Source organism: Antarcticirhabdus aurantiaca (genome assembly GCF_009765365.1).
Taxonomy (GTDB): Bacteria; Pseudomonadota; Alphaproteobacteria; order Rhizobiales; family Rhizobiaceae; genus Antarcticirhabdus; species Antarcticirhabdus aurantiaca.
On sequence record NZ_VTOM01000019.1, the window covers coordinates 1 to 56,940 of the forward strand.

Annotated in this window: 47 protein-coding genes and 1 tRNA gene (1 of these 48 only partly in view); 20 read left to right on the forward strand and 28 right to left on the reverse strand. The window is 70.6% G+C overall.

Features of this window, described 5'->3' with window-relative positions; translation table 11 throughout:
* From FZN60_RS20320 to bcsN, 5 genes are all read right to left on the reverse strand, one after another.
* Positions 1-1,633, reverse strand: a 1,633-nt coding sequence (locus tag FZN60_RS20320) for a cellulose synthase (protein ID WP_158875347.1), incomplete at its 3' end; no start/stop codon positions are given.
* 11 nt (positions 1,634-1,644) lie between these two features.
* Positions 1,645-2,712, reverse strand: coding sequence for a family 8 glycosyl hydrolase (locus FZN60_RS20325; RefSeq protein WP_158875348.1), 1,068 nt, complete (start codon positions 2,710-2,712; stop codon positions 1,645-1,647).
* Complete coding sequence (locus FZN60_RS20330) at positions 2,709-5,189, reverse strand: cellulose biosynthesis cyclic di-GMP-binding regulatory protein BcsB (protein WP_158875349.1); 2,481 nt, start codon at positions 5,187-5,189, stop codon at positions 2,709-2,711. Before FZN60_RS20330 ends, FZN60_RS20325 begins: the two co-directional genes overlap by 4 nt.
* On the reverse strand, positions 5,189-7,390 hold the full coding sequence (bcsA, locus tag FZN60_RS20335; protein ID WP_158875350.1) for a UDP-forming cellulose synthase catalytic subunit: 2,202 nt from the start codon (positions 7,388-7,390) through the stop codon (positions 5,189-5,191). Before bcsA ends, FZN60_RS20330 begins: the two co-directional genes overlap by 1 nt.
* A 145-nt stretch (positions 7,391-7,535) precedes the next feature.
* Complete coding sequence (gene bcsN, locus FZN60_RS20340; protein ID WP_158875351.1) at positions 7,536-8,684, reverse strand: cellulose biosynthesis protein BcsN; 1,149 nt, start codon at positions 8,682-8,684, stop codon at positions 7,536-7,538.
* A 367-nt stretch (positions 8,685-9,051) separates the two neighbouring features.
* Here bcsN and FZN60_RS20345 point away from each other — a divergent pair, with 367 nt between their 5' ends.
* Both FZN60_RS20345 and FZN60_RS20350 read left to right on the forward strand, forming a co-directional pair.
* Positions 9,052-10,788 carry a methyl-accepting chemotaxis protein gene (locus FZN60_RS20345; protein WP_246727019.1) on the forward strand — a complete coding sequence of 579 codons (1,737 nt, stop codon included), beginning with the start codon at positions 9,052-9,054 and terminating at the stop codon, positions 10,786-10,788.
* Positions 10,789-11,049: 261 nt separating this feature from the next.
* Positions 11,050-11,409, forward strand: a complete 360-nt coding sequence (locus tag FZN60_RS20350; protein WP_158875352.1) for a helix-turn-helix domain-containing protein — start codon at positions 11,050-11,052, stop codon at positions 11,407-11,409.
* 489 nt (positions 11,410-11,898) lie between these two features.
* On the opposite strand, the gene FZN60_RS20355 is transcribed toward FZN60_RS20350, so the two are convergent.
* From FZN60_RS20355 to FZN60_RS20380, 6 genes are all read right to left on the reverse strand, one after another.
* Positions 11,899-12,831: a helix-turn-helix transcriptional regulator gene (locus FZN60_RS20355; RefSeq protein ID WP_158875353.1), complete on the reverse strand. Its 933-nt coding sequence runs from the start codon at positions 12,829-12,831 to the stop codon at positions 11,899-11,901.
* Positions 12,832-13,440: 609 nt separating this feature from the next.
* Positions 13,441-14,532, reverse strand: coding sequence for an ABC transporter ATP-binding protein (locus tag FZN60_RS20360; protein WP_158875354.1), 1,092 nt, complete (start codon positions 14,530-14,532; stop codon positions 13,441-13,443).
* Positions 14,533-16,479, reverse strand: a complete 1,947-nt coding sequence (locus tag FZN60_RS20365) for a glycoside hydrolase family 127 protein (RefSeq protein ID WP_158875355.1) — start codon at positions 16,477-16,479, stop codon at positions 14,533-14,535. It abuts the gene before it with no gap.
* Between the two features lie 29 nt (positions 16,480-16,508).
* The gene (locus FZN60_RS20370; RefSeq protein ID WP_158875356.1) at positions 16,509-17,390 is read right to left on the reverse strand and encodes a carbohydrate ABC transporter permease; all 882 of its coding nucleotides are present in this window, start codon (positions 17,388-17,390) and stop codon (positions 16,509-16,511) included.
* On the reverse strand, positions 17,387-18,322 hold the full coding sequence (locus tag FZN60_RS20375) for a carbohydrate ABC transporter permease (protein WP_158875357.1): 936 nt from the start codon (positions 18,320-18,322) through the stop codon (positions 17,387-17,389). The genes FZN60_RS20370 and FZN60_RS20375 overlap by 4 nt, the downstream gene beginning before the upstream one ends.
* Positions 18,323-18,381: 59 nt before the next feature.
* Entirely contained in the window at positions 18,382-19,626 is a 1,245-nt protein-coding gene (locus tag FZN60_RS20380) for an ABC transporter substrate-binding protein (RefSeq protein ID WP_158875358.1), read from the reverse strand.
* Between the two features lie 155 nt (positions 19,627-19,781).
* On the opposite strand from FZN60_RS20380, the gene FZN60_RS20385 reads away from it, so the two are divergent.
* Together FZN60_RS20385 and FZN60_RS20390 are read left to right on the forward strand one after the other, a co-directional pair.
* Positions 19,782-20,801, forward strand: coding sequence for a LacI family DNA-binding transcriptional regulator (locus tag FZN60_RS20385; RefSeq protein ID WP_158875359.1), 1,020 nt, complete (start codon positions 19,782-19,784; stop codon positions 20,799-20,801).
* Between the two features lie 209 nt (positions 20,802-21,010).
* Positions 21,011-21,235 (forward strand): hypothetical protein, encoded by a 225-nt coding sequence (locus FZN60_RS20390; RefSeq protein WP_199266608.1) that lies wholly within the window; start codon positions 21,011-21,013, stop codon positions 21,233-21,235.
* A 478-nt stretch (positions 21,236-21,713) separates the two neighbouring features.
* On the opposite strand, the gene FZN60_RS20395 is transcribed toward FZN60_RS20390, so the two are convergent.
* From FZN60_RS20395 to FZN60_RS20410, 4 genes are all read right to left on the reverse strand, one after another.
* A tRNA-Gly gene (locus tag FZN60_RS20395) sits at positions 21,714-21,788 on the reverse strand.
* A gap of 167 nt (positions 21,789-21,955) precedes the next feature.
* Positions 21,956-23,581: a sensor histidine kinase gene (locus FZN60_RS20400; RefSeq protein WP_246727020.1), complete on the reverse strand. Its 1,626-nt coding sequence runs from the start codon at positions 23,579-23,581 to the stop codon at positions 21,956-21,958.
* A 53-nt stretch (positions 23,582-23,634) separates the two neighbouring features.
* Positions 23,635-25,080 (reverse strand): dihydrolipoyl dehydrogenase family protein, encoded by a 1,446-nt coding sequence (locus FZN60_RS20405; RefSeq protein ID WP_158875360.1) that lies wholly within the window; start codon positions 25,078-25,080, stop codon positions 23,635-23,637.
* Positions 25,077-25,823: a TVP38/TMEM64 family protein gene (locus tag FZN60_RS20410; RefSeq protein ID WP_158875361.1), complete on the reverse strand. Its 747-nt coding sequence runs from the start codon at positions 25,821-25,823 to the stop codon at positions 25,077-25,079. The genes FZN60_RS20405 and FZN60_RS20410 overlap by 4 nt, the downstream gene beginning before the upstream one ends.
* A gap of 351 nt (positions 25,824-26,174) precedes the next feature.
* Between FZN60_RS20410 and rpmH the strand changes: the two genes are divergently transcribed.
* The 4 genes from rpmH to yihA are packed head-to-tail and all read left to right on the forward strand — an operon-like array spanning position 26,175 to position 29,313.
* A complete protein-coding gene (gene rpmH / locus FZN60_RS20415) occupies positions 26,175-26,309 on the forward strand; it encodes a 50S ribosomal protein L34 (protein WP_099554074.1) in 135 nt (44 codons plus the stop codon).
* Between the two features lie 34 nt (positions 26,310-26,343).
* Positions 26,344-26,730, forward strand: coding sequence for a ribonuclease P protein component (gene rnpA, locus FZN60_RS20420; RefSeq protein WP_422570119.1), 387 nt, complete (start codon positions 26,344-26,346; stop codon positions 26,728-26,730).
* Positions 26,731-26,767: 37 nt separating this feature from the next.
* Complete coding sequence (gene yidC, locus FZN60_RS20425; protein ID WP_158875450.1) at positions 26,768-28,597, forward strand: membrane protein insertase YidC; 1,830 nt, start codon at positions 26,768-26,770, stop codon at positions 28,595-28,597.
* Positions 28,598-28,602: 5 nt separating this feature from the next.
* Entirely contained in the window at positions 28,603-29,313 is a 711-nt protein-coding gene (gene yihA / locus FZN60_RS20430; RefSeq protein ID WP_158875362.1) for a ribosome biogenesis GTP-binding protein YihA/YsxC, read from the forward strand.
* Here yihA and FZN60_RS20435 read toward each other — a convergent pair.
* Positions 29,310-29,750, reverse strand: a complete 441-nt coding sequence (locus tag FZN60_RS20435) for an NUDIX hydrolase (RefSeq protein ID WP_158875363.1) — start codon at positions 29,748-29,750, stop codon at positions 29,310-29,312. The genes yihA and FZN60_RS20435 overlap by 4 nt on opposite strands.
* Entirely contained in the window at positions 29,747-30,460 is a 714-nt protein-coding gene (locus FZN60_RS20440; RefSeq protein WP_246727021.1) for a TetR/AcrR family transcriptional regulator, read from the reverse strand. The genes FZN60_RS20435 and FZN60_RS20440 overlap by 4 nt, the downstream gene beginning before the upstream one ends.
* 93 nt (positions 30,461-30,553) lie before the next feature.
* Here FZN60_RS20440 and FZN60_RS20445 point away from each other — a divergent pair, with 93 nt between their 5' ends.
* Positions 30,554-31,744: an HlyD family secretion protein gene (locus tag FZN60_RS20445; protein ID WP_158875364.1), complete on the forward strand. Its 1,191-nt coding sequence runs from the start codon at positions 30,554-30,556 to the stop codon at positions 31,742-31,744.
* Between the two features lie 41 nt (positions 31,745-31,785).
* Positions 31,786-33,435, forward strand: coding sequence for a DHA2 family efflux MFS transporter permease subunit (locus tag FZN60_RS20450; protein ID WP_158875365.1), 1,650 nt, complete (start codon positions 31,786-31,788; stop codon positions 33,433-33,435).
* 55 nt (positions 33,436-33,490) lie between these two features.
* On the opposite strand, the gene FZN60_RS20455 is transcribed toward FZN60_RS20450, so the two are convergent.
* The 6 genes from FZN60_RS20455 to FZN60_RS20480 form a co-directional block, all read right to left on the reverse strand.
* Positions 33,491-33,946 carry an arsenate-mycothiol transferase ArsC gene (locus FZN60_RS20455; RefSeq protein WP_158875366.1) on the reverse strand — a complete coding sequence of 152 codons (456 nt, stop codon included), beginning with the start codon at positions 33,944-33,946 and terminating at the stop codon, positions 33,491-33,493.
* A 40-nt stretch (positions 33,947-33,986) separates the two neighbouring features.
* Positions 33,987-34,472: a UPF0262 family protein gene (locus FZN60_RS20460; RefSeq protein ID WP_158875367.1), complete on the reverse strand. Its 486-nt coding sequence runs from the start codon at positions 34,470-34,472 to the stop codon at positions 33,987-33,989.
* 13 nt (positions 34,473-34,485) lie between these two features.
* Complete coding sequence (gene hisD, locus FZN60_RS20465) at positions 34,486-35,805, reverse strand: histidinol dehydrogenase (RefSeq protein ID WP_422570120.1); 1,320 nt, start codon at positions 35,803-35,805, stop codon at positions 34,486-34,488.
* A gap of 34 nt (positions 35,806-35,839) precedes the next feature.
* The gene (locus tag FZN60_RS20470; protein ID WP_158875452.1) at positions 35,840-36,307 is read right to left on the reverse strand and encodes a DUF2948 family protein; all 468 of its coding nucleotides are present in this window, start codon (positions 36,305-36,307) and stop codon (positions 35,840-35,842) included.
* A 74-nt stretch (positions 36,308-36,381) separates the two neighbouring features.
* Positions 36,382-37,734 carry an O-antigen ligase family protein gene (locus tag FZN60_RS20475; RefSeq protein ID WP_158875369.1) on the reverse strand — a complete coding sequence of 451 codons (1,353 nt, stop codon included), beginning with the start codon at positions 37,732-37,734 and terminating at the stop codon, positions 36,382-36,384.
* Complete coding sequence (locus tag FZN60_RS20480) at positions 37,703-38,713, reverse strand: glycosyltransferase family 2 protein (RefSeq protein ID WP_246727022.1); 1,011 nt, start codon at positions 38,711-38,713, stop codon at positions 37,703-37,705. The genes FZN60_RS20475 and FZN60_RS20480 overlap by 32 nt, the downstream gene beginning before the upstream one ends.
* A 149-nt stretch (positions 38,714-38,862) precedes the next feature.
* Between FZN60_RS20480 and FZN60_RS20485 the strand changes: the two genes are divergently transcribed.
* The 3 genes from FZN60_RS20485 to FZN60_RS20495 are packed head-to-tail and all read left to right on the forward strand — an operon-like array spanning position 38,863 to position 41,857.
* Positions 38,863-40,098: a glycosyltransferase gene (locus tag FZN60_RS20485; protein WP_158875370.1), complete on the forward strand. Its 1,236-nt coding sequence runs from the start codon at positions 38,863-38,865 to the stop codon at positions 40,096-40,098.
* Entirely contained in the window at positions 40,095-40,952 is an 858-nt protein-coding gene (locus FZN60_RS20490) for a WecB/TagA/CpsF family glycosyltransferase (protein WP_158875371.1), read from the forward strand. Before FZN60_RS20485 ends, FZN60_RS20490 begins: the two co-directional genes overlap by 4 nt.
* Positions 40,949-41,857 (forward strand): DUF6492 family protein, encoded by a 909-nt coding sequence (locus FZN60_RS20495; protein ID WP_158875372.1) that lies wholly within the window; start codon positions 40,949-40,951, stop codon positions 41,855-41,857. Before FZN60_RS20490 ends, FZN60_RS20495 begins: the two co-directional genes overlap by 4 nt.
* On the opposite strand, the gene FZN60_RS20500 is transcribed toward FZN60_RS20495, so the two are convergent.
* Positions 41,829-43,223, reverse strand: a complete 1,395-nt coding sequence (locus FZN60_RS20500; protein ID WP_246727024.1) for a lipopolysaccharide biosynthesis protein — start codon at positions 43,221-43,223, stop codon at positions 41,829-41,831. The genes FZN60_RS20495 and FZN60_RS20500 overlap by 29 nt on opposite strands.
* A 33-nt stretch (positions 43,224-43,256) precedes the next feature.
* Between FZN60_RS20500 and FZN60_RS20505 the strand changes: the two genes are divergently transcribed.
* The 7 genes from FZN60_RS20505 (at position 43,257) to FZN60_RS20535 (ending at position 52,345) form a co-directional block, all read left to right on the forward strand.
* Positions 43,257-44,387: an endo-1,4-beta-xylanase gene (locus tag FZN60_RS20505; protein ID WP_246727026.1), complete on the forward strand. Its 1,131-nt coding sequence runs from the start codon at positions 43,257-43,259 to the stop codon at positions 44,385-44,387.
* Between the two features lie 115 nt (positions 44,388-44,502).
* Complete coding sequence (locus tag FZN60_RS20510; protein WP_158875373.1) at positions 44,503-46,452, forward strand: GumC family protein; 1,950 nt, start codon at positions 44,503-44,505, stop codon at positions 46,450-46,452.
* 210 nt (positions 46,453-46,662) lie between these two features.
* On the forward strand, positions 46,663-47,925 hold the full coding sequence (locus FZN60_RS20515; protein WP_246727027.1) for an ABC transporter substrate-binding protein: 1,263 nt from the start codon (positions 46,663-46,665) through the stop codon (positions 47,923-47,925).
* 149 nt (positions 47,926-48,074) lie between these two features.
* On the forward strand, positions 48,075-49,073 hold the full coding sequence (locus tag FZN60_RS20520) for a carbohydrate ABC transporter permease (RefSeq protein ID WP_158875374.1): 999 nt from the start codon (positions 48,075-48,077) through the stop codon (positions 49,071-49,073).
* The gene (locus FZN60_RS20525; protein ID WP_199266609.1) at positions 49,073-49,900 is read left to right on the forward strand and encodes a carbohydrate ABC transporter permease; all 828 of its coding nucleotides are present in this window, start codon (positions 49,073-49,075) and stop codon (positions 49,898-49,900) included. The genes FZN60_RS20520 and FZN60_RS20525 overlap by 1 nt, the downstream gene beginning before the upstream one ends.
* Positions 49,901-50,170: 270 nt before the next feature.
* Positions 50,171-51,286, forward strand: coding sequence for an ABC transporter ATP-binding protein (locus FZN60_RS20530; RefSeq protein ID WP_158875376.1), 1,116 nt, complete (start codon positions 50,171-50,173; stop codon positions 51,284-51,286).
* Between the two features lie 63 nt (positions 51,287-51,349).
* Positions 51,350-52,345 (forward strand): SDR family oxidoreductase, encoded by a 996-nt coding sequence (locus tag FZN60_RS20535; protein WP_158875377.1) that lies wholly within the window; start codon positions 51,350-51,352, stop codon positions 52,343-52,345.
* 120 nt (positions 52,346-52,465) lie between these two features.
* On the opposite strand, the gene edd is transcribed toward FZN60_RS20535, so the two are convergent.
* From edd to FZN60_RS20555, 4 genes are all read right to left on the reverse strand, one after another.
* Entirely contained in the window at positions 52,466-54,289 is a 1,824-nt protein-coding gene (edd, locus tag FZN60_RS20540) for a phosphogluconate dehydratase (RefSeq protein ID WP_158875378.1), read from the reverse strand.
* 35 nt (positions 54,290-54,324) lie between these two features.
* Positions 54,325-55,029, reverse strand: coding sequence for a 6-phosphogluconolactonase (gene pgl, locus FZN60_RS20545; RefSeq protein ID WP_158875379.1), 705 nt, complete (start codon positions 55,027-55,029; stop codon positions 54,325-54,327).
* A 17-nt stretch (positions 55,030-55,046) separates the two neighbouring features.
* Entirely contained in the window at positions 55,047-56,525 is a 1,479-nt protein-coding gene (zwf, locus tag FZN60_RS20550; RefSeq protein WP_158875380.1) for a glucose-6-phosphate dehydrogenase, read from the reverse strand.
* A 141-nt stretch (positions 56,526-56,666) separates the two neighbouring features.
* A protein-coding gene (locus FZN60_RS20555) for a response regulator (protein WP_158875381.1) crosses the window boundary here: on the reverse strand, positions 56,667-56,940 show its 3' portion. It continues 107 nt past the right edge of the window; 274 of the gene's 381 nt are visible here — the last part of the coding sequence; its start codon lies off the right edge, out of view — the gene reads right to left on this strand; its stop codon occupies positions 56,667-56,669.

The window sequence follows — 56,940 nt, forward strand, 5'->3', positions numbered from 1 at the left end:
GTGCGGCGGCCGGGCGCTCGCGCAGGGCGGCGCGCGGGCGGGCCGGCGTCTCGGTCGCGGCGACCTGCCGGGCGCGCGGCGCCTCGGCCTGCGCGATGCCGGCGCCGGACGCGTCGGCGGCGATGCCCTCGCCGTCCTCGCGGCCGATGGCGGCGATGCGCGGCGAGCGGGCCGACCATTCGCGCTGAAGGGCGGCGAGCCCGCCCGCGTCGCCGAGCCGCTGGCGCGCGAGCGCGAGGCCGAAGGCCGCGGGCTCGTCGTCGGCCTTCCAGGCGAGCGCCGTCGCGAACCATTGCGCGGCGGTGGGAAACTGGTTGAGGCTGAAGGCGTACCAGCCGATCTGCTGGGCCGTCGCCGCGTCGCGCGCTTGGGCGGCCGCGTCCACCGCGCGGGCGAGCACCGCCTGGTCGATCGCCGCGCCGCCCGGCGCGGCCAGAAGGTTGGCGACGGCGGCGAGATAAACGGCGCGCGCGCCGTCCGAGGCCTCGCGCCAGGGCACCATGGCGCTCTCGGCCTCGGCGAAGCGGGCGAGCTGGATCAGGGCCAGGGCATAGCCCTGCGAAACGGTCGAGGAGTCCTGCGCCGCGCGGGCGCGCTCGAAGCGGGCGAGCGCCTGCGGGTAATCGGCGCGCCGCAGGGCGTACCAGCCGAGGAGCTCGTTGTCCGAGGCGCGCCCCTCGGCGTCGGCGAGACGCGTCACGGTGTCGAGGTCGGCGGCGGCGACGACCACGGCCGCGTCGTCGGCGGCTTCGGCCAGGCTCGCGCGGGCGAGGTCGGCGCGGATCGAGGCGAACTCGCCGACGCCGTCGGGGCCTTTGCGCTCGGTGGCTAGAAGCGGATCGAGCTCGGGGCGCGGCAGGCGCTGCGTCGCCATCTGCATGGTGGCGAGCCGCTCGGCGTCGTTGTCGCACTGGGTGAGGACGTAGAGATAGGCGTCGCGCCCGCGGTCCGGGCGGCCCGTCTCGATGAAGGCGCGGGCGACGCGCCAAAGGACATCGACCTCCGAGCAGGTGAGGAGGCTGGGCGTCGCGGAAGCGACGCGGATCACCGCCTGCCACTGCTGGAGGTTCGAGGCGTTGACGAGCTGCACCCGCGCTTCGGCGACGGCGAGACGGTCGAGGAGGTCGGCCGGCGGCTGCCAGCCGGGCTCGCTCGCCTGTCGGGCCGCGATCGCCGCGCGCACCTCGGCGTAGCGGCCTTGCGAGTAGAGCTCCCAGATCCGGTCGAGCTCGGGATCGCCGGCGTCTTCGATCTCCAGCGGGTTCTCCGGCGGCTGCCAGTCGGGATAAAGCGCCTTGAGGCGGGCGATCTCGGCTTCGAGGCGACGTGTGTCGCCCTGGCGCGCGAAGTAGCGCAGCGCCGTCTCGTCGACGGCGGGCGGGCGCGCGACGGGCTGGCTTTCCGGCGCCTCCGCCTGCGGCGCGGCAGGCGTGGCAGGGACGGCCGCGCCGGACCGGGGCGTCGTCGGCGCCGGTGCCGGCGCCTGGGCAAGGGTGGCGGAGAAGGGTTCGACGTTCGCGGCCACCACCAGCGCCGCCGGCTCGCTCGTGGCGTCCCAATGCGTGGGTGCGGCGGGCGCTGCGGACGCGGATCCCTGAAGGGCGACCGCAAGTCCGGCCGCCAGTCCGATCATCGTTGTCCTCGTCAGCGCAGACATCTCGGATGCTCTTCCTTGAGATGGGCGAGCGTCAACAGATGCAGGGTGGATGGATAATAAAGTGTTGAGGCGTAGCGCTTGAGATCGTCCGGAAGCGGTGTGCCGCTTTCAGCGCAGGCGACCGCCGCGGGAAGGATGCGGTAGCCGGGATCGGTCAGCCGCTCCTTTGTCGCCCCGGATGCCAGGTCGACGAGCCGCACCGCGCCGGTGTCCGGATCGGTCATCGCCGCCGCGAGCGCGGCGAGCCGCGCCCGCTCCGCCTCGTCGCCGGGGGCCGCGCGCAGGAGATAGAGCGGCACGCGCAGGGCGTTGTAGCCGAACTCGGCCGGGAAGCCCTCCGCGGGCCGCGGACGGCGCGCGACGGAGAGCCATTCCGGCGGAAGGCTCCCCTCGGCGAGCACGCTTGCCAGGAGCGCCCGCCCGCCCGCCTCGGCGCCCGCCCAGTCGTGGCCGGGCGCGAGTTCGGCCAGGACCGGAAAGGCCTCGAAGACCCAGTAGGACAGGTTCACCACCGGCCCGTCCGGCCGATCGCCGCGGTCGTAGCCCGCCGCCGCCGGGCGCAAGAGCGTGCGCCCTTCCTGGGTGAAGAGGAGGTGCGAGCCGATCGCCTCGGCCATCGCCGCGCCGGCCTGCGTCAGGTCCGGCCGGTCCCAGGCCTTGCCGGCCCGGCCCAGCGCGTAGGCGATCAGGATGTCGCCGTCGGCGGCGTCGTTCATGTCCGTGACGCGCGGCTCCTCGCTCGGCGACCAGCGCCAGGCGGCGAGCCCGTCGTCGCGCAGGAGAAGCTCGGTCCGGGTGAAGCTCCAGATCCGCTCGAAGGTTTCCCGGTCCTCGGCCAGAACCGCGAGAAGCAGGCCGTAGCTCTGGCCCTCGCTGTGGCTGATCCCGTTGTTGCCGGTATCGACGACGCGGCCGGACGCGTCGAGGAAGCTCGCGCGCCAGGCGTCCCACGCCTCCGGCTCGACGAAGGGGGCCGCCGCGGCCGGGGCCGCCGCCAGGAACGCGGCGAGGCCGAGGGTCGTCAGGAGCCGCTTCGCCGCCGCTGCCGCCCTCATCGACGCCGCCCCAGGAACTGGACGAAGGCCGTCGTGGCGAGCCCGAGCAGCAGCGCGACGACAACCAGCAGCGTGGCGTAGGACAGGACGTTCTCCGACAGCCAGTTGGCGAGGATCAGGCGCATGTTGGCGAGGGACAAGGGCTGCGTCGGCAGGAACTCCGCCGCGCCGACGGGCACGGAGGCGACCGCGCCCGTGGCATCGAGCGTCGTCACGCGGCCCGACAGGCGCGTCCACGCCTCCTCGCGCACGAGCGCGGCGGTGCCCGCGTCCAGTGCCTCCTCGGTCGGGGCCGAGACCACCGTCCAAACGCTGCCCGGCGCCGGTCCCGGGCCCTGGCCGACGAGAAGCGTCGCCTCGGCGCCGGGCACGAAGGGCGGGTCGCGGCCCGGCACGAGGCGCAGGCCCTCCTCTTCGACGCCGAAGGTCACGCGCATCCAGTCGCCGAGGCGCTCCAGCGCCGAGCGCCAGCCCTCCTCGGCGCCGAACTGCTCGCGCCAGCGCTCCAGGGTGAGGCTGGTGGTCTGCTCGGCCGCCGGCGCGCCGCCGCCCCAGAGCGCGGTGCCGGCCGGGTCCACGTTGATCTGGGCGAAGACGCCGGCGGGAATCTGGCGCGGCGTGCCGACGAAGAGGGCGTTGCCCGCGGCGGCGGTGGCGAGCGAGCCGCTGGTGTCGACGGGAACGGCGCGGCCGGCGGCGAAGGACAGGCGCGCCAGGATCTCGGCCGCGTTGGCGAGGGCCGCGGCGTCGTCCCCGGCGATCACCGAGACCGGGCCGCCGAAGGCGTAGGGAAAGCCGGTGCCCTGCATGGCGGCGAGGTTCGGCACGCGGGCGATGCGCGCGAAGGTCGGGATTTCGAGGCGCGAGCTGTCGAACAGGGCGAAGCGGCCGGTGGTCCCGCTCGTCGCGCCGGGCAGGCAGACTTCGTCGGCGCGGGTGAGGAGGCCCGCCTCGATGCCGATCGCGTTCGCGCCGGGGCGCAGGTGGCGCATCGTCACCTTGAGCGGGAAGGCCTCGAGGACGCCGCCGCCCCCGACGCCGCCGATCGGCAGGGTCGTGGCGATGTTGCCGTTGACCGTGACGGTGATCTGGCTGCCCGGCAGGATCTCGCCGCTATAGGCCACGTCGAGCCGCAGAACGGCTTCGCCGTAGGCTTCGGCGAAGAAGTCGGCGGGCACGGCCAGCGAGAACTGGGTCTGGAAGCGCCGGCCGGCGAACTCCTGCGACGGAACGCCGAGTTCGGCGAGGGTGACAACGCCGCCCTCGCGGATCATCGGGGCGTCGGGCGCGCGCAGCGCCGGGCTGGACACGCTCTGGCGCGGCTGCAGGTCGGGCCGGTCGCTGAAGGCGACGATCCGCTCGGCTCCGGCCAGAACCTCGTCCCAGTTCGAACCGGAAACGACGAGCAGAGCGCCGCCGCCGGGCCGGGACACGAAGCTCGGCGATGCGCCCGGAGGAGCCGGGCCGGCCAGGGCGCCGAGCACCGGGGCCAGGGCCTCGGTCGGGCCGGCGACGACGTCGAGGTGGCCGGGCGCGGGCTCGGGAAGGGCGCCCTGCAGGATCTCCACCGACAGGTTCGGCATGCCGAGGATCAGCGCCAGCCCTTCCGCGAGGCGCAGCACCGGGCCCGAGGCATCCGACAGGTCGCCCTCCGGCACGAGGATGCGCAGGCTCGTGCGCCCGTTCGCGTCGACGCCCGTCGCCCGGATGTCCTCCAGCCGGCGCGCGGCGAAGCGCTCCGGCGCGCCGTCGAATTCCAGGAACGTGCGGGCCCCGTCGATCTCGGTCCAGAGGTCGAAGGTCGAGGCGATGGTGCAGTCCGTGCGGTGGCGCAGGCTGCTCTCCACCGTCACCGTGTTGAAGCCCGGCCGCAGCAGCCCGGCGGGAACCGGGACCGACAGGTCGCGGACCGCATCGGAGGAGGCGACGGCCTCCTCGATCAGCGGCGTGTCGTTGACGAAGATGCTGAGGCGCGAGGATTCGGGCGCGGCGAGGATCGTGTTCTGGTAGCCGAGCCTCAGCGTCGCGGCGGCTTCTGCCTCCTCGCGCGTCAGGTAGACCGACCAGCGGCGGCGGTCGATCTCGCCCGACAGGGACAGGGTGGAGGTCGCCAGGAGATGCCGCCGCCACGGGCCGGTGGCCTCGGCTTCGGCCACGGTCACCGCATCGGCCGGCGCGGCGTCGGGAGTGGGGGCAGGGGGCTGCTCCGCGGGCGGCGCGGCCGGCACGGCCGGCATGGGGGCGGGCTCGGTGCTTGGCCGCGACGGTGCGGGCGGCGTTACCGGTGCCGGCGCGACCGGGGGAGGAGCCGCCGGCGGGGTCGTGGTGGCCGGCGCCTGCCGCTCGGGCGCGGTGGCGGCGGGGCGCTCGGGGCTCATGTCGAAGGGGGCGCTCTGCGCCGGCTGGGCGGCGGCGGGCGCGGCCCAGCCGAGCGCGAGAAGCAGCGGCAGGAGGGAGAACCGAAGGCGCGCGCGCATCAGCGGCCTCCCGCCGGTGCCTGTGCCGGCGCCGAAGCGGGTGCCGGACGCCCGCTTCGGCCCTTGGTCAGATAGGCCAGCCCGCGGAAGGTCTGGTAGATGCAGATCGCGAAGAACCAGGCCGAGCCGCGCAGCAGGCCGGGATTGCGGCGCCGGCTCTTCTGGATCGCGTCCCATTGGCCGGAATTGGCGAAGATGAGGTCGGCGATCACCCGGTGGTGGCGGGCCGTCTCGGTGACGTAGGCGCAGCCGAGGACGACGTCGGCCGTGCCGCGCTCGATGCGCCGGATGCGCAGCGGGATCGTGTCCTCCTCCTGGTTGCGGAAGGTCCGCAGGCGCAGGAGCGCCGGCCCGTCGCGCTCGGTTTCGAAGGGCAGCGCGCCGGCGACGCGGATGCGCGCGCCCGACACCGACACGTCCTCGATCGTGCCGGTGAGCACCGTGTCGCCGATCACCACGTCGCAGCGGCGGCGCACGGACACGCGCCGGCTGGCGCTCGGCGTTCCCCGCTCCGAGACGACGCCCAGCGCGCAGCCGGCGATCAGGAGGTTGAGGACGTTCCAGGCGCCGACCACGAGGGTCAGGTCGGCCCGGTAGGGCTCGTAGATCACCCGCCAGACGGTCGCCCCGACGCCGGCGAGCAGCACGGCGAAGATCAGGTAGAAGGGCAGGCCGATCTCGGAGATGCGGCTGATCACGATCGACTCGTCCTTGGCCGTCACGTTGAAGGTCGGCTTCTTCGGATGAAGGATCGTCGACACCACCGCCGGCAGGAGGTGGACGCTCTGGACGTATTCGTAAAGCTCGGAGATCCAGGGCCAGCGATAGGCGCCGTACATGTAGTTCTGCATCATGAGGTTCACGGCCATGTAGGTGAGCGTGTAGGCCACGAACTCGCCGCTCGACGCCGTGAAGATCTGCAGGCCGAAGAACAGGTAGAAGAGCGGCGCGATCAGGAACATCAGCCGCGGGAAGGGAAACAGCCAGAACAGCGTGGAGGACATGTAGCAGAGGCGCTGGGGCAGGGAGAGGCCGCGCTTGAGGAGCGGCACGCGCAGGAACAGGATCTGCATCATGCCCTGCGCCCAGCGCGAGCGCTGGCCGATGAAGCTCGCGAAGGTCGCGGGCTGGAGGCCGGCGATCAGCGGCTTGTCGACGTAGAGGCTGTTCCAGCCGCGCGAATGCAGCTCGATGGCGGTCTCGCAGTCCTCGGTGATCGAGATGCCGGAAAAGCCGCTCGTCTCGTTCAGCGCTTCGCGGCGCAGGAGCGCGGCCGAGCCGCAGAAGAAGGACGCGTTCCACTTGTCGAGGCCGCGCTGGATGATGCCGTAGAACATCTCGTTCTCGGACGGCATCGTCTCGAAGGTGCGCAGGTTGCGCTCCAGCGGGTCGGGATTGAGGAAGAAGTGCGGCGTCTGCACCAGGAACAGGCGCGGATCGTCCTCGAAATAGCCGACCGTTTCGGCCAGGAAGTCGTGGGCGGGGGCGTGGTCGGCGTCGAAGACGGCGATGAGCTCGCCCGTCGAGTGCAGCATGCCGTTGTTGAGGTTGCCGGCCTTGGCGTGCTCGTTGCGCGCGCGCGTCAGGTAGCGCGCCCCCATGTCCTCGCAGAGCCGCTTCAGCTCGGCGTGCCGCGCTTCCGCGACCATCGCGGCGGCCGCGTCCTCCGAGGTCCGCTTCTGGTCGGTGCTGCCGTCGTCGAGCAGCCAGACGGTGAAGCGGTCGGCCGGATAGTTCATCGCCAGCGCCGAGGCGATGGTGTTGGCGAGGAGCTTCGGGGGCTCGTTATAGGACGGGATGAAGACGTCGACGGTGGGCGGGCGAAGGTCGGCCGGCAGGCCGCGGCTCGGGCGCGGGGGAACGGGCGCCGCCACCACGAAGAGGCTGAGCGCCAGCATGAAGACGCTGTACATCTCGGCGAGGTAGAGGAGGAAGCCGGGGATGAAGTTCTCGAGCTGGTTGACCGGCGGCAGCGTCGAGGTGGTGCGCCAGTAGACGTAGCGCAGGACGATCGAGGTGCCGAGCGCCAGCGCCACGAGTCGCCACACGCCGCCGAGGTCGAACACCTTCAAGACGACCATGACGCCGAGCACGAACAGGACGGCGAAGAGCTGCGCCTGCAGGCTGACCGGTAGGGTGATCACCGCGATCGCCACGATCGACGCGACGATCCAGAGAACCGTCAGACCAAGTCTCAGCATGTCGTCCGTTCCCGCTTTCCCACTCCGCTCCTTCGACGCGATCCTCCCTTCCCGCGGCAAGTTAGTGGCATTCAGGCGGGATCATAGCCGGACGGGTCGGCGAGGTGACGTTAAGCTTGCCGGATGGTTTACGCCTGCTTGCGGATCAGCAGCCGGCCGCGGTTCTCAAGGCGCCGTTCGCGCAGATGGCGGGTGGCACCACCACGGGCTGCGCCAGGGGGGCGGTCGCTTGCGGCGCGGGTGCCGAGACGGCCGGCACTGGTGCGGCCGGGCCCGGCACGGAAGGCGGCGGTGGAACCGGAACGGAGGACGCGGGCGAAGCGGCTGCGGCCGGCGCGGCGAGCGGCGCGGACGTGGTCGGGGCGGACGCGGCGGTGCCCGGCGGTGGTGGAACCGGCAGCCCGATCGGCGCCGGCAGGGGCGGCTGCGCGGGCGCGGCGACCGGAGCGGGTCTCGGTGCCGCGCGGCGCGCCAGACGGCGCGGCGCGGGAGCGGCGGCGGCAGGGGCCGCGGCGGGTGCCGGCTCCGCGAGAACGGTCGCGGCCGCGCCGGCGACGGGATAGATCGGCGCCGCGCTCGCGCCCAGGGTGGGCGGCGGCGGGGGCGGCGCGTCGTAGGGAACCCAGGAGAAGTGGTCGATGAAGGAATTCACGCCGAGCCCGTACATGGTCGCGAGGAGCTGAGCCTCGCTCACACCCGCATCGCAGCGGCGAAGACGCATGTTGATGATGGCCCGCGGGCGCAGGAGAAGCGTGGTGTCGACCGAGCCGGTCATCCGCTGCCAGGCGTAGAGGCAGGTCGTTCCGCCCGTGCGGCCGACGGCGTAGCCGAAGGGGCCGTAGCGGTTCTGGACGTAGTAGGGCGAGCGCTGCATGGCGATGCCGGGGAACTCGGCGCGCAGCTCGCGGGCGATGTCGGTCGTGGCGAGCGGGCGCTCGGAAAGGGCGCTCCGCCCCGACGTCGCCGTATCCACGGGGCCGATGAACTGGACCTTCAGGACGTTCTGCGCGGCGACCGCGCCCCCGCCCGCCAGGACGATGTCCTGCTCGACGCCGTTGCTGTAGGTGCGCTCCAGGACGCCGACAATGGCCGGGCCGCCGGCCGAGGGCATCACGAAGGCCTGGCGCGGGGACACTTCGCGCACGGCCGAGAACCGGTCGATCGCGCCGCGGCCCGCGCAGCCGGCCAGAAGAGCGAGAAGAACGAGCGAACCGACCTGCGCGGCGCGACGGCGCGAGCGCGTCGCGCGCGAGCGGGTGCCCGAGGCCTCGTCCTGTCGTGACCGCGTCGCCATCGCCGGGCACCTCTCGATCGCGAGACCCGCGGCCAGCACCGCCGAAGAGGTGGGGCGAGGGTTCGCCTGCATGGAACTCGTGTCTTGCCCCGATCTTCCTTGCGCGAACCTTCCCCGGCCGTACCGCACCCGACCCTTCCGATCCCGGGTCTCCCTTCAAGGTTGATCCGCAGATCAAATAGCTGAAGTATAGATTGCGATCGATGGTGCCTGTCAATTGATCTCCAGGCCTACTGTGAAGAGAATGCCTTTTGCGCGTTCTTATGTACCTCTTAATGTCGGAGTCATTTTCTTCTGTTAGGCCCCGAATCGAAATTTTCTAGTCGCTCGGCATGCGTGGGGCCGGGTGAAATACAGGGACGACGGCGTGAAGTTCTCAATCAAAGCCAGGATCGGTGCGTCGTTCGCGATCGTTTTGGCCATGTCGGCGGCCGGCGGCGCTCTCGGGCTCCATGCGGCCTCGACGGTCAACGGGCAACTGGTGCAGTTCGTCGCTCAGCCCTTCGAGCAGGTGCGGGCCGTGTCCGACATCAGCACCCGCATCGAGGAGGTCCGCCGCATCCTTTGGATGACCTACGCGGCCGATCCGTCCCTGCGTCCGGTCCTTCACCAGCAGTACGACGCGGCCTGGACCGCCGTCGACGACAACCTGACGGCGCTTCGGGCGTCGGTCAGCGCGGACGTCGAGGCGCAGGTCGCGGAGATGGCGCGGGCGGCGGCCGCCTTCCGGACGGTCGCCGACGAGGCCCTGGTGCGCGGAGGAAAGGCCGATCCCGCATCGACGGACGCGTCCGTAACGGGCGAGACGCGGCGGGCCCTCGACTACCTCAACAAGGAGCTGAAGCCCGCAGCCTTCGCCGTGGCCGAAACTCTCGGCCGGATCCGAGAGGGCGTCGCGGCGGCGGCCGAGGTTTCGGTCCGCCGCTCGGACGACGTTTACACCGCCGCGCGCGGCACGCTCGTCGCCCTCGTCCTCGCGGGGCTTGGCCTCGGCGCCCTTCTCGCCTTCGCTCTGTCGCGCTCGATCAACAAGGGGCTGCGTCAGCTCGGCGAGAACGTCGCGCGGATTTCCCAGGGCGACCTGGCCCGGACGATCGTCCATGGCCGTCACGACGAAATCGGCACCCTCCTCACCGATCTCTCCCAGATGCGGGTGACGCTGAACGCCACCATGACGAACGTCATCGCCTCGGCCGCCCAGGTCGCGTCCAACTCGCGCCAATCGGCGACGACGGCCGAGCAGCTCTCCTCGGGCTCGACGGAGCAGGCGGCGGCCTCGGAGGAAACCTCGGCGGCGGTGGAGGAGATGACCGCGAACGTGCGGCAGAACGCCGACAACGCGACGCAGGCCGAGACCACCGCCCGCACGGCGCGCGATCTCGCCGAGGACGTGGCGGGCGCCACCGCCAAGGCCGTCCAGGCCATGGGCGAGGTCGCCGACAAGGTGCGGCTCGTTCAGGAGATCGCCCGCCAGACCGACCTCCTGGCCCTCAACGCCGCCATCGAGGCGGCGCGAGCGGGCTCGCACGGCAAGGGCTTCGCCGTCGTCGCCTCGGAGGTGCGCAGGCTGGCGGAGCGGGCGCAGGCGGCCGCCACCGAGATCGGCGAGCTGTCGACCGGCACCCTGGACGTCGCCTCGGGCGCCGGCCAGAAGATGACCGCACTGCTTCCCGCGATCCAGCGCACGGCGGAGCTGATCTCGGAGATCTCGGCGGCCTGCCGCGAGCAGTCGATCGGCATCGAGCAGATCAACCAGGCCGTGGTCCAGCTCGACCAGGTGACGCAGGCGAACGCCGGGGCTGCCAACGAGATGACGGCCACTGCCGAGGCGCTGTCGGGCGAGGCCGTCTCCCTCAACGAGCGCGCCGCCTTCTTCAAGCTTGAGGCGACCGAGAGCTTCAGTGCGGTCTCCGGCGCCGGCCCCCGCTCCCAGGCGGATGCCGGGCCGTCCGGCGAGGTGCGCAGGCTCCAGGCACGTGCGGCCGACTTCGCGGCGAGCCGCCCCGCAGCCGAACGGCGCGGCCCGGCGGCGAGGGAGCGCGGGGTTCGGGGTGCGGCCATCGATCTCGACCGCGCCGACGCCTTCGAGCGCATGAGCGGTTGAGCAGGCGCGCGGCCTTTCTCGCGCCCTTTTCCCATTCCACGGCTTCGGGCGCGGGCCTTCACGCCTCCACCTTGCGCGGCCCGCATCGTTTCAACCGGCGACCGCGCCGAGCGGCACGCCCCAAACCCACGCCCGACGGGTCAAACGGCGGTGAAGTTGCGGAAACTTCTCATCCAAGCAATTCCAAGTAGAGTTCGATCGAATTTGCCTCTAGTTTACGCGATGCGGGGCGGCTCTCCAAAGCAAGATGGGCATCACAGCATGGCCAAAGATCCACTGGACGTCCAACTGGGCGCCCGCCTGCAAGAGCTCCGTGAGAAGCGCGGCCTCTCCATGTCGGCGGTCGGACGCGAGATCAAGACGACCTATCAGCAGGTCCGCAAGTACGAGACGGGCGAGAACCGGATCAGCGCCGCCACGCTTTATCGGCTCGCCCAGCTCCTGGACGTCGATGTCGGCGATTTTTTCAGCGGCCTGTCGCGGCGTTCGGTGACGCAGGCGGACGGGAACGCCTTCTCCGAGGCCGATGAGATCCTCGGCTCGGCGCTCGGCCGGATCGAGGACCGGGAGGTGCGCGAGCACATGTCCGGCCTCCTGAAGGCGCTGGGCGGTCGCAACTGATCGGGCGGCACCCGGGCGCCGTCGCGCGCTGCCTCCAGCCAGGGGCAAGCGTTCTCCCATAGCGCTCGTCCCGCGAGCCGTAGGCAGGCAAATCCCACGTTCGCGCCGGAATGGGAAGGTTTCGTGCGGTTCGCCGGACGGGCCTTCCCGTCCCTTTCGCGGCCGGTCGCTCCCTGCCGCCGACGCCTGCCGCTGTCCCGATCCTCTCCCACGCATCGACCCGGCTCGTGACGACCCGGCCGGCATGCGCCGCGCGCGCTTCGCGATCACAAACAAAAACGCCTGCCGGGGGAGGACCGGCAGGCGCTGAAATATGCCCTTTGGCTGGGAGGAGGATGCCGCCGGGCGATCCGCGGGAGGCGCTTGGGAGGAGAAGCCCGCCGCGGATGGTGACCATGATATGGCACGTGATTTTGCGCTGCGGTAGAGCGCCACGCGCATAGCTGCACTGCACAATGGCGGGGACTGGCAGCGACGAGCGCGACCCGCTCAGTGAAGGCGCCGGCTTCGCTTGGTCTCGGACGGGAGGTGCCCGAAGCGCTCGCGATAGCGGCGGCTGAAGTCGCTGAGATGCAGAAAGCCCCAGCGATAGGCGATCTGGCTGATCTGGATGCTCGGATCGACATCCGTCATGAGGTCCTGGTGAGCCTTGTCCAGCCGGTGCTCGGTGATGGTCTGGACGACCGTCTTGCCCAGCTCCTTTCGGAACAGGGTCTGCAGGGAGCGCACGCTCAAGCCTGCGGCGGCCGCGATGTCGGCGAGGCGCAGGCGTCCGCCGATATGGGCGTCGATGAAGTCGAGCGCCGTGCGAAGGCGGCGCGAAGGCGGAAGCGGCTGCTTGTCGGGCTCCCGGTGGGGCTGGCGCGGCCAGGCACCGAGAAGCTGATACAGCATGACCTCGCGCAGCAGGCCCAAGGCGTCGCCCTCCTCCTCTCCGCCGGCCGGCGCGAGGGCTCGCCGATGGGCGATCATCAGCGAGCGCATGAAGGCGCGAACACCGGGGATGGCGAGGTCCGCCACGGGCGCGAAATCGGGCAGGCAGCCGGGCTCTCCGCCTTCCAACGCCTGGAAATGTCTCGCCAGCATCGGGCGCTCGATGGTGGTGGCGATGGCTTCGAAGCCGCTCGACACTTCCTCCTCCCGCTCGGGCGTGAAGGTCTGGAGGATGCCGACGCCCGGATGGGCCAGAACCATGCCGTCCGCGTTGCGACGCGTGAGGTGGCCGTTCATGACGAAGCGGACCGAGACCACGGCGCGGTCGATCCAGGGGGTTGTGACGAAGCCGTTCGAGGACCGCGTCGTCCAGATGTGCATGTTCCCCAAGTCGCGCCCGTCGATGCAGAGGTCGACGACGCCGGGCCGAGCGGCACGGAATTCGAGCGGCGTCTTCCGCGACGCGCTGAGGTTCTCGGCGTCCCGCATGTTCTCGACTCGATGCAGAAATTGGATCGCCCGAACAACGGGAGGAATTTCGCTATAAATCGACTGATCCATCACCATTCACGGCAGAGCCGAGCACGAAAACACTTCGACGACTGCGCGATCTTAGGTGCTTGCCGCAGCGATGTGAAGGCAGTCGCGCTTACATTCGCGGCCGAATAGTTATCGCATATCGCCGTTGCATCGAAAATTACCACGGAAACCTGATCATTGCAGGATTTGATAATATCATATGATCAAGCCATTTGCGGATGTGCCTCGATGCTACTGTAGATTGCTGACGAGTATCAGGCCGAAGGATCGCGTGATTTCTTTCACCCGACGCGACACCTGTTCCTGAGGCCCAGGCGGCTCGTGGAAGCACGCATCGTCATCGAGAGCCGGCGCGGCTACCAGAACACCGAGCGCATCCGAGCCTGGTCTATCGCCTGCCGGCACCGGCCGCGGTGCCGTGGCTGGCTGCGCCGGCGCAACCCGCTTCGCCGGCTGCCTCGCCCGTCGCCGACAAGCCCACGAGGCATGAGATTCGAGCCGGGCCACCGAACGGGACGGGCCAGAAGGCAGCTTGCTCAAGCCTTGGCGGGGATCGTTTCAGAGTGCCCGGCCGCTCGCGGCATCGAAGAGGTGCATTCGGTTCATGTCGAGGTGAAGCGTCATGGAGCTGCCGGCGGCCGGCGCGTGCTCGGGTTCGATCGAGGCGCAGAGCGTCGCGCCCGCGAGGTCGAAATAGATCATTGTCGCGGCGCCGAGCGGCTCGACGAGATCCACCGTCACCTCCAGCGCAACGGCGCCCGCCCGCCCGCCCGTACCCGACATCGCCTCCGGGCGGATGCCGAAGACGACCGGCTCGTCGGCATGGGGTCGGTAGCGAGCCCATTTTGCTTCGGGCACGCGGAGGACTAGCCCGTCGGCGAGAACGAGGACGAGGTCGTCGCCGCTGATTTCCAGCCGCGCGTCGAGGAAGTTCATCGAGGGCGATCCGATGAAGCCGGCGACGAAGCGGCTGGCCGGGTGGTGGTAGAGTTCCTGCGGCGGCCCGGCCTGCTCGATGAGGCCGGCATTCATCACGACGACGCGGTCGGCCATGGTCATGGCCTCGATCTGGTCGTGGGTGACGTAGACGGTGGTGGTCGGGATCAGCTGGTGCAGCCGCTTGATCTCCGTGCGCATCTGGACGCGCAGCTTGGCGTCGAGGTTCGACAAGGGCTCGTCGAACAGGAAGACCTTGGGGTTGCGGACGATGGCGCGGCCCATGGCGACGCGTTGCCGCTGGCCGCCGGAGAGCTGGCCCGGCCGGCGGTCGAGAAGCGCGCCGATGTGGAGCGTTTCGGCGGCCCGGCGCACGCGCGCCTCGATCTCCGCCCGCGGCATCCTCTGCTGCTCCAGGCAGAAGGACATGTTCTCCGCGACAGACATGTGCGGGTAGAGGGCGTAGTTCTGGAACACCATGGCGATGTCGCGCTCGCCCGGCTGGAGGCGGTTCACCACCCGCCCGTCGATGGCGATCTCGCCGCCCGAGATGTGCTCCAGTCCCGCGATCATCCGGAGCGTCGTCGACTTGCCGCAGCCGGACGGCCCGACGAAGACCACGAACTCGTTGTCGGCGATGTCGAGGTCGACGCCCCGCACCGCCTCGTAGTTGCCGTAGGACTTGATGACCCGTTTCAGCTCAAGCCGCGCCATTCACGCCTCCAACAGCCAGACCTGCATGGCGCCGGGCTCCCGGTTCGCCCAGAGGTGATAGGGGATCGCCCGGAAGGGCCTGGGGGTGAGGGCCGGGCGCGACGTTCGGTAGAGGTCGAGGCCCCAGCCCGACGCGGCGGCCTCCAAGGCCTCGCCTTCCAGCACCACCGCGCCGCCGAGAAGGTCGGCGTCGAAGCGCGGCTCGACCGGTGCGCCGGCGGACAGCCGAAGGCGCTGCGGCTCGGTTCCGACGTCCGTCTCCTCGACGCAGTAGACCACCGGTCCGCGGCGCAGCGCGACGCGGCCGGCGTCCTCCCCAGCGGCGGGATGGGCGTAGAGCCGGTCGACGGGCATGGCGAGGTGGAGCCGGATCTCGTCGCCGTTCGCCCAGCTTCGCTCGATCCGGGCATAACCCTTGGCGGTCGCGGCAGCGAGGTCGACCGCCTCGCCGTTGACCGAGAGCCGTGCCTCCCGGCACCAGCCGGGAATGCGCAGCGAGATCGCGAAGCGGGACGCCTCCGCCAGGGTCAGCCGCAGGCGGATGTCGCCGTCCCAAGGGTAGCGCGTTTCCTGGCGCAGGCGCACGAAGCGAGCGCCGACGTCGAGCTCGGCGCTGCTCTCGGCGTAGAGGTGGACGGCGAGCTCGTCGTCCTTGGCCGTGTAGACGTACTGGCCGAGCGAGGTGAGGAGGCGGGCGATGTTGGTCGGGCAGCAGGGGCAGTAGTGCCAGGTCCAGCGGCGGTGCTGGCCGTGGCTCTCGAGGACGTTTTCGTAGAAGTAATGCTCGCCGTCGCGCGAAATGCCCGACAGCGCGCCGTTGTAGAGGAGGGTCTCCAGCCGGTCGGTGAAGCGCGCGTCGAGGTCGATCTGCGCCATGCGGTGCGTCCAGAAGCCGAGCGCCACCGCCGCGCAGGTCTCGGCATAGGCGGTCTCGTTGGGCAGGTCGAACTCGCGCGTGAAGCCCTCGTTGGACGCGGAAGGGCCGAGGCCCCCGGTCACGTAGAGCTGGCGGCCGACGAGATTGTCGAAGAGGCGATCGCACGCCTCCTTCAGCGTCGGGTCGTTCGTCTCGCAGGCGAGGTCGGCCATGGCGGAGAACAGGTACATGGCGCGGACCGCGTGGCCCTCAACGCGGGTCTGCTCGCGCACCGGCTGGTGGGCCTGGCTGTAGGCGTAGGTCTGATAAACGTAGGCCGCGGGGTCCTCGCCGCGCCGACGCGCCTCCTCGTCGTAGTAGGAGGGCATGCGCCCGCGCTCGTCGACGAAATAGGCCGCGAGCTTCAGGTGGCGGGGATCGCCGGTGACGCGCCAGAGCTTCACGAGCGCGATCTCGATCTCCTCGTGGGCGTCATAGCCCCGCAGCTTGCCGGGCTCCGTCCCGAAGGTGTCGATGATGTGGTCGACGGCGCGGATCATCACGTCGAGGAAGCGGCGCTTGCCCGTCGCCTCGAAGTAGGCGACCGCGCCTTCCAGGAGGTGGCCCATCGAGTACATCTCGTGGAGGTCGCGCAGGTTGGTCCAGCGCTTCTCCGGCTCGCGGCGGATGAACCAGCTGTTGAGGTAGCCGTCCGCCATCTGGCCGGAGGCGAGCTTCTCGACGATGCCGTCGATCTTGGCCTCGATCTCCGCGTCGGGATGGGACTTCAGGGCGTAGCTCGCCGCCTCGATCCACTTGCCGAAGTCGGAATCGAAGAAGTGCTGCATCGACAGGCCGCTCGGCTGGATCGGCCGGACCAGCGGGGCCGGCGGCTTGTCGAAGTCGAGGACTTCGAGAAAGCCCTCCTCTTGCAGCCTCTTGTACTGGGTCGGCACCGTCACCTCGCGCGCCGTCCGCGTCCAGCTTTCCCAGAAGCCGCCGGTGAAGGCGACCTTGGCGGGATCGGCGGGCACGAAGCGCGCGGAGGAGCGCTCGCCGCCGGCGAGGGCGGATCGGGGAAGGCTGGACATGACGGCTCCTCGGCGCGCGCGGGCGCGAATCACTTCACGGCGCCGGCGGTGAGGCCGCGCACGTAGTAGCGTTGCAGAGACAGGAAGAGGACGATGCAGGGCACCATGGTCACGGTGATGCCGGCCTGCAGCGCACCCCAGTCGATGATGCCGTAGATGCCGGAGGACACGTTCACCAGCATGATCGGCAGCGTGAACTTGTTCTGGTCGGACAGGAAGATCAGCGCCGCCAGGAACTCGTTCCAGGAGTTGAGGAAGGCGAACATCGCCACCGTCGCGACGCCCGGCAGGGCGATCGGCAGCATGATGCGCCTGAGGATCGTCCACTGCGAGGCGCCGTCGATGCGCGCGGCTTCGATGAGCGCGCGCGGCACCGCGTCGAAGGCGTTGCGCATCATGAAGATCGAGAAGGGCAGCTGGAAGGTGACGTAGATCAGGACGAGGCCGAACAGCGAATTCTGGAGCCGCAGCCACTTCAGGATGAGGAAGAGCGGGGTGAGGATCGACTGGAAGGGGATCATCATCGTCGCCATGACGAGGACGAAGAGCAGCGTCTGGCCGGGAAATCGGAACTTGGAGAAGCCGTAGCCGGCGGGCACCGCGACCAGCACCGTCAGGGCGACGGTCCCGAGCGCGACGACGACCGAGTTCGCAGCATAGCTCGTCCATCCCGCGCCGACGCCTTCGAGGCGGCGATAGTTCTCCAGCGAGAAGGCCGAGGAGACGAGCGAGACCGGATCGGCGAGGGCCTCCGCCGCCGGCTTGAAGGAGTTGGCGATCGACCAGACGATCGGCATCAGGAAGAACAGGGCGACGAGCCCGGCGACGAGGACGAACAGCGCGTAGCGCACGGTCTCGCCGCCGGCCTCGTCGCGACGCAGGATGGGCTTGGAGGCGTTCGCGAGGGTCATCCGTCCTCCGGGCGCCGGCGCATGAAGGTGAGCTGGATCGAGGAGATGGCGACGAGGACGACGAGGAGCGCGAAGGACATCGCCGCGCCGTAGCCGAGCCGGTAGGAGGAGAAGGAGGCGAGATAGATCGAGAACACCGCCGAGATGGTCGAGTTGCTCGGGCCTCCTTGCGTGATGATGAAGAACTGGTCGAAGGCGAGCATCGAGGATGTGACGTTGAGGACCAGCGCGAGCAGGATCGAGTTGCGCATGAGCGGCAGGGTGATCCGCCGGAAGCGCGCCCAGGGACCGGCGCCATCGATCCGTGCCGCCTCGGTCAGGTCGTCCGGGATGCTCTGGAGGCCGGTCAGCAGGATCACCATGGTGAAGCCCGCGGTCTTCCAGACCACCATCAGGATGATGACGCCGAGCGCCGGCCAGAAACTCTCCAGCGGGCGCGGGGCGGAATCGATGAGGCCGATGCCGCGCAGCAGCTGCGCGAAGACGCCGCTGTCGGGGTTGAGCAGCCACATCCACAGCGTCGAGGCCGCGCCGAAGCCGATCACCACGGGCATGAAGTAGATGGTGCGGAAGAAGCCGGCCGCCCGGAGCGGCCGGTCGACCAGAAGGGCGAGGGGCAGCGCCACCGCCATGATCGCGGCGGTGACCAGCACCGTGTAGAGCGCCGTGAAGCCGAGCGCGCGCCAGAACTGAACGTCCTCGATCAGCTCGGCATAGTTGGCGAGGCCCGCGAAGCGGATGCGCCCGAGCAGCGGCCAGTGATGGAAGCTCATCCACACCGTCATGGCGAGGGGGATGAGGAACAGGAGCAGGATGAACAGGAGGCTCGGCAGGATGAAGGCGAGGCCGAGCCAGCCCTGAGGCTCGCCCTGGGTGTCCGCCCCTCTCGCGACCCGTTCGGGCCGTATCGACCGCTCGGCTGTGATCGTCATGGTCGCACTCGCGCAACGGCGGGGCAGGGGAGCGGGCGGCGGGAACCGCCCGCCGCGTCTCAGGGGTTCGTGCGCTCCAGGATGCGGGTGAACTCGCCCTGCGCCGTCGCGATCGCGCCGTCGACGTCCTCGCCGAAGATCGCGCCTTGGATGAGGTTCACGAAGGGACCGGTGCGGCTGACGAAGAGCTCGTCCGAGGCGAAGGTGTAGGGCGTGTGCGCTTGGGCCAGGACGTCGTAGGCGACAAGGTTGCGCGGATCGAAGCTCGCATAAGCCTCCTTCGCGAGGTCGGTGCGCGCGGGCATGCCCGACTCCTTCGTCGCGTAGACCTGGTTTTCCGGCTCCATGTAGAAGTCGACGAAGTCGAGGAGGACGCGCTTCTTCTCCTCGTCCACCCCCGCCATCAGGGCGAGCGTGTCGCCGCCTGCGAAGCTCGAGGCCCCGCCCGTCGGCCCGGGGATCGGCGCGACCTGGAACTTCACGTCCGGATACTTGCTGTCGAGAAGGTTCACGATGTAGGAGCCGGTCATCAGGATGCCGACCTTGCCCGAGGCGAAGGCCTCGACCGCGTTGTTGCCGTTGCCGGAGCGGGAGGTCGGATGAATGGCGCCGGCCTTCCACATGTCGCGATAGGCGGCGATCGTCTCGCGCATCGCGGGGGTGTCGACGGTCGCCTCGCGCCCGTCCTCGCTCAGGATGTCGGCATCCGCCGCCCAGAGATGGGGCAGGAAGTCGTAGATCAGCCAGCTCCCGGAATTGGCGACGAAGTAGAAGCCGTAGGTCTCGTTTCCGAGGGCTGCGATCTTCTTGGCGCTCTCGGCGATCTCGTTCAGCGAGGCCGGGGCCTTGGCGGGGTCGAGGCCGGCCTTCTCGAAGAGGTCGGTGTTGTAGGCGATGATCGAGGCGTCGGGCAGCGCGGGCACGCCGTAGATCCGGTCCTCGTAGGTCGCGAGGCGGATGTGCGAGGGGCTCATCGCCTCGGCATAGGGGCGGCTCTTCACGAAGTCGGTGATGTCCTCCAGCCCCTCGTTGGCCGCGAAGGTCGGGAGATAGATGAGGTCGAGCACGGCGCCGTCGGGCGGCGTGCCGCCGGCAAGCGCCGCGCCGAGCTTGGGGACCATCTGCTCGGCGGTGATGGCCGTCACGGTGACCTTGTCGGGCCGCGCGGCGTTGTAGCGCTCCGCCAGGCCCTCCAGCACCGCGGCCGAGGAGGTGCGCACCCAGAGCGTCGCCTCCGTCGCACCGGCAAGGGCGGTCGTCGCGAGCAGCGTGACGGCGGCAAGGGCACCTGTGATCTTCAACATCGGAACTCCCCTCGGGTTCGGGTGTCTGCGGTGAGCGGCGGGCGTGCGGAACCGATCGCTCGATCGGCTTCTGCCGCGGCGTCTTCTGCTTGCTAAAAGGTTTCGACAGGCGGGAACGCTATGATAAAAGGTTTTAGCTCGCAAGTGGGGCGGAGATGAATCGGAGCCCTGACCTGAACCGCCGCCGCACGATCCGCGACGTCGCCACCGCGGCCGGCGTCAGCATCTCGACGGCTTCCAACGCCCTGAACGACACCGGCCGGATCAATGCCGAGACGCGCGAGCGCGTGCGCCGCATCGCCAAGGAGATCGGCTTCCGCCCGAACGCGGCGGCGCGCAGCCTGCTGGGCGGGCGGAGCCACACGGTCGGCATCATCACCAACGACACCTATGGCCGCCTCGTCCTGCCGATGACGGCGGGAGTGTCGGAGGTCCTTCTGGAGGCGGGCGTCTCGGTCTTCCTGTGCCCGACCAACAACGACCCGCGCCTCGCCCACCTGCATCTCGAGGCGCTGCTCGACAAGCAGGTGGACGGGTTGATCTTCACCGCGACGCGGCTCGACCTCGAGCCGCCGCCCGCGCTCGCCGACCTGCCGATCCCGATCGTCCACGCCTTCTCGGAGGGACCGCCCGAGCGCGTCTCCTTCGTGCCCGACGACGCGCAAGGGGCGGAACTCGCGGTGCGGCACCTCCTCGCCTGCGGCCACCGGCGGATCGTCCACGTCACCGGCGAAGAGAACTACGTCGTCGCGCACCGCCGCGCCCAGGCCTATCGCGCGCTGGTGAGTCCCGAGGCGCGCGTGATGTTCGGCGAATGGACGGAGGAATGGGGGCGCGAAGCGGTGGAGATCCTGTTCGCCGGCGATGGCGAGAAACCCGGCGCGCTCTTCTGTGGCAGCGACGAGATCGCGCGCGGCGTCATCGACGCGTTGCGCGACCGGCGCATCCGCGTGCCGGACGATGTCGCCGTGATCGGCTTCGACAACTGGGAAGTGGTGGCCCGCCAGACGCGTCCGCCGCTCTCCTCGATCGACATGGAGCTGAAGACGATCGGGCGCCGCGCCGGCGAGGCGGTCCTTGCCCTGTGCCGCGGCGAAACGGTGCCGCCCGGCATCAATCGCATCGCCTGCAGGCTCGTACCTCGCGACTCCTGCGGTCGCGCCGACCATGACTGATCTGCTCCGAACACCGCGTCGGCTTCGGCTTCCGAAAGACCGGAGCAATAGGTCAGCGTGCCGATCGGCGTCGAAGCTGCGCGCCGAACCACACTCCGTTCGTCAGGAAACGCGATTCGCGCGAGTATCTGTACAGTTCTACTAGTTCGACGGGCGGGGTCCAGCGCTTCAAGAGCGGTGCCCATGGCGCCAATCATGCGTTCGCAGCGATGATCGGCTATGTCCAGGACCAGGATATCTTACATTGGCAGCGCGAGCTCGGCATTTGGATCGATGACTTGGCGGTGAACGCCGCCCCGCTCTGGAGCTCCAACGACCGCCTGGAACTCGAAGATCACAACCCAGCCCAGCGACGTGCCATCTTCAAGTCCCGTCATACCCGCGCCAACGGGCTCGATACGATCGTGATGCGACATCTTTGGATCGAGATGTGATGGTGCTGCCCACACGACGATCGACGTCAGCGCAATGCGCACCGAGCCTGCTGACGCTTCACCTAGTTGATAAAGATCCGCGCTTTTGTCCCTATCTCGACGAGACCGTAAATGTCCGGAAGCTCGATCTGCCTGCCAACGCCTCGAATGTCCGTCGCGCTATAGTCTTCGAGCTGAGCAAGATCGTGCATGACAGAATGGCAGCTTTCGAACGGACGGTCAGCCACGCTAAACTGCCAATCTAGGCGCAAAGCAGCCAGTTTTCCTCGTCTGCCGGTCATAGATGTCAAGCGAAGATTGAACTCTCTCGACATCGCGACGCCATATCAGGCGCCTGGAACCTGCGTGTAACCCCGCTGTAACCACGGCCCGTCCAGCCGCCAAACTCTGCCCACAGCGCGCGCGACTTCAACCGCTCGGCCAAACGCAAAAAGCCCGCTGCGGCAGGCATTTAGATCGTCGGTTACTGAGAGAAAATTGGAGCGGGCGAAGGGATTCGAACCCTCGACCCCAACCTTGGCAAGGTTGTGCTCTACCCCTGAGCTACACCCGCCCGCTCCCCGCATCTGGCGCCACCGGCGCCGCGGATGGCGGCTATATCGCCCAAAGCCCGGAGGATTGCAACACCCAAATGACAGTCGCCCGCGAAAGAAGTGCAAGTGTTTGAAACGACGATAGTTTCTCGGGTGCGGTACGCTTGTTTCCGGCCGTGGGGCCGGGTCAGGTCGAGGGCTCGGGAGGAGGGTGGCCGGCAGCCTCGGTGGCGTGCGCGTCGGCCGGGATCGCTCGGTCCTGGGCGCCTGGCGCGGGCGGCCGGGCGCGGGGCCTCTCGGCCTCCGTCGGCGCGAGGAGCGCGCGCGCGAAGGCGGCGGAGGGGAGGCGGATCTCGAAGCGCGTGCCGGCGCGGTCGCGGTCGACGAGGCCGATCTGGCCGCCGTGGCCGCGCACGATCTCGGCCGCGATGGCGAGGCCGAGGCCGGTGCCGCCGGAGCGGGCCGAGCCGCGAAAGGCGCGGAAGAGGTTCTCGCGCGCCCGCACCGGCAGGCCCGGCCCCGTGTCCTCGACGCCGATGCGCGCGCCGTTTGCCCCCTCGCGCACGGCGTCCACGGTGATGCGGCGCACGATCGCCGGGTCGTCCTGGCCTTCCAGCGCCTGGACGGCGTTGCGGCACAGGTTCGACAGGACGCGGAAGAACTGGTCGGGATCGACGTCGACCTCGAAATCCTCCGCCACGGCGTTGTTGAAGTCGATGCCGGCCTCCTCGGGCACGGCGAGCGTTTCGAAGACCTCGGCGACGAGAAGGCGCAGGCGCACGCGCCGCCGGGCGGGCTCGGCCTCCACCGCCCGGCCGTAGGCGAGCACCGAGCGGGTGTAGTCGAGGGCGCGGTCGAGCGAGCGGATGAGAAGCGGCGCGAAGCGCTGCACCCGCGGGTCCGGCAGGTCGGAGAGACGGTCGGACACGAGCTGGGCCGAGGCGAGGATGTTGCGCAGGTCGTGGTTGATCTTCGAGACGGCGAGGCCGAGCTCGGCGAGATGACGCTGCTCGCGCAGCGTGCGGGACAGCTGGGCCTGCATGGCCGCGAGCTCGGCCTGGGCGATGCCGATCTCGTCCCGGCGCGGCTCGGGCTCGAGGATGCGCGAGGCGTCCTCCGGGTCCTCGGCGAAGGCGACCATCGCCCGCGTCATCCGCTCGATCGGCCGCACGAGAGCCGTCGTGATCGCGGCGTAGACGAGAAGCGCCACGAAGGTCGCGATGGCGAGCGAGAGAAGGAAGATGTTGCGCGCGTAGTCCAGAAGGGCGCGGCGCAGCGGCGCGTCGGGCATGACGATCTCGGCCGTCGCCTCGCCGCCGGCGATGGGGCCGCTGACGCGCAGCGTCTCGTCGCCGCCGATCAGCAGGGTGCGGAAGGTCGAGCGGATCGCTTCCAGCGGGCCGAGGGTGGACAGGTCGATCTTGCGGTCCGGGACCGGCACGGTCTCGGCGCGGGCGAGGAGGCGCGCGGCACCCCCCGAGGAGATGGCGACGAGCTCGGATTCCAGCATGCCGAGGAGCTCGGCCTGCTGGGCCGGCTCGATGACGCTGCCCTCCTCGGCGCTGGTCATGTCGGCGGCGAGTCCCGCCACGGCCGCCGATTCGATGCGGGCGCGCAGCCACTCCGTCTGGAAGTGCGCGACGGAGGGCACGAAGATCAGGATCTCGGCCGCCATCACCGCGAGCGCGGTGAACAGGAGGAGGCGCACCGACAAGGGCCGCCGCGCGCGGGCGCGCCGCGGCCCGGCGGGCGCTTGCGCACCCGTCCCGCCCGGCGTCGTCGCCTCGCCGCCGCTCTCCGTCTCGTCCCGCACCCGTCCCCCATCTGAGCCGCCCGTGCGCCGACGCCATCGGGGCGGCGGCCGCTTCAGCCGAACCGGCGAAGAAACGAAACGGTTGCGCGCACCAGTCGGCGCGCCGCGTAGGGGCGAAAATAGGCGCTCGCGGCCCGCCTTCCAATTTCCGCGATCGTGGGATAGGGCGCGACGAAGCCGGACAGGTCCCGCAGGCCCATGCGCCTCGACAAGGCGAGGGCGAAGAGGCCGGTCGCCTCGTCGGCGTGGAGGCCGGTGATCCCGACGCCGAGGAGCCGGCCGCGCCGGCCCACAACGAACTTGGCGAGGCCGTCCGTGCGCGCCTGCGTCCAGGCGCGGTCGCTCTCGGTGAAGGGAACCGCGATCACGCGATGGTCCAGGCCTCGCGCCCGCGCTTCCGCTTCCGTCAGGCCGACCTGGCCGAGCGGCGGGTCGGTGTAGGTGGCGCGCGGAATCGCGCCCGGCCGCATCCGCGCCGGCAGGCGGAACAGGATGGGGCGCAGCACGAGTCCGCCCATGTGCCCGGCCGCATGGGTGAAGCGCGGCATGCCGGCCGCCGCATCGCCGACGGCATAGACGCGCCGGTTGGCCGTGCGCAGCGACGCGTCGACCCGGATGCCGTCGGCATTGTGGGCGATGCCCGCGACTTCGAGACCGAGATCGCCGGCGCGCACCTCGCGCCCGGCGGCGAGAAGCAGGTGGCTGCCCTCGACCGCCGATCCGTCACCGAGGTGGAGGTGGACGCCGCCGGGTGTCGCCTCGACGCGGACTGCTTCTGCGCCCTCTCGAAGAATGACCCCCTCGCGGACGAGCGCGGCGCGCACGATCGCGGCGAGGTCCGCGTCCTCGCGGGGCAGGCAGCGATTTCGCGCGATGAGCGTCACGGCCGAGCCGAGCCGCCGGAAGGCCTGCGCGAGCTCGGCGCCGACCGGGCCGCCGCCGAGGATCACGAGGTGGCGGGGCAGCTCGGCAAGGTCGAACACCGTCTCGTTGGTGAGGTAGGGAACAGTATCGAGGCCGGGCAGGTCGGGGATGCGCGGCCGCGAGCCGGTGGCGAGAACGAAGCGCCGGGCGCGGATCGTGGTGGTGCCGGCGAGGAGGGCGTCCGCCGACACGAAGCGCGCCTGCGTCCGGATGACGGTGACGCCCAGGCCCTCGAAGCGCGCCTGCGAGTCCGCTGGCTCGATCGCTTCGATCGCGCCGCGGACATGGGCGCGAACAGCGGCGAAGTCGACCGCCGGCTCGCCGGCCGAGACCCCGAAGCGGCCTGCCTCGCGCGCGCCCTGCGCGGCGGCCGCGGCGGCGAGGAGGGCCTTGGAGGGCACGCAGCCGTAGTTCAGGCAGTCGCCGCCCATCGCCCCGCGCTCGACGAGGACGACGGACGCGCCGAAGGCGGCCGCGCCGGCCGCGGCGGTGAGGCCGGCGGCGCCCGCGCCGACGACGCAAAGGTCCGGGGTGAGGACGGTGCCGGCGGCCGGGGAGGGGGAGAAGCGGCTCACGGGGCGCTCGCGTCGGGTCCGGCCGGCCGGCGGGGCTTCAGCACCAGGGCCTTGAGGACGAGGCCGAGAAGGGCGAGGGCGGCGAGGCCGAGGAGCGCCGCGCGCGCCTGCGGCGTGACGAGGTCGGCAAGGGTCGCCGCCTCGCCCCGGGCCGCGGCGGCCGCGAGCGCGCCGTCGAGGCCGGCGCCCAGCGCGCTGTAGACGAAGGTGCCGGGCACGATGCCGATCAGCGTCGCGAGCGCGAAGGTCGCGAGGCGCACGTCGAAGAAGGCCGGCGCGACGTTGACGACGAAGAAGGGAAAGACCGGCGTCAGGCGCAAAACGAGGAGATAGGTGAAGGCGTCGCGGCTGAAGCCGTCCGCGAAGCGGCGGATGCCCTCGCCCGCGTGGCGACGCAGGAGGCCGCCGAAGGCGTGCCGCGCGGCCAGGAACAGGAGCACCGCGCCGATCGTCGCCGAGAAGACGGCGAGGGCGCCGCCGAGGAGCCAGCCGAAGACGAGGCCGCCGGCAAGCGTCAGAAAGGTCGCGATCGGCAGGACGAACAGGACCGACAGGACGTAGGCGAGAACGAAGCCCCCGGCGGACAGCAGCGGGTGCTCCGCCACGAGCGCGTCGAGCGCTCCTCGGCGGGCGGCGAGCCCCTGCGGCGACAGGACGGTGCGCCAGTCGAACCAGGCGGCGAGGGCGACACCGACGGCGAGAAGAAGAAGGAGCGGCGCGCCGCGCCGGAGAACCTGTTTCATGGCTGGGCCGACATCGTCCGGCGCTCCTTGGCTGGCTGCCGCGTCGACGAGGCGGCGCCGCGCCCGACCACATGGAGCGGAGGAGGGCGGGGCGCGAGGTCGATCGGCGGCGCGGGCGCGCTTTTCACGCCGGAGTGACGCGGAGGCGCTTCGACGTGATCGGCGCGATCCCGGCGGCGCCGGCGCGGGACTGCCGGCGCGCGATTGACTTTCCACAGGGCTTTCCTCATAAGCCGGGCGACGAGCGGCGCCCTTGGCCGCGCGCCCTTCGGCGTGCGCGTCAAACACCTGCCGCCAACTTTCTGACCGACCATCATCAAGAGGTCCGCGGGGCCGCCGCGGAATCGACCCATGAAGCGCACCTATCAGCCCTCCAAGCTCGTCCGCAAGCGCCGCCACGGCTTCCGCTCGCGCATGGCCACCGTCGGTGGCCGCAAGGTCATCGCCGCTCGCCGCGCGCGCGGCCGCAAGCGCCTTTCGGCCTGAACTTGACGGGCCGGCGCGCAGGCGCGCGTCGCCCGTGACCGCCGGCCGCATGCGCAAGCGGGCCGAGTTCCTCGCCGCGCGCGGGGGCAAGCGCCTGCAGGGGCCGCACTTCCTCGTCGAGGCGCGCGACCGCGGCGACGGCGAGGCGCCCCGCTTCGGCCTGACGGTGACGAAGAAGATCGGCAACGCGGTGGTGCGCAACCGCATCCGCCGCCGCCTGCGCGAAGCGATCCGCACCGGCGCGGCGGACGGCATGGCCGAGGGCTACGACTACGTCGTGGTGGCGCGCCGGGACCTTCTCGACCTGCCTTTCGAGACGATCAGGGCCGAGCTGGCGCGCCGCTTCTCGCGCGTGCGCGCTCGCGCAGACGGCGACTCCGCGCCGGACACCCGCCCCAAGGATCGGGCCCGCGCGGTTTGAACGAACGGCGCGCGAGCGCCCACGGGATACGGGAATGATGGAAAACAACCGCAACTTCCTCATCGCAATGGCTCTTTCCATCGCGGTGCTCGTGGGTTGGCAGTACTTCGTCGTCAGCCCGCGCGTGGATGCGCAGCGCCAGGCCGAGGTGGTCGGCGGCGTGCCGGGCACGCTGCAGGCCCCGCAAACGCCGGCCGGCACGGACCAGCAGAACCTTCCCGTTCCCGCCGGCACCGAAAGCGTCGCGACGGCCCAGGGCCCGGCCGGTTCGCCCGCCGCGCCGCAGACCCGCGAGGAGGCGCTGGCCGCAAGCCCGCGCCTGCCGATCGACACGCCCAGCGTCCAGGGCTCGATCAACCTGCGCGGCGCGCGGCTCGACGACCTGCGCCTGAAGAACTACCACGAGACGGTGGACGACAGCTCGCCCACCATCGTTCTCCTGAACCCGCAGTCCATGCCGACCGGCTACTTCGCCGAGTTCGGCTATGTCGGCCAGGGCGTCGAGGGCCTGCCCGGCCCCGACACCCTCTGGACGGTCGAGGGCGGCACGCCGACGCTGACCCCCGAGACGCCGGTCACGCTGACCGCGACCAACGCCTCCGGCCTCACCTTCGTGCGCCGCATCTCCGTCGACGACAACTTCATGTTCACCGTCGAGGACACGATCCGCAACGCCGGTGCCGGGCCGGTCGACCTCACGCCCTACGGCCGCGTCGTGCGCTATTCCAAGCCGGAGCACGCGGCCGCCTACGTCATCTTCGAGGGCCTTCTCGGCGTCTTCGGCGACGAGGGCCTGAAGGAAGTCACCTATTCCTCCATCGAGGAGGACGGGAAGGTCTCCTACACCGCCGCCACCAACGGCTGGCTCGGCATCACCGACAAGTACTGGGCCGCGGCCATCGTGCCGGATGCGAGCCGGCCCTTCACGGCCAACTTCCAGTTCGCGACCCAAGGCCGCCCGTCCTATCAGACCGACTATGTCGGCGAGGCGGTGACGATCGCGCCGGGCGCCGAGGTGACGCTCACCCAGCGCTCCTTCGCCGGCGCCAAGGAAGTCGACGTCATCGAGAACTACGAGGAGAGCCTCGGAATCCGTCAGTTCGGCAACCTCATCGACTGGGGCTGGTTCTTCTTCATCACCCGGCCGATGTTCCACGCCATCGACTGGCTCTACAACCTCGTCGGCAACTTCGGCGTGGCGATCATCCTCGTCACCCTCGCCCTCAAGTTCGTCTTCTTCCCGCTCGCCAACAAGAGCTACAAGTCGATGGCGCGCATGAAGGCGGTGCAGCCGCAGCTCATGGAGCTGCGCGACAAGTTCAAGGACGACCGCGTCAAGCAGCAGCAGGAGATGATGCGGATCTACAAGGAGGAGAAGATCAATCCGGCGGCGGGCTGCTGGCCCATCCTCGTCCAGATTCCGGTTTTCTTCGCCCTCTACAAGGTGCTCTACGTCACCATCGAGATGCGGCACGCGCCCTTCTTCGGCTGGATCCAGGATCTCGCGGCGCCCGATCCGACGAGCCTGTTCAACCTCTTCGGCCTCCTGCCCTTCGCCGTGCCCGCCATGCTCCATATCGGCGTCTGGCCGATCCTGATGGGCATCACGATGTTCATCCAGATGCGGCTCAACCCGACGCCGCCCGATCCCACGCAGCAGATCGTGTTCACCTGGATGCCGGTGCTCTTCACCTTCATGCTGGCGTCCTTCCCGGCCGGCCTGGTGATCTACTGGACCGTCAACAACACGCTCTCGATCATCCAGCAGTCGGTGATCATGAAGCGGCACGGCGCCAAGATCGAGCTCTGGGACAACCTGCGAAGCATGCGGAAGTCCAAGGAAAAGCAAGGCGCGGCCAAGGGGTGACGCCGATGGCCGATACGCCCGACACCCGGAACGATGAGGCCGCCTCGAACGAGGCGGCCTTCGCGCTTCCCGAAGACGACCGTCGCTTCTTCGCCAAGCCCTGGATCTTCGTGCGCGGCGTGCCCTCCATGGAGTTCCTGCCGCCGGAGGGGCCGCCGGAGATCGCCTTCGCCGGACGCTCCAACGTCGGCAAGTCCTCGCTGATCAACGCGCTTCTCGGCCAGAAGGGGCTGGCGCGCACCTCCAACACGCCGGGCCGGACGCAGGAGCTGAACTTCTTCGTGCCCGACGGCTTCGCCGGCTCGGCCGCCGACCTGCCGCCCATCGCCCTCGTCGACATGCCCGGCTACGGCTACGCCCAGGCCCCCAAGGAGCAGGTCGACGCCTGGACGCGGCTCGTCTTCGACTATCTGCGCGGCCGCGCCCGGCTGAAGCGCGTCTTCGTCCTCGTCGATTCGCGCCACGGGCTGAAGCCCAACGACCTCGACGTCCTCGGCCTCCTCGACAAGGCGGCGGTCTCCTACCAGATCGTCCTGACCAAGACCGACAAGATCAAGCCGCCGGCGATCCCGAAGCTGATGGAAGCCACCGCCAAGGCCATCGCCAAGCGCCCGGCCGCCCATCCCGAGATCCTCTCGACCTCGTCGGAGAAGGGACGCGGCCTCGACGAGCTGCGCGCCGCGATCGCCGGTTTCGCCGAGCGGCGCTCGGCTTAAAGCCCGATCCGCTCGGCCAGGCCCGTGGGGTAGAGCGCGATCTCGCCGCGCCGCAGCCGGTCGAGCGCGAACCAGCGCGCGATCGCGGGAACGCCGTCCTCGAAGGCGACCGGCGCGTCGAGGGGAAGCACCCGGTCGAGGATGCGCACCGGCGCGGCGAAGACGATCTCGTGCCCCTGCACGCCTTCGTGGACGAACAGGTTCTCGATCGCGATCCACGGCCCGGTGATCGCCACCGTGCAGGTCAGTTCCTCGCGGAACTCGCGGATCAGCGCCGCGTCGCGCGTTTCCCCGAACTCGATCTCGCCGCCGAGCGGGCGCACGCCGGTGAGCTGCCCCGCATCGTTGCGCACCTCCGCCGCGAGGAGGTGCCCCTCGCGCGTGGCGAGGCCGATCGCGAGGACGCGGATCGACTGCCGCGGGCGCCAGTGCGTCATCGCTTCGGGCCGTAGCCCGCCATGAACAGTCGGACCGCGCTGTTCACCGCGGCGTCGATCTCTTCCGTCGTCGGCTCCTCGGTCACGCCGCCGAACAGGCGCGGGCGGAACAGCCCGGCCATGGACAGTTCGGTGAACTGGAAGGCCGCGCGCATCGGATCGTCGACGGCGAGCGTGCCGGCCCGCGTCGCGCGGGTGAGATAGTCGGCCAGAAGCCGGGCGCCGCGCTGCATCCCTTCCGCGTGGAAGCCCCGGCCGACATCCGGCATGCGCTCGGCGACGCCGATCACCGTGCGGATCGCCTGGAGCACCTTGCGGGAGGTGAGCTTCGTCGCCACGCGCCGCCCGAAGAGGCCAAGCGTCTCGGCCGGCCGCGACGGGTCGTCGAAGAGCTTCTGGATCTCGGCGAAGTAGCGCTCGCGCTCCTCGGAGACGAGGCAGGAGAACAGCTCCTCCTTCGAGCGGAAATAGACGTAGAGCGTCGACTTCGACACGCCCGAGGCCTTCACCACGTCGTTCATCGAGGCCGCGTCGAAGCCCTGGCCCGCGAAGACGCGGGAGGCACCGTCGAGGATCTGCCGGCGCTTGGCCGGGTCCTCGCCCGCCGCGGGACGCGGCGTGGGAAGCGCGTCGGCCTCGGGCTCGGCGTCGAGAACGGGAGCGGATGCGGTTTTCAGCTCGTGAACCATGGAATGACGCGTGGACGACATCGGCGCGGGGCCGCGCCGCTTCGGTATTGAAATGGCCGTTCGACCGAGCTATGTCAACGTCGAACCGAACGGTTCGGTTCGATTGAGGCTTCCATGTCCGACAGCGCCGCTCCTGCTTCCGCCACCCCTGCTGCGACCGGCGCGCCAGCGCCCAAGAAGCGCCGCTCGGTGATCAAGCCGATCCTCCTTCTCGCCGTCCTCGCAGCCGGCGGCACGGCCGGCTTCCATTACGGCCGCGAGTACTGGCTGGACGGGCGCTTCCTCGTCTCGACCGACGACGCCTATGTCGCGGCCGACATGACGATCCTGTCGCCGAAGATCTCCGGCTACGTCGACGCGGTGCTGGTGTCGGAGAACGCCCGCGTTCGCGCCGGCGACGCGCTGGTGCGCATCGATACCGGCGACTACGACCTGGCGCTGCGCCAGGCCGAGGCCAAGCTCGACACCGAGCGCGCCGCGATCGCCAGCCTCCAGGCGCAGCGCAAGGCCGCGGACGCCCAGGTGGGCGAGGCGGAGGCCAACCGCCAAGCGGCCAATGCCACGCTCGATCAGGCGCAGCTCGACTACGGCCGCGCCGCGAGCCTCGCCAAGTCCGGCGCCGGCGCCAAGTCCCAGCTCGACCAGGCGACGAGCGCCCTGCAGACGGCGCGCGCCAAGCTTGCCGGGGCCGAGGCGGCGATCGCGTCCGCGAAAGCGAACGTCGGCGTCCTCGACGCGCAGGTCGGCGAGGCGCGAAACGTTCTCGGCGAGCTGGAGCTCGCCCGCGACAAGGCGACGCGCGATCTCGGCTTCGCGGTCCTCACGGCCCCCTATGACGGCATCGTCGGCAACCTCGCCGTCCAGCCGGGCGACTTCGTGTCGGCCGGCAAGCGGCTGGCCGCCATCGTGCCGGCGAACGGCGTCTTCATCGACGCCAACTTCAAGGAAACCCAGCTCCAGCACATCGTCGCCGGCGAAGAGGTGCGCATCGAGATCGACGCGCTGCCCGGCCGCGAGCTGACGGGCAAGGTCGTTAGCCTGTCGCCGGCCTCCGGCTCGGTCTTCTCGCTGCTGCCGCCCGACAATGCGACGGGCAACTTCACCAAGGTCGTCCAGCGCGTGCCGGTGCGGATCGCCGTCGACCACGGGCCCGAGATGGCGCAGCTCCTGCGGCCGGGTCTCTCCGCGACGGTCGCGGTCGATACCCGGACCGCCCCGCTGCCCGGCGAGGCGCAGCCTCAGCCCGAAACACCGCCCGCCGCGTCCCCGTCCGAGCCGGCCGGCATCCCCGTCGCCGCGCGCTGAGGCGCGGCGCCCCTTTTCGCCCGACCATTTCGAGACCGCTTATGTCCGCCGCAGCCGCCGTGTCCGCCGGCGCGGCTCCGACGTCCCGTCAGGGCGCCGCCGCCGCAGCCGCCCCCGCTTCCGCGTCCCCGTCGGCGTCCGCCGCCGGTCCGGGCGACGCGATCTCGCCGCGCCGGATGATCGCCTTCCTGGCGATGGTGTTCGGCATGTTCATGGCGATCCTGGACATCCAGATCGTGTCGGCCTCGCTCGCCGAGATCCAGGCGGGGCTGTCGGCGTCCTCCGACGAGATCGCCTGGGTCCAGACGGCCTACCTCATCGCCGAGGTCATCATGATCCCGCTCTCCGGCTTCCTCGGCCGGATGCTGTCGACGCGGGTCCTGTTCACCGTTTCGGCGGCCGGCTTCACCGCGGCCTCGGCGCTCTGCGCCACGGCGACGAACATCGACCAGATGATCGTCTACCGCGCGATCCAGGGCTTCATCGGCGGCGGCATGATCCCGAGCGTCTTCGCCGCGGCCTTCACGATCTTTCCGCCGTCCAAGCGCGCTATCGTTTCGCCGATGATCGGCCTCGTCGCGACGCTCGCCCCCACCATCGGTCCGACGATCGGCGGCTATCTCAGCCACGCCTTTTCCTGGCACTGGCTGTTCCTGGTCAACGTGCCGCCCGGCATCCTCGTCGCGATCGCGGTGTGGAACCTCGTCGACTTCGACAAGCCGAACCTCAAGCTCTTCTCGAAGTTCGACTGGTGGGGGCTCCTCGGCCTCACCGCCTTTCTCGGCGCGCTGGAATACGTCCTGGAGGAGGGCCCGCTCAACGACTGGTTCGAGGACGAGGCGATCCTCGTTCTGGCGGTGGTCTGCGCCTTCGGCGGGATCCTGTTCTTCTGGCGCGCCTTGCGGGCGGCCGAGCCGATCGTCGACCTCTCCGCCTTCCGGAACCGAAACTTCGCCTTCGGCTCGCTGTTTTCCTTCGTGATGGGCATCGGCCTCTACGGCCTGACCTATCTCTACCCCGTCTATCTCGGGCGCATCCGCGGCTACGACTCGCTGATGATCGGACAGACCATGTTCGTGTCCGGCCTCACCATGTTCGTCATGGCGCCGGTCTCGGGCTTCCTGTCGGCGCGCATGGACCTGCGCGTGATGATGGCGATCGGCTTCCTCGCCTTCGGCTCGGGCACCTGGCTGATGAGCGGCATCACCCACGACTGGGACTTCTGGGAGCTGTTCATCCCCCAGATCCTGCGCGGCATCGGGCTGATGATGGCGATGATCCCGATCAACAACGTCGCCCTCGGCACGCTCTCGCCCGCGCAGATGAAGGGGGCGTCGGGGCTCTACAACCTCACGCGCAATCTCGGCGGCGCGGTGGGCCTCGCCGTCATCAACACGCTTCTCAACGACCGCGACGCGCTGCATTACGAGCGTCTCGCCGAGAGCGTGCGCTGGGGCAGCGCCGAGGCCGAGGAGCGCATCGCCTCGATGGCCGCCAATTTCGACGCGGCCGGGCTCGACGGTCAGGCCGTGGCGATCTCGCGCATGGCCGGCATCGTCAAGCGCGAGGCGATGGTGATGGCCTTCTCGGACGTCTTCCTGGCGCTCACCGCGCTCTTCGCCGTCCTGGTTCTCCTGTCCGTCTTCGTGGCCAAGCCCGCCCGCGCCGGCGGGGGAGGGGGCGGGCACTGATGCGCGCCGGCGGGCGGGCGCGGCCGGGCTCCGCCGCCGGTGCCGAGGCGCGCCGTCAGGGCGCGAGCAGGCGCTCGCGGATGCGGGCGGCGATGCGGTCGCGGACCTCGCGATAGCTGCCCATGATCTGGTCGCGCGAGCCGGTGGCGACCGACGGGTCCGGCATCGGCCAGAACTCGACCTCGACCGATTCCGTCCCCGTCGCGTCGAGAACGGCGTGGTGAGCCTCGGGCGCCATGGTGACGATGAGGTCGAAGTAGCTGTCCTCGAGGTCGTCGAGGCGCTGCGGACGCTTGTGGCCGAGGTCGAGCCCTTGTTCCGCCAGGACGGCGTCGACGAAGGGGTCGCGCTCGCCGAGCCGCACGCCCGCCGAGGTGACGTAGACGCCCGGCGGCAGCAGCGAGCGGGCGATCGCCTCGGCCATGGGCGAGCGGATGGCGTTCATGCCGCAGACGAAGAGGACCGAGCTGAGGCCGGTTCGCGCGGCCGGGCGTTCCACCGAGCCGCTCATGCGCCGGACGCGCGTCTCGAGCCCAGGCGCGCCAAGCGGCTCAGCTCCGCCAGTGCAGGGCGCAGATGAGGGTGAAGAGGCGGCGTGCCGTGTCCATGTCCACCTCGATCTTCCCGGCGAGCCGCTCCATCAGCGTCTGCGAGCCGTCATTGTGGATGCCGCGCCGGCCCATGTCGATCGCCTCGATCTGGGTCGGCGTCGACGAGCGGATCGCCTCGTAATAGCTGTCGCAGATCAGGAAGTAGTCCTTGATCACCCGCCGGAAGGGGGTGAGCGACAGGATGTGGAGGACGAGCGTCTCGCCCGCCTCGTCGCGGATGTCGAAGACGAGCCGCTTGTCGGCGATCGACAGCTTGAGCTTCAGGAGCTGCGGCTCAAGGCCGGCCGGCTGGAAGCTGTTGTCCTCGATGAGGTCGAAGATCGCCACCGCCCGCTCGTGCTCGACGTCGGGCGTGGCGCGCCCGATGGTCTCGTCGAGCTCGACGTCGATCAGCTTCGACTTGGGGGGAGAGGAGCCGTCGGCCATCGTGGTTCCGGCCTCAGGCGAGGTTCAGGCGGATGGCCGCCGAACGGGCATGGGCGTCGAGCCCTTCGGCGCGGGCGAGCGCGACCGCCGCCGGAGCGAGGGCGCGCAGCTGCTCGGGGCCGAGCTTCAGGATCGAGGTCCGCTTCATGAAGTCGAGCACCGAAAGGCCGGAGGAGAAGCGCGCCGAGCGCGCGGTGGGCAGGACGTGGTTGGAGCCGCCGACGTAGTCGCCGATGACTTCCGGCGTCCAGCGGCCGAGAAAGATCGCGCCGGCATTGGCGAGGCGCGGCAGAAAGGCTTCCGGATCCTCGACGGCGAGCTCCAGGTGCTCGGGCGCGATGCGGTTCGACAGGGCCGGCGCCTCGGCGAGGAGGTCGTCCACCACGATCACCGCGCCGAAGTCGCGCCAGGAGGCGCTCGCAGTGTCGCGCCGGGGCAGGAGCGCGAGCTGGCGCTCGACCGCCTGCGCGACGCTGCCCGCGAAGGTCGCGTCGTCGGTGAGGAGGATCGACTGCGCGGCGTCGTCGTGCTCGGCCTGGGACAGGAGGTCGGCGGCCAGCCAGTCGGGATCGTTGTTTGCGTCGGCGATCACGAGGATCTCGGACGGGCCGGCCACCATGTCGATGCCGACCTTTCCGAAGACCTGCCGCTTGGCGGCGGCGACATAGGCGTTGCCCGGGCCCGTGATCTTGGCGACGGGCGCGATCGTCCGCGTGCCGTAGGCCAGCGCCGCGACGGCCTGCGCGCCGCCGACGCGGTAGATCTCGGACACGCCCGCGATCCGCGCGGCGGCGAGCACCAGCGGGTTCAGCTGGCCGCGCATGGCCGGAACCGCCATGGCGATGCGGGTGACGCCCGCGACGCGGGCGGGCACGGCGTTCATCAGGACGGAGGAGGGATAGCTCGCCGTGCCGCCGGGCACGTAGAGGCCGACCGATTCCACCGCCGTCCAGCGGCTGCCGAGCTCGACGCCGAGCGCGTCGGTGTAGCGGTCGTCGGCGGGGCGCTGGCGGGCGTGGTGGCTGGCGATTCGGTCGTGGGCGAGCTGCAGGGCCTCCAGCGTGTCGCGCGGGGTCGCCTCGAAGGCCGCCTCGATCTCGCCTTCGGGAACGCGCAGCGTGTCCGGCGTCAGCTCCAGCGCGTCGAAGCGGGCGGTCAGCTCGATCAGGGCGGCGTCGCCCTCGCGGCGGACGCGCTCGATGATGGCCCGCACCGCCGCGTCGACGTCCACCGACGCCTCGCGCTTGGCATCGAGCAGCGCCTGGAAGGCGTCAGCGAAACCGGCCTCCCCGGACCGCAGCCATTGGGGCACGAGCGCTTTCCTTTCGTTCACGACGAGGCGATGCGCCACCGTCGCGGCGAACGCTTCAATCCGGCCGGTCGTGGTCCGGCCGTGCGGCGGTGGCCCAGGCGCCCCCGACATCCGTCAGTTGCGCCTCGATCACCTCGACGTCGAGCCTTATCGCGGACCCCGCGGCGAAGACAAGCTCGACGGTGCCCGAGGGCGCATCGCCCGGCAGGAACCGGATGTCGAGGAGCGAGAGCACGGCCTGCGGATCGGAAAAGGCGGGGCCGAGGCGCTTGGCGCCGAGCACCCGGTCGAAGTGGAGAACCGCGCGGCGGCGCTCGAAGGTCGGCGGCGCGGCCCGGCGAAAGAAGCCGCGGCGCTGCGGCTCCACGGCCTGTTCCCAGACGAAGCGGTTCATCGGCAGGATGAAGCGCTTCTCGGGGGCGAGGAACTGCAGTTCCTCCACCCGCGTCACCGCGTCCTGGCAGTAGGCCGACAGGATGCGCAGGTCGTCGGCGTCGATCGCCATGAGGCGCAAGGCGGGCATGATGAGGCGCGTCGCTCCGTCGAAGTACCATCGAGCCGACACTTAGAGGCTCGCGGCCCGTTTGCCACCGTTGATCAGGCGCCGGCTGCCGGCCTGTGGCGCGCCAGCATCCGAAGCCCCGCGACCGAGAGGAAAAGCATGATCCAGACGGGATTGGCCCGCGCGAACAGGAAGCTTTCCAGGAAGGAGTTGAGGAGGAGGTAGCACAGGATCATCAGGAACATGTCGGCGAGGCGCCGGCTCTGCAGGTCGGTGCCGGAACGGAGGTAATCGCGCAGCGGCAGCGCGACGAGCGTCAGGGTGGCGACCGCGAGGCCCGGCCAGCCGAGCGCGATGGCGACGTCGAGGAAGCCGTTGTGCGCGTTCGTCGCGCCGCGCGGGTCCCAGGCATAGTCCATGTAGGATTCGCCGCTTAGCACAACGGGCGTGCGCCAGAAGGATTCGAGCCCGAAGCCGGTCCAGCCCCGGCCTTCGAGGGCGCGCAGGCCGAAGTCCCAGATCTCGGTGCGGCCGGTGAAGGTCGTGCCCGGCGCGACGGCGTGGAGGAGATCGCGCAGCGCCGGCACCATCACCGAGCCGAGGGTGGCGAGCGCGGTGAGGGCGAGCATGGCGACGATGATCGCGACGGCGATCGCCCGCAGGCCCATCAGGCCCGGCACCACGACGAGGACGGCGACGATCGGCAGGAGGCCGAGCGCGGTCTTCGAGCCGGTCTTCAGGACGAAGAGCGCGCAGGCCGCGGCGATCACCAGGCCGGTGAGCCGGCTGCGGCAGCGCATGAGATAAAGGCCGACGAAGAACAGCGCGCCGAACACGGCGCCCGCGACGTTCTTGTGGCTGTAGATGCCGCGCCACAGGCCGGCCTGATGCGCTTCGGCGCCGACGGCCTGGTGGATGGCGGCCGTGGGCATGACGACGAGGCCGCCGTAGGACAGGGCGATCACGACGAGCGCCGCGACGCCGAGGCCGAGGCGGAAGTCGCGCTCGCTCGCCGGCAGGCAGAGCGCGCCGGTGACGGCGAGCATGGCCGCGATGGTGAAGAAGGCCGCGCGGGTGGACGCCGCGGGATCGATGGCGTGGAGCGCGGCGACCGCCAGCCAGCCGGCCATGGCGAGCCAGGCGGGCGAGAGCAGCGAGATCGCCGCCCGGCGCGGCGTCACCGTCAGGTGGCCGACGAGCGCGACGGCGGCAAGGCCGGAATAGCCGAGCTGGTTGACGAGGTTGCCCGTCGCCTCGACGCCCGCCGCCGAGGTCGCCTCGAAGGGCGTGAAGGTGACGAGGAGCGCGGTCAGGAGCCCCGCGCCCGCGACCAGCCGCAGGAGGCGCTCGCGCGACGCGCCGAGGTCGGGGCGCCGGTCGGCGCTGCCGCCCGCGGCGGCGGCGGGCCGCGGTGCCTCAGTTCTGCTCGGGACGGCGATACTGCTCATTGATCCGCCCGAACTCGGCGAGGAAGCGCCCGACCGCGACCTGCAGGGGGTAGAGCCCGATCAGCGCCGAGCGGGTGCGCCAGCCGAGCAGCGTGCCCCGAATCGGGGCGGCGAGAAGCAGGGCGGCGCTCTTGGCGAGGGTTCGAAGCCGGCCGGCGGGGCTCGCGTCGCGCCGGTGCTCGATCATCGAGGAGATCGCCCCGTTGCGCAGCGAGCGCGCGTTCAGCCAGGAGAACTCCGTGCGCCGCGCCGGCGTCGTTTCCTGGACCGCCGCCTCGGCGCACCAGGCGAAGCGGAAGCCCTTGTCGCGGCAGCGGGCGTAGAAGTCGCTGTCGCCGCCGCCGATGAAGTTGAAGCGGGTGTCGAGAAAGGGCGCGCCCATCGCCTCCAGGACGCGGCGGCGCAGGAGGACGTTGCCCGAGGAGTACAGGATCGGCACCGGCCCCGTCGCGCTGAAGTGCGGGGTGAAGACCGGGTGGCGCCGCGCCGCGCCGGCGCGCGCGCCCGGCTCGAACACGGCGCGCTGCGGGCCGCCGACGATGTCCGCACCCGTTGCCTCGGCGGTCGCGGCGAGGCGGGCGATCCAATCGGGCGGTGCCACCTCGTCGTCGTCGACGACGAGAAGGAAGGCCATGGCGGGGAAGCGCGAAAGCGCGGTTTTCCAGCCCGCATTGTAGGCCGAGCAGTTGCCGCGCTCGTGGGCGACGATCGCGTGGCCGGCGAGCATGCCCGATTCGAAGAGCGGGCGCGCGGCTTCGAGCCCCTCGCGCCGCTCGTCGTCGTTCTCGACGAGCACCACGGCGAAGGGCGGGGCGCCCGTTTGTTCGGCGAGCGAGCGCAGCGTCTTCAGGAGGTGGTCCGGCCGGCGGAAGGTCGGCACGCAGACGACGGCGCGAACGGCGTGCGGGTCGAGGCCGGGCGAGGTCAGGGCGAGCGTGATGGCCTGCGGCGTCGCGTCCATGCCGATCCCCGTGAGCATTCGTAGACCCCCACAATGGCGGGAAAAGTTGAACGAAACCCTCTGCGCGCAGGCTCGAATTGTTCGGATCGGCTTAGCGGGATCCCAACCCGTGTCTGTCATCCTGCCTTCCGATCGGTCCGAAATCCGCGGGACCCCGAGGGTCGCCCATGCATCTCCTGTTCGTCGGTTCGCTTCTGCCCGAGGCGGCGCCCGCCACCGGCTTCGACATCGCCACCCGCGCGATCGTCGACGGCCTCGAACGAGCCGGCGCGCGGCTGACGCTTCTCGGCTTCCGCCGCCCCGGCACCGCCCCGCCGGGGCGCGAGGGAACCGTTCGCGTCGTCGATCTCGGACCTCTCGGAATCGAGAATTCCGGCGCCGGGAGGCTCACCAAGGCGGCCTGGGTGGCGCGGGCCCTCGGCCTCGGCCTGCCCGTCGCCGCCGCCAAGCTGTCGGGCCTCGGCGAAGCGGCGCTTCTCGCCCGGATCGCCGAAGCCGGCCCGTTCGACGGCATCGTCCTCAACTCGGTTCAGATGCCCGCGGCCTATCCCGCCCTGACCCGCTCGCTGCCGTTCCTCTACGTCGCGCACAATGTCGAGCACGCCTCGGCGGCGCAGAACGCGGCGAACGCGGACAGCGCCGCGAGCCGCTTCCTGTTCGCCCGCGAGTCGCGGCTCCTCGCCCGGATCGAGGCCGATCTCTGCGCCCGGGCGCGCCGCGTCGCCTGCTTGACCGATGCCGACCGGGCGGGACTCGGCGTGTCCTCGGCCAAGGGCGTCGTCCTGCCGTTGACGCTCGGCCGGCGCCCCCATGCCGACGACGGCCGGCGGACCCACGACGTCGGCCTGATCGGCACCTGGAGCTGGGCGCCCAACCGCGTCGGGCTCGACTGGTTCGTGCGCGAGGTCGCTCCGCGCCTGCCCGCCGACATCCGCGTCGCCGTCGCCGGCCGCTTCGACGGCTCGCCGCCGCCGGCGCCGGCAAACGTCGCCTTTCTCGGCCGCGTGCCCGATGCCTCCGCCTTCGTGCGCGCTTCCCGCGTCCTCGCCCTCGCGACCAAAGGCGGCACCGGCATCCAGCTGAAGACGATCGAGGCGCTGGAGGAGGGGATGCCGGCGGTCGCGACGCCCGAAGCGCTGCGCGGGGTCTGCGAGCCGCCGGACAACCTTGCCGTCCGCTCCGATCCCGCCGCCTTCGCCGAAGCGCTGGTCGCGCTGGTCGAGGCCGAGCGCCGCGGCGAGCGGCTGCGCGCCGACGGCAGCCGCTTCGCCGCCGGCCAGCGCGCCGGCCTCGCCGCCGCCCTGGCGCAGGCGATCGGCGCGTTCGCCCCCGCCGGCTCCGGCGCGCCGGCGCGCGCTCGGACACCCGTTTCCATGTCGCTCGATCCGGAGCCCGTCCGATGAGGCCCCACGTCTTCAGCCAGGTCGCCGGCGCCCCGGCAACCGCCTCTCCTGCTCCCGCCTCGGCCTCCGCCGCGCCGGGCGCGCTGCGCCGCGCGGCGGCACCGCCGGCCATCCGCACCATCGGCGCGGTGAACGTCGCCGACCTGTCGCTCGACGAGGCGCTCGCCTGCGTCGGATCGCACCTGCGCGAGCGGCGCTTCCTGCGCATCGCCTTTCTCAACGCCCATTGCGCCAACGTGGCGGCCGCGCGGCCGGATTACCGGGCGGCGCTCGACGGCTTCCTCGTCCTGCCGGACGGGCTCGGCGTCGACATCGCCGCGCGCCTCCTTCACGGCGCGTCCTTTGCCGCCAATCTCAACGGCACCGACTTCGTGCCCGCGATCCTGTCGAGCGCGGCCGCGCCCTTGCGCGTCGCGCTGTTCGGCGCGGCGCCGGGCGTGGCGGAGGCCGCAGCCGAGCGCTTGTCGCAGCGCTTTCCCGGCCACGCCTTCCTGCCCGTCTCGCACGGCTACCTGCCGGGCGAGGCCGAGCGGGAGGCGGCGCTCGCCCGCCTCGAGGCCGCCCGGGCCGACCTGGTGCTCGTCGCCATGGGCGTGCCCGCCCAGGAGCTCTTCGTTCTCGAGCACCTGACGCCGCGCCACGGCTGCGTCGTTCTCGCCGTTGGCGCCTTTCTCGACTTCTGCGCCGGCCGCGTGCGACGCGCGCCGCGGCTCGTGCGCACGCTGCGCCTCGAATGGATCTGGCGCCTCGCCCTCGAGCCGCGCCGCCTGTTTCGCCGCTACGTCGTCGGCAATCCCGTGTTTCTCGCCCGCATCCTGCGCGAGGCGGCCTTGCGCAAGGTGTCGTCGCCGTGACCGTCCACCCGAACCCCGCCGCCCGGTCGACCGCCATCGTCACCGCGAGCTGGCGCGGCGACTTCGACCGGTGCCGGCTCCTGTGCGAGAGCATCGACCGCCGCGTCTCCGGCCAGACCCGCCACCTCATCCTCGTGGAAGGGCGCGACGCCAAGCTCTTCAAGCCGCTGGCCGGGCGCAACCGCGAGATCGTCGACGAGCGCGACGTCCTGCCCGCCTGGCTGCGCGCCTTTCCCGACCCCACCCATTGGGGGCGCCGGCGCGTCTGGCTGTCGCCCTTCGGCCCGCCCTTGCGCGGCTGGCACGTCCAGCAGCTCCGGCGCATCGTCGTGGGAACGCTGATCGGCGAAGACGTCATGGTGTCGGTGGATTCGGACGTCGTGTTCCTCAAGCCCTTCGACGTCGGCGCCTTTGCCGACGGAAGCGGGCGCGTGCGATTCTTCCGCCGGCCGCAGGCGCTGCGCGGCATGGAGGGCGCGAGCCTCGCCGAGCACCGCGCCTGGTCGCGCCGGGCGGGCGCGCTCCTCGGCATCGAGGCGCCGGCCGAAACCGAGACCGGCTACATCGCCACGCTGATCGCTTGGCGCACGGCGAGCGTGCGTGCCATGGCCGAGCGGATCGAGGCGGTGAGCGGGCGATCGCTCGTGGCGGCGCTGGCGAGCTCGCGCGTCCTGTCGGAATGCGTGATCTACGGCCGCTTCGTCGACGAGGTGGAGAAGCGGCCCGACCTCCACCACCCGTCCGAGGAAGCGCTCTGCCACATCTACTGGCGCGGGGCGGCGATGGACGCGCAGGCGCTGAGCGGCTTTGCCGCCGCGCTCCAGCCCCATCAGGTGGCGGCAGGCATCCAGTCCTTCACCGGCACCGACCCGCTCCTCATTCGCCGGGCTGCGGGGCTCTGCTGAGCGGCGCGAGGCCGTCCGTCGCGCCGGCCGCGTCGGGGTCCGGCAGGGCCGATCCCGCGCCCCCGCGGCGCCGGAACGGCCGTCGGGCGCCCCAGTCGAGCGCCGTATAGGTCGAGGCGGCCGAGACCAGCCAGAGCACGAGGAAGAGGCCGTTTAGGCCGACGATCCAGCCGGTGCCCGTGCCCGCCTGCGGATCCGGGCCGGCGACGCCCGCCCGCAGGAGAAGCATCAGCAGCCCGGCCTTCATCAGGCCGACGAAGGCGAGGATCAGCATGCGCAGCGTGGTGCGCCCGCGGGCGTAGAGGAGCTCGCCCTCGTATTCCACGAGGTTGCGGAAGGCGGGCACCAGGATGGCCACGAGAACCAGCGGCGCGACGCCCGCGACGTTGCCGCCGAGGGCGTTCGGGAAGACAGCGAGAAAGCCGCCGAGCCCGGCAAGTCCCAGGATCGACACGCCCGCGATGCCGCCCTCGACCAGCCAGCGCCGCCGCCAGCTCGACAGGAGCTCGGGCTCGCGCATCAGCTTCTGGACCAGCATGGTGTTGAAGGAGCGCACGGGCAGCGCCGTCAGGTCGACGAGCCGCATCAGGATGGCGTAGACGCCGGCGATCCCCGCCCCGCCGAAGGACAGGACGAGCAGCTTGTCGAGCTCGGACTGGAGATAGAAGACGATCTCCGCGCCCGCCACCGACAGGCTATCGCGCGCCCGCCCCAGCATCATCCGCCGCGACACGCGCAGGCGCTGGCGCGGATAGGAGGTCGAAACCGCGAGAAGGGCGGCGAGGGCGTTGGCGCCTAGATAGAACAGCGCCCAGGATTCGATCGTCCCGGGTCCCGCGAGATAGAACAGGAGGGCGGCGGCGGCCCGCACCGCCGACCCGCCGATCACCAGCGCCGCGGCGCGCCCGAAGCGGTTCAGCCCGTTGTTGACGATCACCACGATCTCGAGCGTGCGCCAGCACGCGATCTCCGCCGCCAGGATCGCGGCGAAGGCGGCGAGGCCGAGATGGCCGGCGAAGAAGGCGGCGTGGAAGGCGAGGGCGCCGAGAAGTACGAGCGGCAGCGACAGGAGCGTCGCGGCGAGGAGGTTGCCGGTGGCGACGCCGATCAGCCGCGGCTTCACCGTCGAGGCGCGGTAGAGCGGGGAGGTGAAGCCGAGGCCGGCCACGCGCGACAAGACGACGCCGACCGCCGAGGCCGTCGCGAAGAGGCCGAACTCCGCGACGCTCAGCGCGTTCGCCACGCAGACGAAGTAGCCGAGCGAGATCACCAGCCGCCCGGCCGAGCCGCTGACCAGCGCGGCGAAGTCTCGGGCGAGGCTTAGCTGCCCCTTAAGGCTCGTCGTCCAGGCTGGAAGGGTTCGCATCATGCCCACGGGTAGCTGGCGGAGAGCTGTGACATGTCGATGCTGTCCGGTCGCGATCGAAGTGCGCCCCGATGGGGCGCATCGGGTGTCGACCTTAGAACGCCGTCCTTAACGCGTCGTTCGCTGATCGGTGGCGCGGCGGCGCTGGCGGCGACGGGGAGCCTGTCCTTTGGGGCGCGGGCGGCGGGTCCGGGCCTCGGCGCGGTTCCCTTCGGCGCGGCCATCCAGAACGAGTTCTTCGACGAGCCGGACTACCGCCAGCTCTTTCTCGACCATTGCGACATCATCCTGCCGATGAACGAGCTGAAGCTCGGCCAGCTCCGCCCGACGCGCGAGGCCTTCCGCTTCGAGCCGGCCGACCGGCTGGTGGAGTTCGCCCGCGCGCACGGCCGGCGCAGCCGGGGCCACACCTTCTGCTGGTGGAACGACCTGCCGCCCTGGCTGGAAGCGGTGCGCGACGCGCGCGAGGCCGAGCGGATCCTGCGCGACCACATCGAGGCCGTGGCAGGGCGCTATGCGGGGCGCCTGGAGAGCTGGGACGTCGTCAACGAGGTGATCGCCTGGGATCCGGCCGAGGAGGGCGCCCTGCGCGACTACTACTGGCTCCAGGTGCTCGGGCCCCGCCACATTCCGATCGCCTTCGAGGCCGCGGCGGCGGCCGATCCCGGCGCCCGCCTCGTCGTCAACGACTTCGATCTCGAATTTGTCGGCAGCCGCTACGACATGCGCCGCGAGATCGCCCTGTCCATGGTGCGGCAGCTCAAGGATTCGGGCCACGCCGTCCACGCCGTCGGCATCCAGGCCCATCTCTACTCGGACCTTCGCATCGACGTCGACGCGCTCGGGCGCTTCTGCGAGGCGCTGAAGGCGATGGACTGCGGCCTCCTCGTCACCGAGCTCGACATCATCGACTGGAAGATCGAGGGCGGGCCGGCCGAGCAGGACGCGGCCGCCGAGCGGATCGTGTCCGACCTCCTGGACGGCATCCTGCCGGCCGGCCCGCCCGAGGCGGTGATCGCCTGGGGACTCACCGACCGCCACAGCTGGGTCGGCGACGTGATGCCGCGAAGCGACGGCAACGAGCGCCCGCTTCCCTTCGACGCCGAGAACCGGCCGAAGCCCTGGTACGACATGCTGCGCCGGCGCCTGGCGGCGGGGCGCTGAGCGAAGCGCCGCGTTGAGGATTTCTTCACCTTAACGCTTTGTTTGCCGGGATCTCGATAGGATAGGCGAGCCCTTCAACGACCGCGCCTTCCGGCGCAACCCGAACGAGCCGCCGATGTTCACGACCGAGCCGACAGCGACCGGGCATGACGAGCCCGGCCACCGCGAGCGCGCGGCATACGGGGGATCGGACGGCAGCGGGCCGGCCGGCCTCATCGATCCCGCCCTTCTGGTTTCGGCGGTCTGGCGGGCTCGCTGGCTTATCGTCCTGTGCGGGCTTCTGGGGGCGGGGATCGCCGCTGCCTACGCCTATTCGATGCCCAAGATCTACGCGTCGACGACGCAGATCCTGCTCGATCCGCGCGACATCAAGGTCATCCAGAACGAGATCACGCCGAACGGCCTGCCCTCGGAAGCGACGCTGGCGCTCGTCGAGAGCCAGCTCGCCGTGATCTATTCCAACGAGATCCTGTCGCGGGCGGTGGCGGCCGAGGGGCTCACCACCGATCCCGAATATGTCGGCGGCTCGGCGCTCGGGATGGGCGCGATCATCGCCTCGATCAACCGCGCCGTCTTCGGCGAGGCCCAGACGGAGGCCCCCGATCCCCGCCGGCGCGAGCTGCGCGTGATCGAGGCGCTGCGCCGCAACCTGTCGGTGACCCGCGACCCGAACAGCTTCATCATCAACCTCACCGTCAAGAGCCAGGTGCCCGACCGCGCCGCCCGGCTCTCGACGACGATCGCCCGCCTCTTCATCGACAATCTCGGCGTGGTCCAGGCCGACACGGCCCGGCGCGCCAGCGAGTCCCTGTCCTCGCGCCTGTCGGAGCTGCGCTCGCGCGTCGTCTCGGCCGAGCGGGCGGTGGAGACCTACAAGGCCGAGAACGCCCTGATCGGCGTCGGCGGCCGGCTCGTCGACGACGACTACATCATCCGCATGAACGACCAGCTCGCCCGCGCGCGGGCCGACATCACGGCGCTGCGGGTGCGGGCCGGCTCCATGCAGAATGCCAGCGTCGAGGACGTCGTCCAGGGGACGCTGCCCGAGGAGCTGACCTCGGAAGCGCTGACGCGCCTTCGCACCACCTATTCGCAGCTCGCCCAGGAATCGGCCGTCCTGCGCGCCCGCCTCGGCCCGCGCCACCCCCAGCGCATCGCCAGCGACGAGGCGCTCTCCTCCGCCCGCAGCGCGATCGAGGCGGAGCTGCGCCGCATCGTGTCCGCGGCCCAGACCGAGCTCGCCCGCGCCGAGCTGACCGAGCAGCAGCTGTCCAGCCAGACCGACGAGCTGAAGGCCAAGCAGGTGACGACGAGCGGCTCCTTCGTGCGCCTGCGCGAGCTCGAGCGCGAGGTCGACGCCTCGCGCGCCGTCTACGAGGCCTACCTCCTGCGCGCCCGGGAAACCGGCGAACAGGAAAGCATCAACACGGCCAACGTGCGCATCGTGTCCGAGGCGGTGCCGGCGCTCGACCCGGTCAGCCTGTCGCGCAAGGTCGTCATCGCCGCCGGCGGCATCGTCGGCGGGGTTCTGGCCGCGGCGCTCGCCGTCGTCGTCGCCATCGGCCGCATCATGTTCGCCCCGCCGGCGTCCTCCGGCCCGCGCAGCCCCTTTGCGGCCGACGGGCGCGACGCCGCCCCGCCGGAGCACCACCCCCGCCACGCGGACGCGCCGGCCCGCCGCGATCTCGGCTTCGCCGCGCCCGGCATGGCCGCCTCCAGCGCCGCCTTCTTCCAGGAGGTCGAGCGGGCCGAGAACCGGCCGGCCGCCGCTTTCGCCTCCGTGCCCGTCTCCGATGCCGCGCAGCCGGACGAGGACGACCGCGCCCCGGTCGCCGAGCCCGCCGCCGAGGCTCGGGCGGAGACGGAAGCGACCGGTCCCGTCGGCGAGGCCCCCGCGCCCGCGCCCGCGCCTCAGCCGGCTGCCGCGGCCCGGCGCGAGGCCGAGGCACAGCCGGGCGAGGCGGCGTCGCTGGCGCCGGAGTTCGCCGAAATCCGCTCCGAGATCGAGGCGGTCCGCCATCAGCTGTCCCTGCTTCGCGCTCGGCGTGCGCGCGGCAGGACCTGACCCGGCCGGTCCGAACGCCCCTCGCGCGGGGGAGAGGTTGCGGCGCTATTCCCCAAATCCTTCGGGGGGCGCGGCTTGCGAATCCACTTCTGCGCGTTAGCATCTTCCCAACGAACAGTCGCTCCCGGCGGGGAGGAGGCGAGGCCGGCCGCGAGCCGTCCCCGCCTTCGCGTCGAGGTGGCGGCGGAGCATGTCTGGGAGGATGCATCCATGCTGACGAGGAAGTTGATCGCGGCGCTCGGTATGACCGTGTTCGCCGTGCCCGGGGCGATCGCCGCGGAGATCTCGATCGTGTCGGGCTCCGTCGGACCGGACATCGCGGAGCTGCGGGCCCAGCTCGACGAGTTCGAGAAGCAGAGCCAGCACAAGGTCACCATCGTCGAGATGCCGGCCTCGACCACCGACCAGTTCGGCCAGTACCGCCTCTGGCTCTCGGCGCAGAACGCCGACATCGACGTCTACCGCACCGACGTCATCTGGGCCGGTCAGCTCGCCCAGCACTTCGTCGACCTGACCGAGCCGATGAAGGACGTCGTCGGCGACCATCTCCCTTCCGTGATCGCCTCGCAGACGGTGAACGGCAAGCTCGTCGCCTTTCCGATGTTCACCGACGCGCCGGCCCTCTACTACCGCACCGACCTCCTGGAGAAGTACGGCAAGGAGCCCCCGAAGACCTGGGAGGAGCTGACCGCCACCGCCAAGGAGATCCAGGACGCGGAGCGCGCGGCCGGCAATACGGGCATGAACGGCTTCGTCTTCCAGGGCGCGCCCTATGAGGGCCTGACCTGCGACGCGCTGGAATGGGTCGCGAGCTCGGGCGGCGGCCAGATCGTCTCGCCGGAAGGCGACATCACCATCAACAACCCGCAGGCCGTCGCGGCGCTCGAAATGGCCAAGGGCTGGGTCGGCACCATCGCTCCGGCCGGCGTCCTCGCCTACCAGGAAGAGGAATCGCGCGGCGTCTGGCAGACCGGCAACGCGGTCTTCATGCGCAACTGGCCCTACGCCTATGCCCTCGGCAACGGGGCGGACTCGCCGATCAAGGGCAAGTTCGAGGCGGTTCCGCTGCCGGCCGGCTCCGGCGGCAGCTCGGCCGCGTGCCTCGGCGGTTGGAACCTCGCGGTCTCCGAATATTCGCAGGAGAAGGAGGCCGCGATCGAGCTCGTGCGCTTCCTCGCCGCCCCCGAGCAGCAGAAGGCCCGCGCCCTCGGCAATGCCCGCCTGCCGACCATCCCCGCCCTCTACGAGGACGCCGAGATCAAGGAAAAGGCGCCGCTCGTCGCCGCGTGGGGGCAGGTCGTCGCCGCCGCCGTGCCGCGGCCCTCGGCCGCGACGCAAGGCCAGTACAACGAGGTGTCCCAGAACTTCTGGACGGCCGTCAACGAGACGCTCGCCGGCCGCGGCGACGCCGCCTCGAACCTCCAGCGCCTCGAGTCCCAGCTGCGCCGTCTGAAGCGCAACGCCTGGAAGTAAGCCGCGGCGGCGTCGGCCCGGCCGTTCGGTCAGGCCGCGCCTGCGGGGCCGACCCGCGTCCCGAGATCGGGCCGGGTCGGCATCCGCGCCTGAGCGCATGAGCGCGGGCCGCGCGCTTTGTCCGCGGCATGCCGGCAGGGAGGACGGGCATGGCAAACGTGTCGCTGGGCGTGCCGCCCACCGAGAAGGCGATCGAGACGGAAGAGCTCGGACCGGTCCGCCGCTCGACGCTGTCGCGCCAGCGGCTGCGCGCGGCCTGGCTCTTTCTCCTGCCGATGATCGTGGTGCTGGCCCTCGTCGCGGGCTGGCCGCTCCTCAGGACGATCTGGCTGTCCTTCACCGACGCCACCCTCGACACGATCGGCACCGCCGAGTTCGTGGGCTTCCGGAACTACTGGGAATACGTCGACTACGGCGACGGCACGGGCGAGTATTTCGGCCTCCTCCACGACCCCGCCTGGTGGGGCTCGGTCTGGAACACGGTCTACTACGCCTCGATCTCGGTCGTTCTGGAAACGATCCTCGGCCTCGTCTTCGCCCTCGTCCTCAACGCCGAGTTCAAGGGCCGCGCCCTGGTTCGCGCCGCCGTCCTCATCCCTTGGGCGATCCCGACGGTCGTCTCGGCCAAGATGTGGGCCTGGATGCTGAACGACCAGTTCGGCATCATCAACGACATGCTGATGACGCTGGGGATCATCTCCTCGCCCGTCGCCTGGACCGCCAATCCCGACACGGCGATGTGGGCGGTCATCATGGTCGACGTCTGGAAGACGACGCCCTTCATGACGCTCCTCATCCTCGCCGGCCTCCAGATGGTGCCGGGCGACGTCTACGAGGCGGCCAAGATCGACGGCATCTCGCCGGTGAAGGTCTTCTTCAAGGTGACGCTGCCGCTGATCCGCCCGGCGATCCTCGTCGCGGTGATCTTCCGGGCGCTGGACGCGCTGCGCGTCTTCGACCTCATCTACGTCCTGACGCCGAACAACTCGCAGACCAAGACCATGTCGGTCTACGCGCAGGAGAACCTCTTCCAGTTCAACCAGTTCGCGCAGGGCTCGGCGGCCTCGACCTTCCTGTTCCTGATCATCGCCTTCATCACGCTCTTCTACATCAAGGTCGCGCGGCTCGAATTCGGGGGAGGCAAGTGATGCCGGCCATCCTGCGCCAGACGGGGTTCTACCTCCTCGTCGCCTTCATCGTCCTGTTCTCGGTATTTCCCTTCTATTACGCGATGCTGACCAGCCTGAAGTCGGGAACGGGCCTGTTCCAGGTGAACTACCTGCCCCGCGAGATCGCCTGGGGGAACTACGCCGCGATCCTCTCCGACGCGACCTTCCTGCGGAACCTCGCCAACTCCGTCTTCGTGGCGAGCGTGGTGGTCGTCATCTCGCTCTTCCTCGCGGTCACCGCGGCCTACGCGCTGTCGCGCATCGCCTTCCGCGGCCGAACGCTCCTGCTCCTCACCGTGCTGGCCGTCTCGATGTTCCCGCAGATCGCGGTGCTCGCCGGACTCTTCGAGGTGATCCGGGGGCTCGGGCTCTACAACACGCTCTATTCGCTGATCTTCGCCTACATGATCTTCACCCTGCCCTTCACGGTCTGGGTGCTGACGACCTTCATGCGCGACCTGCCGATCGAGATCGAGGAAGCCGCGATCGTCGACGGGGCCTCGCCCTTCACCATCGTCACCAAGGTCTTCCTGCCGCTGATGTGGCCGGCGCTGGTGACGACCGGGCTCCTCGCCTTCATCGCCGCCTGGAACGAGTTCCTCTTCGCGCTGACCTTCGTGTCCAACAACGACACGCGCACGGTTCCCGTCGCCATCGCGCTCCTGTCGGGCGCCTCGGCGCAGGAAATCCCCTGGGGCATCATCATGGCGGCGTCGGTGGTGGTCACCGTGCCGCTGATCGTCCTCGTCCTGATCTTCCAGCGCAAGATCATCTCGGGCCTCACCGCCGGCGGCGTGAAGGGCTGAGGCCCGTCGCGCGCTTCTTTCATCCGACCGGACCCACCGCCGCATGACGCACGACGCGACCGCGAACTCCGCCGCCCTCGACGAGGCGGCCTCGGCCGGCAGCGCCCCGGCGGCGCCTCGACGCCGCGCATCTCGGGCGCGTCGCGGCACTGCCCGCCTCGCCGCTGGCGGGCACGGTCGAGGACGGCGGGCGGCGGGTCGCGCTGTCCGGGCATGGCAGCTTCATCGGAACGATCGAGACTTGAGCGAGAAAAAGGAGCGGGAGGCCCCATGGCGAACCTGAAGCTGACGAAGATCCGCAAGTCCTACGGCGCCGTGAACGTGCTGCACGGCATCGACCTCGATATCCGCTCGGGCGAGTTCGTCGTCTTCGTCGGCCCCTCGGGATGCGGGAAGTCGACGCTGCTGCGCGTCATCGCGGGGCTCGAGGACATCACCGCCGGCACGCTCGAGATCGACGGGCGCGTCGTCAACGACGCGACGCCCAAGGAGCGGGGCATCGCCATGGTGTTCCAGTCCTACGCGCTCTATCCGCACATGACGGTCTACGACAACATGGCCTTCGGCCTGAAGCTGGAGAAGAACAACTCCAAGGCCGAGATCGACAAGCGCGTGCGCGAGGCGGCGAAGATCCTCCAGATCGAGCCCTATCTCGACCGCCTGCCCAAAGCCCTCTCCGGCGGCCAGCGCCAGCGCGTCGCCATCGGCCGCGCGATCACCCGCGACCCCAAGGTGTTTCTGTTCGACGAGCCGCTGTCGAACCTCGACGCGGCGCTGCGCGTCCAGACCCGCATCGAGATCGCGCGCCTCCACGAGAAGATGCACGGCACGACGATGATCTACGTCACCCACGACCAGGTCGAGGCGATGACGCTGGCGGACCGGATCGTCGTCCTCAACAAGGGCAATGTCGAGCAGGTCGGCTCGCCGATGGATCTCTACAACCGCCCCGACAACCTCTTCGTCGCCCGCTTCCTCGGCTCGCCCTCGATGAACATCCTGCCGGCGAGACTGGACGCGGCGCCGGAGGGCGTCGCCGTCACGCCGGAGGGCGGCGCGCGCCTGAGCCTCGCTCTGCCCTATCGGGGCGCTGCCGGCGGCAACGGCTATCTCGGCGTTCGGCCGGAGGATCTCGTGCCCGTCCAGCCCGGCCAGCCGGAGCTCTTCCGGGGTCAGGTGACGCTGACCGAGTCGCTCGGCGAGGTGACCCTCGTCTACCTCGACACCGGCCGCGGCGCCGAGCCGGTGGTCGCCAAGCTCCCCGGCGAGGTGCGCCTGGAGCGCGGCTCGACCATGGGCCTCGCCGCACGGCCGGAGGCGCTGCACGTCTTCGACGCGGACGGGCGGGCGGTGCGCGGCGCGCGGGCCGAGGCGGTCGCGGCCTGAGGAACCGCCGCGCGTCTCCTCCGGTTTGGCTCAGGCGAAGCGAAACGGGCTGAAGGAGACGACATGGCAGGCGTGGTGATCACGGGCGGAACGGCGGGCGTTGGGCGGGCTCTCGCCCGGCTCTACGCGTCGGACGGCTGGAACGTCGCGGTGATCGCCCGCGGCGAGGCGCGGCTGGAGGCGACCGCCAAGGAGATCCGCTCGCTCGGCGTCAGGGCGCTGGCCATTCCTGCCGACGTCGCGGATGCCGTGGCGATGCGCGAGGCGGCGGCCCGCGCGAGCCAGGAGTTCGGCGGGCTCGATCTCTGGATCAACAACGCGATGACCACGGTCTATTCGCCCTTCGCCGAGATGACCGACGAGGAGTTCCGCCGCGTCACCGACGTCGTCTACATGGGCTCGGTCAACGGCGCGCGCGCGGCCCTGTCCGAGATGCGGCCCGCCCGCCACGGCCGCATCGTCTTCGTCGGCTCGGCGCTCGCTTATCGCTCGATCCCGCTGCAGTCGGCCTATTGCGCGGCCAAGCACGCGGTGCGCGGCTTCGTGTCGGCGCTGCGCACCGAGCTGATCCACGACGACGTGCCGGTCGGCCTTTCGATGGTGCAGCTTCCCACCGTCAACACGCCGCAATTCTCCTGGTGCCGCAACAAGATGCCGCGCATCCCCGACGCGCCGCCGCCGGTCTATTCGCCCGAGGCCGTCGCCCGCGGCATCCGGGATGCGGCGGCCCGCGGCGACGAGGAGGCCTTTGTCGGCCGCTCGACGGTGAAGCTGATCGCGGGCGAGCACGTCGCGCCCCACCTCCTCGACCGGATCGTGGCCGGCGCCGCCTGGGACGGGCAGCAGGGGGAGCAGCGCCAGGACGAGGCGTCGCGCGACGGCAATCTCTTCGAGCCCGCGCCGGGCGATCCCGGCTCGCAGGGACGCTTCACCGCGATCCAGACGGAAAGCGCGGCCACCGTGTCGTCGGGTCAGGCGCGGGCGGGCGCGGCCCTTCTCGCCGGCGGCGGCGCTGCGCTGGCGCTCCTGGCGGCGCGGCGGCTGTTGCGGCGGTGGTGAGAGGCTTTCAGCGAAGAGCGAGTTCAGCGCCGGACGAGGCGCTTCCCCTCGCCCGCCTGCCGGCACCTTCTCCCGCGGGCGGGAGAAGGGAGCAGCGTCGCCGCCGCGCTTAAGACGACGTCAGCCGAAGAACACCGACGCGCCCGTGCTGGCCGTTCCCGCCAGCGCCCGGAACGGGGCGAAGAGTTCGCGGCCGAGGCCGAACTCGTTGGCCGAGAGATCGGGCGAGGCAAGCTCGCGGGCGGCGAGTTCGGCCTCGGGCACCAGGATCTCCAGGACGCCCGCTTCGCCGTCGACGCGCAGCATGTCGCCGTCGCGCAGCTTGGCGATCGGGCCGCCGGCCTTGGCCTCGGGCGTCACGTGGATCGCGGCGGGCACCTTGCCGGAGGCGCCCGACATGCGCCCGTCGGTGACGAGCGCCACCTTCTGCCCGCGGTCGAGAAGGACACCGAGGAGGGGGGTGAGCTTGTGCAACTCCGGCATGCCGTTGGCCTGCGGTCCCTGGAAGCGCACCACCGCGATGAAGTCGCCGGTGAGCTCCCCGGCGTCGAAGGCGGCCTTCACCGCGTCCTGGTCCTGGAAGACGCGTGCCGGCGCCTCGACGACGCGCTTTTCCGGCTTCACCGCCGAGACCTTGATGACGGCCTCGCCCATGTTTCCTTTCAGGATGCGCAGGCCCCCGTTGTGCGAGAAGGGCTTGTCGGCCGTGGTCAGCACCTTCGGGTCGCCGCTCTCCGCGGATGCCGGCTCGCGCGCGACGCTCAGGCCGTCGGCGGCGAGGCGCGCCTCGACGGCGTAGGCGCGAAGGCCCGTGCCCCAGGCGGTGCGCACGTCCTCGTGCAGCATGCCGTGGTCGAGGAGTTCGCGGATCAGGAAGCCCATGCCGCCGGCCGCGGCGAAGTGGTTCACGTCGGCCAGACCGTTCGGATAGACGCGGGCGAGCAGCGGCGTGATGTCCGACAGGTCCGAAATGTCCTGCCAGGTGAGCTTGATGCCGGCGGCCGCCGCGATCGCGACGAGGTGCATGGTGTGGTTGGTCGAGCCGCCGGTCGCGTGGAGGCCGACGACGCCGTTCACCACAGCCCGCTCGTCGACGACGAGCCCGGCCGGCGTGTACTCGTTGCCGAGCGCGGTGATCGCCAGCGCCCGCTTCGTCGCCTCGCGGGTCAGCGCGTCGCGCAGGGGCGTTCCGGGATTGACGAAGGACGAGCCCGGCGTGTGGAGGCCCATGATCTCCATGAGCATCTGGTTGGAGTTCGCCGTGCCGTAGAAGGTGCAGGTGCCCGGGCCGTGATAGGACTTCGACTCGGCCTCGAGCAGCTTGTCGCGGCCGACCTTGCCTTCCGCGTAGAGCTGGCGGATGCGGCTCTTCTCGTCGTTGGGAAGGCCCGAGGTCATCGGGCCCGCGGGCACGAAGATCGCCGGCAGATGGCCGAAGGCGAGGGCCGCGATGGCGAGGCCGGGAACGATCTTGTCGCAGATGCCGAGATAGACCGCCGCGTCGAACATGTCGTGGGAAAGGCCGACGGCCGCCGCCATGGCGATGACGTCGCGCGAGAAGAGGCTCATCTCCATGCCGGTCTGGCCCTGGGTGACGCCGTCGCACATGGCCGGCACGCCGCCGGCGACCTGCGCCGTCGCGCCCATCTCGCGCGCCACCTGCCGGATGACCTCCGGATAGGTCTCGTAGGGCTGATGGGCCGAGAGCATGTCGTTGTAGGCGGTGATGATGCCGAGGTTCGCCGCGCGGTTCTCGGTGAGCCGCTCCTTGTCGGTCGGCCCGCAGGCGGCGAAGCCGTGGGCGAGGTTGCCGCAGGACAGGCGGGCGCGCTTCGGCCCGTCCGCGCCCTTTTGCCGGATGCGGGCGAGATAGGCCTCGCGCGTGGGGGCGGAGCGCTCGCGGATGCGATCGGTGATGTCTGCGATGCGGCGGTCGACGGTCATGGCAAGGATTGCCCTTCGAAACGGGGAGGCGGGGCTCAGGGAGCCCAGAAGACGGACACGGGATCGGGGCGGCTCGCGCGCAGAACCGCGCGCACGGGAAGCTCGCGCACCGGGCCGTCCTCCAGCGCGCGGTTGAGGACGGCGAGCTTCTCCTCGCCCTCGATGTGGAGGGCGAGGAAGCGGCTCAGGGCGAGCGGGCGCAGCGTCAGGGTGATGCGCGGCTCGCCGGCGCTCGGCGCGGTGATGCCGGAGACGAGGTCGCGGCGATCCGCGTCGGTCACCGCGTCGAGCTCGGCGGCGTCGGGAAAGAAGGACGCGGTGTGGCCGTCCGCGCCCATGCCGAGGATCACGGCGTCGAAGCAGGGGCTCTCGGTCTCGAAGGCCGCCGACAGCTCGTCCAGCGCGTCCTGCGGCCGGGCGGCGCCGGTGAACAGCGGTTCGAAATGCGCCGCGGCGGCCGGGCCGACGAGGAGCCGCTCCTTGACGAGGCGGGCGTTGGAGCGGGGATGATCGTCCGGCACCCAGCGCTCGTCGACGAGGGTGACGCAGACGTCGCGCCAGTCGATCGCGGTCTTGGCGAGATGGTCGAAGAACAGGGCCGGCGTCGAGCCGCCGGAGACCGCGAGGCGCGCCCGGCCGCGCGTCGCGATGCCGCCGGCCAGCACCGCGGCGACGCCGGCGGCGAGCGCCTCGGCGAGCGTCTGCCGGTCGGGATAGCGGTGGATGGCGGGGTCTCGCATCGCGTCTCGTCCTTTGATCATTCCGGTTCGTGCCAGGTGCGGCCGTCGCGCTCGATGAGGGCGATGGCGGCGGAGGGCCCCCAGGTGCCGGCCGTGTAGCCCTGCGGCTTGGTGCCCTTCTGGGCCCAGCCGGTCAGGATCGGATCGACCCATTCCCAGGCGGCCTCCACCTCGTCGCGGCGCATGAACAGCGTCTGGTTGCCCCGGATCACGTCGAGAAGAAGCCGTTCATAGGCGTCCGGGTTGCGCGTGCGGAAGCTCTCCGCGAAGGTCATGTCGAGCGGCACGTGGCGCAGCCGCATGCCGCCGGGGCCGGGATCCTTGATCATCAGCCACTGCTTGACGCCCTCGTCCGGCTGGAGGCGCATGACGAGCTGGTTCTGCATCACCGAGCCGACGGTGGAATCGAAGATCGAGTGCGGGATCGAGCGGAAGGTGACGACGATCTCGCTCATGCGCCCGGCCATGCGCTTGCCGGTCCTGAGATAGAAGGGCACGCCCGCCCAGCGCCAGTTGCCGATCTCGGCCTTGATGGCGACGAAGGTCTCGATGTCGGAGGACGGGCCGCCGAGGTCGTCGAGGTAGGAGCGCACGGCCTCGCCGCTCGAGGCGCCCGCCTTGTACTGGCCGCGCACGGTGCGGGTCTCGACGTTGGAGGCGTCGATGGGCTTCAGGGCCCGCAGGACCTTCAGCTTCTCGTCGCGCAGCGCGTCGGCGTCGAGGGCCGCCGGCGGCTCGAGAGCGACGAGGCACATCAGTTGGACGAGGTGGTTCTGCACCATGTCGCGCAGCGCGCCGGCCTTGTCGTAGTAGCCGGCCCGGCCCTCCAGTCCGACGCTCTCGGCCACCGTGATCTGCACGTGGTCGATGTGGGACGCATTCCACACCGGCTCGTAGAGCGCGTTGGCGAAGCGCAGAGCCATGAGGTTCTGCACCGTTTCCTTGCCGAGGTAATGATCGATGCGGAAGATCTGCTCTTCGTCGAAGTAGCGCCCGATCGTCTCGTTCAGCAGCCTCGCCGATGCGAGGTCGCGCCCGATCGGCTTCTCGACGACGATGCGGGTGCGGGTCGTGGCCAACCCCTTGTCGTGGATGCGGCTGGCCAGATCCCCGAAGAGATTCGGCGCCACCGCCATGTAGAAGGCGCGGATGCGGTTCCCGTCGCGCTCGTCGAGGATGGCCTTCAGCTCGTCCCAGCCGCCGTCGCCCTTGGCGTCGATCCGGCGCCAGAAGAGGCGGTTCAGGAAGCGCTCCAGCGAGACGGGATTCATGTCCTCGGCCCGCACGTGCTTCTCGAGCGCGCGCTGCGCGAAGGCCCGGTAGGCGTCGTCGGACTGGTCGGCGCGCGATACGCCGATGATGCGCGCGTCCTCGGGGAGCTGGCCGTCGTGGTCGCGGTGGTAGAGCGCGGGCAGGAGCTTTCGCTCGGCCAAGTCGCCGTTGCCGCCGAAGACGACGTAGTCGAAGGGCTCGACGGGGATGATCTGGCTCGACATCGGTCCTCGATTTCATCCGTGGTGTCGGGGCCGTTCCGCAACGTTCGCGGGAGGCCGCCGAATTCAATCGATTGAATTACTCCATCGCCTGGAAAAATTCCAGATCCATTGCCGACAAAACGTCTGGTTGCCGGTCCGGTTTCAGCGTGCCCGGGTGGCCGCGCGGGCAAGCGCCTCGACGAGGGTCGGCCCGGCGAAGGGCTTCTTCACGGCTTCCGCGCCGCTCGCCTCGGCCGGCAGTTCCACCGCCTCGCCGTAGCCGGTGACGAAGACGAAGGGCACGGCGCGGGCCTTGAGGTCGCCGACCAGCGCGAAGCTCGTCTCGTTGCCGAGATTGACGTCGAGGAGCGCGACGCCGAGCTCTTCCGTCTCGATGATGCGGCGCGCCTGGGCGACGCTGGCGGCGGTGAAGACG

Coding starts and splice junctions, on each gene's coding strand:
- FZN60_RS20325 (WP_158875348.1), bottom strand. CDS start 2,712: ATGAGGGCGGCAGCGGCGGCGAAGCGGCTCCTGACGACCCTCGGCCTC.
- FZN60_RS20330 (WP_158875349.1), bottom strand. CDS start 5,189: ATGCGCGCGCGCCTTCGGTTCTCCCTCCTGCCGCTGCTTCTCGCGCTC.
- bcsA (WP_158875350.1), bottom strand. CDS start 7,390: ATGCTGAGACTTGGTCTGACGGTTCTCTGGATCGTCGCGTCGATCGTG.
- bcsN (WP_158875351.1), bottom strand. CDS start 8,684: ATGGCGACGCGGTCACGACAGGACGAGGCCTCGGGCACCCGCTCGCGC.
- FZN60_RS20350 (WP_158875352.1), top strand. CDS start 11,050: ATGGCCAAAGATCCACTGGACGTCCAACTGGGCGCCCGCCTGCAAGAG.
- FZN60_RS20355 (WP_158875353.1), bottom strand. CDS start 12,831: ATGCGGGACGCCGAGAACCTCAGCGCGTCGCGGAAGACGCCGCTCGAA.
- FZN60_RS20360 (WP_158875354.1), bottom strand. CDS start 14,532: ATGGCGCGGCTTGAGCTGAAACGGGTCATCAAGTCCTACGGCAACTAC.
- FZN60_RS20365 (WP_158875355.1), bottom strand. CDS start 16,479: ATGTCCAGCCTTCCCCGATCCGCCCTCGCCGGCGGCGAGCGCTCCTCC.
- FZN60_RS20370 (WP_158875356.1), bottom strand. CDS start 17,390: ATGACCCTCGCGAACGCCTCCAAGCCCATCCTGCGTCGCGACGAGGCC.
- FZN60_RS20375 (WP_158875357.1), bottom strand. CDS start 18,322: ATGACGATCACAGCCGAGCGGTCGATACGGCCCGAACGGGTCGCGAGA.
- FZN60_RS20380 (WP_158875358.1), bottom strand. CDS start 19,626: ATGTTGAAGATCACAGGTGCCCTTGCCGCCGTCACGCTGCTCGCGACG.
- FZN60_RS20385 (WP_158875359.1), top strand. CDS start 19,782: ATGAATCGGAGCCCTGACCTGAACCGCCGCCGCACGATCCGCGACGTC.
- FZN60_RS20390 (WP_199266608.1), top strand. CDS start 21,011: ATGATCGGCTATGTCCAGGACCAGGATATCTTACATTGGCAGCGCGAG.
- FZN60_RS20410 (WP_158875361.1), bottom strand. CDS start 25,823: ATGAAACAGGTTCTCCGGCGCGGCGCGCCGCTCCTTCTTCTTCTCGCC.
- rpmH (WP_099554074.1), top strand. CDS start 26,175: ATGAAGCGCACCTATCAGCCCTCCAAGCTCGTCCGCAAGCGCCGCCAC.
- yidC (WP_158875450.1), top strand. CDS start 26,768: ATGGAAAACAACCGCAACTTCCTCATCGCAATGGCTCTTTCCATCGCG.
- yihA (WP_158875362.1), top strand. CDS start 28,603: ATGGCCGATACGCCCGACACCCGGAACGATGAGGCCGCCTCGAACGAG.
- FZN60_RS20435 (WP_158875363.1), bottom strand. CDS start 29,750: ATGACGCACTGGCGCCCGCGGCAGTCGATCCGCGTCCTCGCGATCGGC.
- FZN60_RS20440 (WP_246727021.1), bottom strand. CDS start 30,460: ATGTCGTCCACGCGTCATTCCATGGTTCACGAGCTGAAAACCGCATCC.
- FZN60_RS20445 (WP_158875364.1), top strand. CDS start 30,554: ATGTCCGACAGCGCCGCTCCTGCTTCCGCCACCCCTGCTGCGACCGGC.
- FZN60_RS20450 (WP_158875365.1), top strand. CDS start 31,786: ATGTCCGCCGCAGCCGCCGTGTCCGCCGGCGCGGCTCCGACGTCCCGT.
- FZN60_RS20455 (WP_158875366.1), bottom strand. CDS start 33,946: ATGAGCGGCTCGGTGGAACGCCCGGCCGCGCGAACCGGCCTCAGCTCG.
- FZN60_RS20460 (WP_158875367.1), bottom strand. CDS start 34,472: ATGGCCGACGGCTCCTCTCCCCCCAAGTCGAAGCTGATCGACGTCGAG.
- FZN60_RS20470 (WP_158875452.1), bottom strand. CDS start 36,307: ATGCCCGCCTTGCGCCTCATGGCGATCGACGCCGACGACCTGCGCATC.
- FZN60_RS20475 (WP_158875369.1), bottom strand. CDS start 37,734: ATGAGCAGTATCGCCGTCCCGAGCAGAACTGAGGCACCGCGGCCCGCC.
- FZN60_RS20480 (WP_246727022.1), bottom strand. CDS start 38,713: ATGCTCACGGGGATCGGCATGGACGCGACGCCGCAGGCCATCACGCTC.
- FZN60_RS20485 (WP_158875370.1), top strand. CDS start 38,863: ATGCATCTCCTGTTCGTCGGTTCGCTTCTGCCCGAGGCGGCGCCCGCC.
- FZN60_RS20490 (WP_158875371.1), top strand. CDS start 40,095: ATGAGGCCCCACGTCTTCAGCCAGGTCGCCGGCGCCCCGGCAACCGCC.
- FZN60_RS20500 (WP_246727024.1), bottom strand. CDS start 43,223: ATGCGAACCCTTCCAGCCTGGACGACGAGCCTTAAGGGGCAGCTAAGC.
- FZN60_RS20505 (WP_246727026.1), top strand. CDS start 43,257: ATGTCGATGCTGTCCGGTCGCGATCGAAGTGCGCCCCGATGGGGCGCA.
- FZN60_RS20510 (WP_158875373.1), top strand. CDS start 44,503: ATGTTCACGACCGAGCCGACAGCGACCGGGCATGACGAGCCCGGCCAC.
- FZN60_RS20515 (WP_246727027.1), top strand. CDS start 46,663: ATGCTGACGAGGAAGTTGATCGCGGCGCTCGGTATGACCGTGTTCGCC.
- FZN60_RS20520 (WP_158875374.1), top strand. CDS start 48,075: ATGGCAAACGTGTCGCTGGGCGTGCCGCCCACCGAGAAGGCGATCGAG.
- FZN60_RS20525 (WP_199266609.1), top strand. CDS start 49,073: ATGCCGGCCATCCTGCGCCAGACGGGGTTCTACCTCCTCGTCGCCTTC.
- FZN60_RS20530 (WP_158875376.1), top strand. CDS start 50,171: ATGGCGAACCTGAAGCTGACGAAGATCCGCAAGTCCTACGGCGCCGTG.
- FZN60_RS20535 (WP_158875377.1), top strand. CDS start 51,350: ATGGCAGGCGTGGTGATCACGGGCGGAACGGCGGGCGTTGGGCGGGCT.
- edd (WP_158875378.1), bottom strand. CDS start 54,289: ATGACCGTCGACCGCCGCATCGCAGACATCACCGATCGCATCCGCGAG.
- pgl (WP_158875379.1), bottom strand. CDS start 55,029: ATGCGAGACCCCGCCATCCACCGCTATCCCGACCGGCAGACGCTCGCC.
- zwf (WP_158875380.1), bottom strand. CDS start 56,525: ATGTCGAGCCAGATCATCCCCGTCGAGCCCTTCGACTACGTCGTCTTC.